Annotated in this window: 39 protein-coding genes and 5 pseudogenes; 24 read left to right on the top strand and 20 right to left on the bottom strand. The window is 40.7% G+C overall.

The genetic code is table 11. The annotated features are described in order from the left end of the window. Positions 1 to 163 precede the first annotated feature (163 nt). The 4 genes and pseudogenes from V7K89_RS35920 (at position 164) to V7K89_RS15495 (ending at position 3874) form a co-directional block, all read left to right on the top strand. On the top strand, positions 164 to 436 hold the full coding sequence (locus V7K89_RS35920; protein ID WP_442941676.1) for a hypothetical protein: 273 nt from the start codon (positions 164 to 166) through the stop codon (positions 434 to 436). Positions 437 to 689: 253 nt separating this feature from the next. Beyond that, positions 690 to 1002: pseudogene (locus V7K89_RS15485) on the top strand (ISKra4 family transposase); the annotation flags it as partial. Positions 1003 to 1494: 492 nt separating this feature from the next. Continuing rightward, positions 1495 to 2544 (top strand): glycosyltransferase family 2 protein, encoded by a 1050-nt coding sequence (locus tag V7K89_RS15490; RefSeq protein ID WP_335188524.1) that lies wholly within the window; start codon positions 1495 to 1497, stop codon positions 2542 to 2544. Between the two features lie 973 nt (positions 2545 to 3517). Continuing rightward, entirely contained in the window at positions 3518 to 3874 is a 357-nt protein-coding gene (locus tag V7K89_RS15495) for a hypothetical protein (RefSeq protein WP_229465736.1), read from the top strand. A 98-nt stretch (positions 3875 to 3972) separates the two neighbouring features. Here V7K89_RS15495 and V7K89_RS15500 read toward each other — a convergent pair whose 3' ends face one another. The 3 genes from V7K89_RS15500 to V7K89_RS15510 all read right to left on the bottom strand — a co-directional run bounded on the left by V7K89_RS15500 (position 3973) and on the right by V7K89_RS15510 (position 7837). Beyond that, the gene (locus tag V7K89_RS15500; protein ID WP_334719634.1) at positions 3973 to 4320 is read right to left on the bottom strand and encodes a cupin domain-containing protein; all 348 of its coding nucleotides are present in this window, start codon (positions 4318 to 4320) and stop codon (positions 3973 to 3975) included. Further along, positions 4317 to 7211, bottom strand: a complete 2895-nt coding sequence (locus V7K89_RS15505; RefSeq protein ID WP_335188526.1) for a glycerol-3-phosphate acyltransferase — start codon at positions 7209 to 7211, stop codon at positions 4317 to 4319. Before V7K89_RS15505 ends, V7K89_RS15500 begins: the two co-directional genes overlap by 4 nt. Positions 7212 to 7696: 485 nt before the next feature. Then, on the bottom strand, positions 7697 to 7837 hold the full coding sequence (locus V7K89_RS15510; protein WP_190240958.1) for a hypothetical protein: 141 nt from the start codon (positions 7835 to 7837) through the stop codon (positions 7697 to 7699). Positions 7838 to 8104: 267 nt separating this feature from the next. On the opposite strand from V7K89_RS15510, the gene V7K89_RS15515 reads away from it, so the two are divergent. After that, positions 8105 to 9070, top strand: a complete 966-nt coding sequence (locus tag V7K89_RS15515; RefSeq protein ID WP_335188528.1) for an SGNH/GDSL hydrolase family protein — start codon at positions 8105 to 8107, stop codon at positions 9068 to 9070. 10 nt (positions 9071 to 9080) lie between these two features. Here the strand turns inward: V7K89_RS15515 and V7K89_RS15520 are convergent, their stop codons facing one another. From V7K89_RS15520 to V7K89_RS15530, 3 genes are all read right to left on the bottom strand, one after another. Further along, on the bottom strand, positions 9081 to 9974 hold the full coding sequence (locus tag V7K89_RS15520; RefSeq protein WP_335188530.1) for a lysophospholipid acyltransferase family protein: 894 nt from the start codon (positions 9972 to 9974) through the stop codon (positions 9081 to 9083). A 178-nt stretch (positions 9975 to 10152) separates the two neighbouring features. Continuing rightward, positions 10153 to 10776 carry a class I SAM-dependent methyltransferase gene (locus V7K89_RS15525; protein WP_335188532.1) on the bottom strand — a complete coding sequence of 208 codons (624 nt, stop codon included), beginning with the start codon at positions 10774 to 10776 and terminating at the stop codon, positions 10153 to 10155. Between the two features lie 47 nt (positions 10777 to 10823). After that, positions 10824 to 11312, bottom strand: coding sequence for an anthrone oxygenase family protein (locus tag V7K89_RS15530; protein WP_335188534.1), 489 nt, complete (start codon positions 11310 to 11312; stop codon positions 10824 to 10826). An 86-nt stretch (positions 11313 to 11398) separates the two neighbouring features. Here V7K89_RS15530 and V7K89_RS15535 point away from each other — a divergent pair, with 86 nt between their 5' ends. Beyond that, on the top strand, positions 11399 to 11620 hold the full coding sequence (locus V7K89_RS15535; protein ID WP_335188536.1) for a hypothetical protein: 222 nt from the start codon (positions 11399 to 11401) through the stop codon (positions 11618 to 11620). Here V7K89_RS15535 and V7K89_RS15540 read toward each other — a convergent pair. Beyond that, entirely contained in the window at positions 11612 to 13282 is a 1671-nt protein-coding gene (locus tag V7K89_RS15540) for an alpha-amylase family glycosyl hydrolase (protein ID WP_335188538.1), read from the bottom strand. The two genes, V7K89_RS15535 and V7K89_RS15540, sit on opposite strands and share 9 nt — an antisense overlap. Positions 13283 to 13693: 411 nt before the next feature. Continuing rightward, on the bottom strand, positions 13694 to 14125 hold the full coding sequence (locus tag V7K89_RS15545; RefSeq protein ID WP_335188540.1) for a nucleoside deaminase: 432 nt from the start codon (positions 14123 to 14125) through the stop codon (positions 13694 to 13696). 14 nt (positions 14126 to 14139) lie between these two features. Here V7K89_RS15545 and V7K89_RS15550 point away from each other — a divergent pair. After that, positions 14140 to 14232: pseudogene (locus tag V7K89_RS15550) on the top strand (nucleoside hydrolase); the annotation flags it as partial. A gap of 542 nt (positions 14233 to 14774) precedes the next feature. On the opposite strand, the pseudogene V7K89_RS15555 reads toward V7K89_RS15550, so the two are convergent. Beyond that, a pseudogene (locus V7K89_RS15555) lies at positions 14775 to 15174 on the bottom strand (Clp protease N-terminal domain-containing protein); the annotation flags it as partial. A gap of 290 nt (positions 15175 to 15464) precedes the next feature. Here V7K89_RS15555 and V7K89_RS15560 point away from each other — a divergent pair. Beyond that, a complete protein-coding gene (locus tag V7K89_RS15560) occupies positions 15465 to 15617 on the top strand; it encodes a hypothetical protein (protein ID WP_335188542.1) in 153 nt (50 codons plus the stop codon). On the opposite strand, the gene V7K89_RS15565 is transcribed toward V7K89_RS15560, so the two are convergent. Next, the gene (locus V7K89_RS15565) at positions 15614 to 16162 is read right to left on the bottom strand and encodes an NUDIX hydrolase (RefSeq protein ID WP_335188544.1); all 549 of its coding nucleotides are present in this window, start codon (positions 16160 to 16162) and stop codon (positions 15614 to 15616) included. The two genes, V7K89_RS15560 and V7K89_RS15565, sit on opposite strands and share 4 nt — an antisense overlap. A 131-nt stretch (positions 16163 to 16293) precedes the next feature. Between V7K89_RS15565 and V7K89_RS15570 the strand changes: the two genes are divergently transcribed. The 5 genes and pseudogenes from V7K89_RS15570 to V7K89_RS15590 all read left to right on the top strand — a co-directional run bounded on the left by V7K89_RS15570 (position 16294) and on the right by V7K89_RS15590 (position 20107). Next, complete coding sequence (locus V7K89_RS15570; protein WP_335188546.1) at positions 16294 to 17346, top strand: dipeptide epimerase; 1053 nt, start codon at positions 16294 to 16296, stop codon at positions 17344 to 17346. Next, positions 17330 to 18376, top strand: coding sequence for a DUF1611 domain-containing protein (locus V7K89_RS15575; protein WP_335188548.1), 1047 nt, complete (start codon positions 17330 to 17332; stop codon positions 18374 to 18376). Before V7K89_RS15570 ends, V7K89_RS15575 begins: the two co-directional genes overlap by 17 nt. A gap of 99 nt (positions 18377 to 18475) precedes the next feature. Beyond that, positions 18476 to 18940 carry a Panacea domain-containing protein gene (locus tag V7K89_RS15580; RefSeq protein WP_335188550.1) on the top strand — a complete coding sequence of 155 codons (465 nt, stop codon included), beginning with the start codon at positions 18476 to 18478 and terminating at the stop codon, positions 18938 to 18940. A gap of 10 nt (positions 18941 to 18950) precedes the next feature. Continuing rightward, positions 18951 to 19355, top strand: coding sequence for a hypothetical protein (locus V7K89_RS15585; RefSeq protein ID WP_335188552.1), 405 nt, complete (start codon positions 18951 to 18953; stop codon positions 19353 to 19355). An 84-nt stretch (positions 19356 to 19439) separates the two neighbouring features. Continuing rightward, positions 19440 to 20107: pseudogene (locus tag V7K89_RS15590) on the top strand (Uma2 family endonuclease). Positions 20108 to 20145: 38 nt separating this feature from the next. Here V7K89_RS15590 and V7K89_RS15595 read toward each other — a convergent pair. Then, on the bottom strand, positions 20146 to 20346 hold the full coding sequence (locus V7K89_RS15595; RefSeq protein ID WP_335188554.1) for a hypothetical protein: 201 nt from the start codon (positions 20344 to 20346) through the stop codon (positions 20146 to 20148). A gap of 239 nt (positions 20347 to 20585) precedes the next feature. Between V7K89_RS15595 and mnmE the strand changes: the two genes are divergently transcribed. The 3 genes from mnmE (at position 20586) to cutA (ending at position 22975) form a co-directional block, all read left to right on the top strand. Further along, complete coding sequence (gene mnmE, locus V7K89_RS15600) at positions 20586 to 22007, top strand: tRNA uridine-5-carboxymethylaminomethyl(34) synthesis GTPase MnmE (RefSeq protein WP_335188556.1); 1422 nt, start codon at positions 20586 to 20588, stop codon at positions 22005 to 22007. Positions 22008 to 22075: 68 nt separating this feature from the next. Further along, complete coding sequence (locus V7K89_RS15605; RefSeq protein ID WP_335188558.1) at positions 22076 to 22207, top strand: hypothetical protein; 132 nt, start codon at positions 22076 to 22078, stop codon at positions 22205 to 22207. Positions 22208 to 22666: 459 nt separating this feature from the next. Then, positions 22667 to 22975: a divalent-cation tolerance protein CutA gene (cutA, locus tag V7K89_RS15610; protein WP_335188560.1), complete on the top strand. Its 309-nt coding sequence runs from the start codon at positions 22667 to 22669 to the stop codon at positions 22973 to 22975. Positions 22976 to 23160: 185 nt separating this feature from the next. Here cutA and V7K89_RS15615 read toward each other — a convergent pair whose 3' ends face one another. Both V7K89_RS15615 and V7K89_RS15620 read right to left on the bottom strand, forming a co-directional pair. Continuing rightward, entirely contained in the window at positions 23161 to 24480 is a 1320-nt protein-coding gene (locus V7K89_RS15615; RefSeq protein ID WP_335188562.1) for an MFS transporter, read from the bottom strand. Between the two features lie 134 nt (positions 24481 to 24614). Then, on the bottom strand, positions 24615 to 25037 hold the full coding sequence (locus tag V7K89_RS15620; protein WP_335188564.1) for a hypothetical protein: 423 nt from the start codon (positions 25035 to 25037) through the stop codon (positions 24615 to 24617). A gap of 132 nt (positions 25038 to 25169) precedes the next feature. Between V7K89_RS15620 and V7K89_RS15625 the strand changes: the two are divergent. Next, positions 25170 to 25352, top strand: a pseudogene (locus V7K89_RS15625) (XisI protein); the annotation flags it as partial. A gap of 61 nt (positions 25353 to 25413) precedes the next feature. Here V7K89_RS15625 and V7K89_RS15630 read toward each other — a convergent pair. The 3 genes from V7K89_RS15630 to V7K89_RS15640 form a co-directional block, all read right to left on the bottom strand. Beyond that, complete coding sequence (locus tag V7K89_RS15630) at positions 25414 to 26898, bottom strand: DICT sensory domain-containing protein (RefSeq protein WP_335188567.1); 1485 nt, start codon at positions 26896 to 26898, stop codon at positions 25414 to 25416. Positions 26899 to 27093: 195 nt separating this feature from the next. Next, positions 27094 to 28593: a UDP-N-acetylmuramoyl-L-alanyl-D-glutamate--2,6-diaminopimelate ligase gene (locus tag V7K89_RS15635; RefSeq protein ID WP_335188569.1), complete on the bottom strand. Its 1500-nt coding sequence runs from the start codon at positions 28591 to 28593 to the stop codon at positions 27094 to 27096. Between the two features lie 53 nt (positions 28594 to 28646). Next, positions 28647 to 29018: a glutaredoxin family protein gene (locus tag V7K89_RS15640; RefSeq protein ID WP_335188571.1), complete on the bottom strand. Its 372-nt coding sequence runs from the start codon at positions 29016 to 29018 to the stop codon at positions 28647 to 28649. 206 nt (positions 29019 to 29224) lie between these two features. Between V7K89_RS15640 and V7K89_RS15645 the strand changes: the two genes are divergently transcribed. The 7 genes from V7K89_RS15645 (at position 29225) to V7K89_RS15675 (ending at position 37648) form a co-directional block, all read left to right on the top strand. Further along, positions 29225 to 30190: a homogentisate phytyltransferase gene (locus tag V7K89_RS15645; protein ID WP_335188573.1), complete on the top strand. Its 966-nt coding sequence runs from the start codon at positions 29225 to 29227 to the stop codon at positions 30188 to 30190. A 3-nt stretch (positions 30191 to 30193) separates the two neighbouring features. Next, positions 30194 to 30667: a tetratricopeptide repeat protein gene (locus tag V7K89_RS15650; protein ID WP_335188575.1), complete on the top strand. Its 474-nt coding sequence runs from the start codon at positions 30194 to 30196 to the stop codon at positions 30665 to 30667. Positions 30668 to 31064: 397 nt separating this feature from the next. Further along, entirely contained in the window at positions 31065 to 33218 is a 2154-nt protein-coding gene (locus V7K89_RS15655; protein ID WP_335188577.1) for a hybrid sensor histidine kinase/response regulator, read from the top strand. Between the two features lie 276 nt (positions 33219 to 33494). Next, complete coding sequence (locus V7K89_RS15660) at positions 33495 to 34721, top strand: tetratricopeptide repeat protein (protein WP_335188579.1); 1227 nt, start codon at positions 33495 to 33497, stop codon at positions 34719 to 34721. A 134-nt stretch (positions 34722 to 34855) separates the two neighbouring features. Then, entirely contained in the window at positions 34856 to 36448 is a 1593-nt protein-coding gene (gene cobA, locus V7K89_RS15665) for a uroporphyrinogen-III C-methyltransferase (RefSeq protein WP_335188581.1), read from the top strand. Between the two features lie 55 nt (positions 36449 to 36503). Then, positions 36504 to 37100 carry a dephospho-CoA kinase gene (coaE, locus tag V7K89_RS15670; protein ID WP_335188582.1) on the top strand — a complete coding sequence of 199 codons (597 nt, stop codon included), beginning with the start codon at positions 36504 to 36506 and terminating at the stop codon, positions 37098 to 37100. A gap of 242 nt (positions 37101 to 37342) precedes the next feature. After that, on the top strand, positions 37343 to 37648 hold the full coding sequence (locus tag V7K89_RS15675) for a hypothetical protein (RefSeq protein ID WP_335188584.1): 306 nt from the start codon (positions 37343 to 37345) through the stop codon (positions 37646 to 37648). Between the two features lie 196 nt (positions 37649 to 37844). On the opposite strand, the gene V7K89_RS15680 is transcribed toward V7K89_RS15675, so the two are convergent. The 4 genes from V7K89_RS15680 to thrB all read right to left on the bottom strand — a co-directional run bounded on the left by V7K89_RS15680 (position 37845) and on the right by thrB (position 40638). Further along, positions 37845 to 38210, bottom strand: coding sequence for a DOPA 4,5-dioxygenase family protein (locus V7K89_RS15680; RefSeq protein ID WP_335188586.1), 366 nt, complete (start codon positions 38208 to 38210; stop codon positions 37845 to 37847). 97 nt (positions 38211 to 38307) lie between these two features. After that, positions 38308 to 38844, bottom strand: a complete 537-nt coding sequence (locus V7K89_RS15685; RefSeq protein ID WP_335188592.1) for a universal stress protein — start codon at positions 38842 to 38844, stop codon at positions 38308 to 38310. A 340-nt stretch (positions 38845 to 39184) separates the two neighbouring features. Then, complete coding sequence (locus V7K89_RS15690; protein WP_335188588.1) at positions 39185 to 39694, bottom strand: hypothetical protein; 510 nt, start codon at positions 39692 to 39694, stop codon at positions 39185 to 39187. Between the two features lie 29 nt (positions 39695 to 39723). Continuing rightward, on the bottom strand, positions 39724 to 40638 hold the full coding sequence (gene thrB / locus V7K89_RS15695; protein WP_335188590.1) for a homoserine kinase: 915 nt from the start codon (positions 40636 to 40638) through the stop codon (positions 39724 to 39726). Between the last annotated feature and the right edge of the window lie 205 nt (positions 40639 to 40843).

The raw sequence follows: 40843 nt of genomic DNA on the forward strand, positions 1-40843 counted from the left end.
CAAATGCTCTGAATGCGGTAACTAAAAAAGACATTATTGGATGGTTCACCCACTGCTGTTACTATATTGCACCCAACTGAGAACCGCTATATTATGAAGCTCAACAATAGCAGATCAAATTCAATGGTTAAATCCTTCCACTTCCAGAAATGTCGTCAAAGAGATTGAACGAGTTCATTCCACCAAATACATTGAGCAAGTTCGCTCCTATTCTGCAAGAGGTTGGGGTTGTTTTGAGTCAACACAGATTTCTCCCCAAAGCTTTGAGGTTGCCTGCCTTGCTGTAAATGCTTGGTTGGATGGGGTTGATATTGTTTTGCAAGTAGAAAGACCAAGTTTTGTTCTGGCCAGACCAGCAGGACACCATGCACTCAAAGATGAAGGGATGGATTTTGCATTTTCTGTAATGCCGCGAACGTTGCCCTTTACGCTCTAGGAATAGGACAAATCAAGCGAGTTGGAATTCTTGACTAGGATGTACATCATGGTAACGGAACACAAGCAGCGTGGAAAATGTTCCCAACATTGCTTTTTGTTCAATTCATCAATCATCAGGCTATCCACACACAGGAAAATCTGAGAAACATGGCAAATTTAACAACGTATTGAATCTTCCAATAGCTCCAGCTAGTTTAATACAAGACTACTGTAAGTTACTTGAACAGAAGATTATACCCTTTTTCAAAGAAAAAATCGAAGAAAAAGTACGCTCTCAAATGCAAAAACATGTAATGCCAGAAGTAGGAGTTTTTTATTGAAAATGTCACAGGAAAAAACACCAGACACAAGCGATTCGTAAAAAGTATCATTGGGAAATTACCAATAACAAGTTCTCAAGCACAAAAGCTATAAGTCAGACCCCATAGCCAATTTAGTCCATATTTAGAGGTATATTGTCTAAGAGCAAGTGCTTCTCTACAAGACGCTTTGCGAACAGTATCATACCAACGTGCAGCAGGAGACGTAAAGTATGCGGCTGTCATAGAAGTTCCCAAAAGCGTGTAACAGCAACTAGTAGTCTGTCAAAATTTTGAATTCTTACTACAGCAGTCACAGTTGTGCTACGATACAACTCGTGTATGTACTTCATTCAAACGAAAATCCCAATATGTCTCACCTACCTGCGATGTAAATAAGTAAAAATCATTGATGATTACGCTATTAAAAAATAAATTATTATCAAACAGAATACATCCGCCAGTCGTACAGAATTTATTCTGAATTCTGTACGACTGGCGGATGAATAATCAGGTTTAAGAACCTCACAAAACAAGAAAATTTGGTGATGCAACAATTTAGTAGTGGGTCTAAATCCCTGATTGATAACAAAACTCTTTCTCTACAAAAGGCTTTTCTTTTAGAGACGCTAACGCGAACGCCAACGAATCCGTAAGTGTTTTGATTCTGACTTCTGAATTCTTATTTCAACAAATTTTCATTGGAATTTTAACATTATAATCTAAGCATGTAGTTATTAGTCAGGAGTTTAGTTTCATGAATCCTAAAGTCTCTGTAATTATCCCTGCTTACAATACTGAAGTTTATATTAAGAAGGCAATAGAGTCAGTCTTAGCTCAAACACTCACTGAGCTTGAAGTTATCGTTGTTGATGATGCTTCAACTGATAAAACTGTAGAAATTGCTAAGAGTTTTACCGATCAACGTCTCAAAGTGATAGCTAATCCACAAAATCTTGGGGTTTCTGCTGCGCGTAATCTTGCTATCAGAGCAGCTCAAGGAGAATGGATTGCTGTTCTTGATTCAGATGACTGGTATGCTCATGAAAGATTAGAAAAGCTTGTGTTGCTGGCAGAACAAGCAAATGCAGATATGATTGCAGACGATGTTTATTTTATCAAAGATGGTGCAACATCTCCTTGGAGTACATTGATTCAAGAAAGTGGAGAACATATAGATAAAATTATCCAAATTGATATCGTTTATTTTGTAGAGACTGATGTCTATGGAAAAGCAGGGCTGCATCTTGGTTTAAGTAAGCCTATATTCAAACGAGAATTTTTGGTTAAACACAGCATTGAGTACGATGAAACCTTAAGCATAGCTGAGGACTTTTGGCTTAACATGAAATGCTTAATTAATGGTGCTCGCTTTTTTCTAGTGCCAGAAGCCTATTATTTCTACCGTTCACGCTCTTTTTCTCTTGTACGTGAAAGCCGATTAAAACGTCTAAATCAATCTTATATATCTACTTCTTCTTTCATGCAGCAAAAAGTTGTGAAAAAAAATCCAGCTTTAATGCGTGCTCTGTCTTATAATCTTACAGTTTACAACAGAACTTTTGCTTACTATCAAGTTTTATTGCCTCTCAAGCAAGGAAATTGGTTATTAGCATTGAGAGAACTCACGAAAAATCCGGGCTTTTTTTATGATTTTATTTCTAATTTTAACAATATTATCAAACGTCGATTTCAATACTATGTGATGGGTAATGAATTAGTTTTTGAAATGCCTTATAATCTCCAGATAAAACGAAGAAAACCAAGATTGCATTCTAGTTTTCATTCTCCCAGCAATAATAAATAAGTAAGACCAAAAGATTGTTACAGAAATATGAGGTAAGGGAGTAATTGGACACTATCAAGAGAGAATAAAGCGATCAATGCCAGGTACATCCATGACTCTCAAAGAACATAAGAACATCAACAGGTTATAGAATACTTTCGTACAATAGTGAAGATACTGTACAAAAACGCCAATAGTGAACAAATCAAAAGCTTGGCAAAGATAAAAGAATCTTACAAGTGTTTTTATACTTTTTATAGTCACTGTACTAAACTCCAAATACTGAAAGGTTAAACATCACTCTAACTTTTAGTATTTCCCATACAATGTCAAAATCTATATAGCAAGTGAAGTAAAGGTTAGTAGGATTTAGAAAAAAACATTCCCTGTAATCACTTCTGTCTTCACGTTTTCGTGTTTCGCGCAGTCTGTAGCAACTTCCGTCTTCCCTGTAAGAGCTTTTGTCTTCACGTTTCCGTGTTTCGCGCAGCCTGTAGCAACTTCTGTCTTCCCTGTAATCACTTCTGTCTTCACGTTTCCGTGTTTCGCGCAGCTTGTAGCAACTTCCGTCTTTACGTTTCCATGTTTTGCGCAGCTTGTAGCAACTTCTGCCTTCACGTTTCCGTGTTTTGCGTAGTCTGTAGCAACTTCTGCTTTGACGTTATTAGAAACAGACTTACGTTATATAACAATACGGTTCAATTAAGGTTATTGGGTATAAATAATTGGGGACTTCCAGAAAATAAATTATCCAATTTACTCAGATAATATTCTTCTTTCTCCCCTTGCTCCCTGCCTGTTTGTTGAGCGTAGTCGAAACACTGCCTACACACCAATAGGATATTTTTTAGTTGGAAGTCCCTTGGTCTTTCAAGACGCGATAAATCGCATCTCTACATCTGGATTTTGGGCTATTCCTGATAGACATTTACTTGCACTGTAAGATTTAATCGGATAATCTGAGCAATCAAGATTGTTTTTCAAAAAAAAACCAATGAACAAATTCATACTGAGTTTGCTTTCTTCTCCTGTGCTGATTAGCTCTATTCTCTCTATGGGAGTAATGCTCAATCACGCACAAGCTATGGAACCAGAACCAGGAGCCAAAACCACAGATCGTCTATCTTGTATACGCAATAAACATAAAGTGGGTTTAGTATGTGCTAGGGCTTCTGTATTAGCTCAAATTCCTAACTATCAGCGTGAAATAGAGTTTTCTCAAGAAGATGCTCCTATGCTGGAGTTCAATGATGAAGAAAGCAATGTGGCAATCGATTTATTTGGCTGTGATTGTCCTGCTTGTATAAATTCTTTACGTCAGATGCGCGGGGCGACACCCTTAGTATATTAGGATTTTGCAAATTTATCATTGTTTATAACCCAAATTCCGCAAACTTTTCTTAGGGCATAACATTGTTCTGCCCTGACTGCGTGTTTTATTCAAAAGAATTAGGCTAATTTTTCGACTCGCAAACCAAAGTATGTCAAAACAAGTTCGGTTGAGCCATTATTGACAACTTCGTGTACTTCTCCCGGTTCGATGGCTACACAGTTTCCCGGAAGCAGGGGGTATTCTGTACCATCAATATGAATTACTCCCGAACCAGCTTCTACAAAGAATACTTCGCACATATCTTGATGCGCGTGTGCTGGTGCGGTTTGTCCAGGAGCAAAACGTGCTTGAGAAAAGTTAGTCAGGTGAGGTAAATCGCCGAAGCGTAACATCACCTTTTTCTTGATTTCGGCATTGTGAGAAACCGACTCTTCAGGCAAGTCTTTCAGGGAAGTGGTAATCATTCGGGTCTTAAATCATTAGATAATTCCACAATACCCCTAGACCCATCAATCCTGACTCGTTGACCATCTTGCAGAAGCCATGTAGCACCTCGAACATCCATCACTGCGGGAATTCCATACTCACGAGCAATGATCGCACCGTGAGAAAGCCTTCCCCCAGCTTCAGCAATTAATCCTCCAACCTTTAATAACAAAGGGGCCCAGCCGGAGTCTGTATAAGGCACTACCAGAATCGTATCTCGATCAATGTCTGGCACGTCTTGTAAATTTCGCAACACTTTCACCCTACCTTCGGCTTGCCCATGACTGGCTCCAATACCTTGTAAAATTTGGTCAGAGTAGAGTTCAGAGAAAGCTAAAGGGTGAGGAGGTGTATTGCCGTAGATTAAAACAGGTATTTGAATAATCTCGCTATCTTGGAGGAATTGCGATCGCCTAAATTCTACTAACTCATCTAACTGCTCTATTAAGCTGGAATCTTCATCCCCAACTAGACGCTGCACTTCATCAAAATTGAGAAAAAAGATATCGCCTGTTTGCCTGAGTAAGCCAGACTTTAACCAAATCTTCTCTAAAGCCACAAAACTCCAACGCAATTCAGCTAAAAGTCGGGAATAAACTTCGGTGACTCGTCCTTTGATATCCACACGCCGTTGCACAAAAGAGCGTTTGCGCTTACTGGCAAAGATACTATTAATCGCATCTTTAGCACCTGCTTGTGGTTCGTTCCCCTGCATTAGCTGTACAAACATCTGCTTAATCATTTGGGGGTTTTCCCGCCAAGTGGAAACGGAGATATCGGTTCCTACTTCACTTAAGTAGCCGTAATCCTGAAGCAATTCGTTAAATTCTTGGAGGATCTTCTCTCCTTCGGGGGTTTGCTTTAATTGTTCAAATACTTGCTGTGGCTCAAACTCAACTAATACCTGTTTGGCATCTGTAGCGATTGCACTGAGCGATCGCAATGCCGCTACCTCTGGGGTGACGCTATGATCGATTTGCCCATCTTTTACCCGAAAAATCGCCTGTCTTAGGGCAGCACTCAAGGGAGCTAAAATGCTGTAATACGTTCCATAACGCAGCAACTCCAGAATAAAATCAATTCTTGCCAACAACTTTGGCGGTTCTAAGCTATCTATATCTTCCTGCGCCAACTGCGACAACCCAGGAATCAACCGTTTGTGATAATCCTGCTTAAAGTCCTTTTCTAAATTTAATTCCCGCTTCAGCAACTTCCCTAGTCCTGGCAGATTTTCCCAAGTTGACTGCAAGGACGGTTTACTTAATTTAGCTCCTCTGGTTAAAAATTCCAGACTTTCTGGCGGTAATCCCATGCGGATAAAAATATCTCCTAAGAGGGAAGCATTAAAGTAAGCTCTGGAATAATGCAGAGTTGCTGTTTTGGTGAAATCTAACCCCAAGGCGCGATCGCCTAAAACTAAAGTAAAAAATTCTCCCCAAACTCCACAAGTTAAGGGACGATTAATTGACCATGTTAAAGGGTGAATTACTCCGGGAATCACTTCAGCAGCGATTTTGCGTGTCCAGATGGGCAACAGAGTGGTGATTGGTCGAGATTGCAATACCCAAAGCGTTTGACCATCATAACTCCACTCAATATCTTGAGGAGTGCCATGATAACGTTTTTCGAGTCGGTAAGCAAGGTATGCAACTTGTTTAATTAATGACTGTGGTACTCGTCCTTGACCTTCTAATTGTATAGAGTAAGAATTTTCTGTTTCAACGACAAAAGCGCGATATTGTTCTGGTGTGACTTTTCCCGAAACAACTTGTGTCGGGCTGCCTGGAAGGGCTTCAATAACGATCGCATCGCCTTGCTGGGTAATGGGATCGCGACTGAAAGCAACGCCAGAATATACACTCTGGACTTGTTGTTGAATTAACACAGCCATTGCTGTATCATTTAAGCCGCGATCGCGCCGATATTGGACAGCATAAGGATGATTGTAGGAAGCTTGAACTTGGGCGATCGCTGACTGTAATGCCTGTGGACTAGTAACATTGACAACTGTTTCATACTGTCCAGCAGCAGAAGCGTGTTCTGAATCTTCTCCAATTGCAGAGGAACGCACCACCAACGGGGATAATTCTGATGGTTGGAGAAATTCTGTTGACAGTTCTGGATTGTCGATGGGGGCTAGTACCCATCCCTTCGGCACTGGATAGCCCCAGCGCTTAATTTGAGATAATGTCGCCGCTTTTTCTCCGACTATGGCAGCATTCAGTTCCTCATCTAGAGAAACCATAGCGCGATCGCCGCGTAGAAATTCCAACATCGCTTGCGATTCTGTTTGTGCCCCTTGGGCTGGCAATTTCATATCATCAGGAATTTTGGTATAAATCCAGCCCATTAAACCTGCTAAGGCGACAGCAGCAAATATTCTGGGAATATCGCTCAGGTGCAGAAGTGCCACAAACAAAGGAAAAAGCAGCAAAACCCCAAATTTAACTAACTTTCTTGATTGCAGAATTGTAAAAATAATACCTGCAAAGAAAGATACAAATACCGCTACTAGGGGATCGTGTACGACAAATCCCCAGACAACATTTGTTGTACCTGCTCCTCTGCCCATCCAGTATCTACCGATTACCAGAGCGATCAGGGCGACCAATTCCCAAAACGATCCTTCTGGGAAGAAAATGCGGGTGATTAAGACTGCCGCAATTCCTTTAAAAGCTTCTGACAAGACTGCCAGAATTCCGACAATTTTACCGCCATGATAAAAGGCAGCTGATACACTAATGTTTCCTGTACCAACTTGTGATAACTGCTTCCGCTTCAGGGCGTAAGTTATCCATGAAATCAGGGGTAATCCGCCCAAAAGGGGGCAGATAATTAAAATAACGAAAACACCCCAAGGTTCAAACATTTTGGAATTTGGATTTTAGATTTAAATTTTCCATCTAAAACCTCAAATCTAAAATCTAAAGTTTTGCTGAAATTTTTGATGGTTATAAAAGGGCTTTTATCAAAAAGAATTCAGGATTCAGGAGTCAGAATAATGGATAGGGGATGAACACAGGGGTTTAAAACAATCCAAATTATATGATTTAGAGGTCTACAATCAGCTAGTGGTTTGAATTCCCCAAGGAAAGCATTCTGAATTCTGAATTCTTGATTCTGGGTTCTTCTTTAACAGTTATCAGTTATCAGTTATCAGTTATCAGTAAAGAATGATTTATCCTTGGCGAAACACCACACAAAAGTTGGTGGTAGGCGTTGGTGCGCTATTACACCACACCATACGCCGTGATAACTGTTCACTGTTCACTGTTTTAATTACTAGTTGCTAAATGGACACTTGGCTAAGACGGAAACCGTTTTTGCCAGTGCCCTTCTAGACTACTAATGGTTTTAGTTTAGCGCATAGGCAGCTTGTAGCGCCCAGATGACGAGAGCAGCGATCGATCCCAGAAGCAACACGGTAGAGATAGTGACTACTTTTGGGGAATCTGCTCCCTTAAATTTCATAATTCCGCGATTTAAGTCGGACACAGCTTTGTAATCCTCTCTTTTTGGGGCATGAAATATTTGTCCGTCTTGATTGTAGTCCTTCTATTTGCGGATGATGTTAAATTCACTTTAAAAATTTAGAAGTGAAGAGTGGGGATACGGGGACAAGGGGGACAAATCAATTCAAAATTCAAAATTCATGCATTAAGAACTTCTGCCTCCTGCCTCTTCTTTTTCAATGCCCAATGCCCAATGTCCAATCCCCCCAGTATCATTGAAAAGCAACTCAGTATAAGAGGGTGTGAGTAGGTGAAAATAGCACTGAGCATAATATTGGCGGTGGTTGTGGGATTGTTTTTGGTAATCGAGATCGGACTGCGATCGCTGTTTGGTTTTGGTAATCCCCTGATTTATATTGGCGATGAGCAAATTGGTTATTTGTTGGCTCCTAACCAACGTACCCGTCGTTTTGGTAATCGTATTGAAATTAATGAATATTCTATGCGAGGTAGTCCGATAAAAAAGCTACCTGTACCTACTGGGCTGCGAATTCTCCTCTTAGGTGATTCTATTGCTAATGGTGGCTGGTGGACAGATCAGACTAATACAATATCTAGTTTGATGATGCGTTCTCTACCATCATCCACTAATAGTAATTACCAGGAAGTAGAAGTATTAAATGCTTCAGCTAACTCTTGGGGACCAAGGAATGAATTAGCTTATTTAGAGAAGTTTGGCAATTTTAACGCGCAAGCAGTGGTGTTAATAATTAATACCGATGATTTGTTTGGAACTCCTCCTACTTCTTTGCCAGTCGGACGCGATCGCAATTATCCCGATCGTAAACCTCCCCTAGCATTAGTGGAAGTGTGGCAGCGTTATATCGTTAAGCAAAAGCCAATTCCTGAACTGCAAGCCGTGCAAAATGAACCAGGCGATCGCGTGGGGATTAATTTGGAAGCGATCGCTAAAATTCAAGCCTTGACTCGCCAAACTAACAGCAAATTTCTGCTAGTGATGACTCCTTTGCTACGAGAAATTGGCGCACCAGGCCCCCGCGATTACGAAATAAAAGCACGTCAGCGCTTGAGCGATTTTACCAAAGCACAGCAAATTCACTATATAGATTTTTTACCGAGTTTCAATTCAACTACCAACCCGCAAGGTTTGTTTCATGATCACATTCACCTCAACTTGCAAGGTAATAAATTTGTCAGTGAAGTTATAGAGCGATCGCTTTTAGAAATACTGAAAGAGGCGTCACTTCCTCACTAATATTCATTTTTTAGCTAGATTTCTGAGTATCTCTAACCAAATTATTTAACTCTTCCTGCATTTGACTTTGAACTATTTCATAACAAGCATTCACATAGTTACGATCTCTAGCTGCATCTTGACCATATCTTTCAAAAGTAATTGGATGACAGATACGAGTGTGAATTTGCACAGGTAGAGGAATATTTGGCAGAGGACCAATAGACAAGCCCCAAGGCAAACCTAAGTAAATTGGGAAAACACCAGGATCTATTTGATATAACCACGGCAATCCCCACTGATGCAATTGTTTGACTAAATCATAGCAATCACATAAGACTATCAAGCTATCATGAGCGCCTACCGAGATTACAGGAATAATCGGAACTTCTTGTTTTAAAGCCAGTTTGACAAAGCCCTGATGACCGGCAAAATGAATTTTATAGCGTTGGCTATGAGGACGAAACATATCATATTGTCCTCCAGGATATACCAGAACGCTAGCACCTCGATCAAAAGCCGCACTAGCCATTTTGGGATGTGCAACAATTGCTCCGAATTTCTCAGCTAATCCTGCTATTTCTGGACTTACTTTCCAAGCAAAAGGGTGCATTAGACCATACACCAAACGCTCGGTTCCGAATCTAGAAAACCAATCGTACATCATCATTATTAAATCTGGAGAAGCCATACCCCCATTATGAGAGCCAACCAGTAGTACTTTCCCTGTTGTTGGTATATGATGCCATCCATCAGTTTTTACTTGAAAGTAATAACGGTAAAACCATGACCATACAGGCATCAGTAATTCAATAAACTGAACATCTCGCTGTGTTAATGAATGATGAATTTTTTTCGAGAATTCTGATGTTAAGCAATTGTCAGCGCTGACAGAAATTTTCTCTACCTGTTTTGGAAATTCCATAATTAGTCGCTCATCTTCCATCATTAGTATATTTTGACTACTGCATAACGCTGTTACTCATTATTCAATAACAGTTGTTATTTTTTCAGGTTTATCATTGCTTGGACATGGTTTGCAGACATGGTAGAATCTGGTGAAGGTAGGCATAGCCTGTCGTAGATATCGCTCCAAATTTTTTTCACTTTCTAAACAAGATCGACACAAGTCTTGGTGGTTTATTTTTATCTTGTTCGTGCCACCACTCTTGGAAGTCTTCAAGTAGGAAGCCATGAACTTTCGCTGTGTTAAAAAAGTCTGATAGATGATGCACAAATGCCAGAATTTTAATGAACTCTTGCTGTCTTTGAAAATTAGCTTTTGTTCCTTGATATTGCTTGAATGGATGAAGCTCGCAAATGAAAAAGTATCCTCCTTTGACTAAGACACGAGATGCTTCTGAAAATATTAAGCTGAGGTTTTCGATATGTTCTAGAACAAGATTACAAGTGACCAAATCGGCAGATTCATTGCCACAAGTCCATTGCTTAGTAATGTCTTCTGTAATAAACACCACATTAGCTGACCTCACTTTCTCTTTTGCCTTTTCAATCATCTGTGCTGAAAAATCGATCGCATAAACTTTCAGAGCAATTTGTGAAAGCAAAAGCGTATTTTTACCTGTGCCACAGCCAATTTCCACGACTGATTTACACCTCAAACCCATCAAGGTTTCTTTGGTGACGATTCGATCGAGATCGCGTGTCAGATTTTCGTCAGCATCGTATGTGGCTGACCAATTATCGTATGCTGCTTGAATACTCATATAGCTTCATTTTGCCAAGCAAAAGGTATCATACGTATTCATCATTCCTATTTCACCGTGCGATCGCAGAATGCGAGGGTGAGTGCTGCCGCAAGTGCCGCTATTGTCCGAACATGGTTCCAGAACGTCCAGTTGGTAAGATATCTAGCCCATAGGTTCGCGCCTTCAGTGCTATCCGGTTTGGCGATCGCTAACGCATCATTCAGCGGCACATTAAACGCGATCGTCACTAGAACAGTGCCAATCAGATAGAGCAAGCTACCGATAAGCAAGTAGGCAGCACTAGGTTGATGCCACTTTAACACTGAGGAAACCGCTAGAAAAATGCAAGCCACAGCTGTTCCGAAGAGTGCCAACATGAACAATGGATTGATCGCAGTGATATTGATGGATTGCATGGCGATAATGCCCTCCTTTGGCTGGAGTCGTGCAAGGGCATTCATCACGAAAGTCGAGAAAGCAAAGAAGACGCCAGCCACAAGCCCACAGCCTAGTGCTGTCAAAAGGGTCAAGCGCAAATTGTCAATAATTACCATAAAACCTCCTGTTAATTACTACCCAACGCCTTATTCGCAGATGGTGTTATGTCACAATACGCTTGGGTTAAGGGTTATTGGTGTAGATGATTGGTCTTTCAAGACGTGATAAATCGCGTCTCTACATCTGGGTTTTGGGCTTATCCGATGGACATGATATTATTTTATTTGCTGTTGCTCCCACAATCACTCTTATTACTTTGTTGCGACACAAACAGTTTGTTTTACCAGCGATCGCACTGCTTGCGACAATGCATTTACAACCTTTTGACACCTACGACCCACAGATTACATTACTGTCAATCTGAAACAAATATCTTAGCTGTATAGTTTGGCAAGTCAGTGACTAAACCATCCTCTTTAAATTTCACTTCTTGATTACTAACCCAATCTCGCCAATAGTTAGCAATTGGGAAGTCTGAAATTTTATATTGATTTAGATTTTGGTCGGAGAAATTTGCCACGACGACGACATGAGAATTCTGCTCATCCCAACGGGTGTAAGCCAGCACTTTATTCTCTGCATTTTCTGAGAAAAATTTAATATTGTCACTTTGCAAAGCTGGAATTTGCTGGCGTAGAGCAATCAGCTTTTGATAATACTCAAATAAATCATAATTCTGGTCGCTTGACAATAAAGACCAATTAATCTTCTGCGGTTTAGTCACATCTGCGCTTTTTTGCTGATATTCGCCAAACTCTTCTCCCATCCACAGCATTGGTATACCTATTGCTGTTATTAACAGAGTAGCTGCTAATTTGGCTCGTTCAAATGCGGGTGCGCCAAAGATGCCGGAATTGCCTAATTCTCGTAATACACGTTCGCGATCGTGGGTTGCCAAATAATTAATTACATTGGTAGCGATCGCATAACCCTGCTGTTTGGGATCTAAAATCTGCTTGAGTTGTTCTAATTCAAATGATTTACCACAAATATATGGAATTATAAAGTAGCGAAAACTCTCATGCCAACAAGCATCTAATGGGCCATCTGGCTTGACTACAGTTTTTGTATCGGGAATGTGTTCGGCAATGTTGTAAAACTGTTTGGGTGCAGCATAGTTTTTCGCTTGCTTAGTCAGCCAGTCGAAAAATTCAAAGTTAGCCAATTGCCGCACTGTGTCAAAGCGAATTCCATCAATGTGATACTCCTGAATCCAAAATTTTACCACATCGCCAATGTATTCCCATGCAGGCTTAATATTTAAGTTTTTGTCGTAATTATCATAATTAAACTCTGGCCCCCAGTAATTATCTGGGTCTTCAGGATAATGCTTGTATTCGTAGTACCAGTAATTTCGGTCAATTAGTATTAAAGGGCATTCTTCATCTGTATGGTTATAAATTCCATCCATAAAGACGCGAATGCCTCTACCATGACACTCGTCAATTAACCGCTTTAAATCTGCTGTTGAACCGTAACTAGATTCTGTAGCAAAAAAGTGGCGAACTTTATAGCCCCAGTTATAATTACCAGGGTATTCATTAACTGGCATTAATCCAATTGCATTAATTCCCAATTCACAAAGATAATCTAACTTAGCAATTATCCCTAAATATTTGCCTCGCTCGTTAGAGTCAACTTCATCGCTAGTAAAGTCGGCAACGTGCATTTCATATATGACTAATTCCCGGCTGTCAGGCAACAGCATTTCATCATATTGCCAAAGGTAAGTATCAACAACGCGTTGTCCATCTTGAATGCGTACTATACTGTATTTTTCTGTTTTATTAACATCTGTTGCTTTGGAATCAATAATATCTATCCATTCATCAATTGCAAAATTTGGACTTTTGGTTTGAATGCGAAATTTATATTGATAAACGCCGTCTTCCAGTTCGATTTTAGTGCGAAAATACCCATCTTCACCTTTGGACATGGGAATTTCTTTCCAATCTGAAAAAGACCCAATTAAAGCTGCTCCTTTGTTGCGAGGAGCAAATAATGTAAATTCAGTTAAATTTGTCATTTTCACACTTTTAAATTTTAGCTAGTTACAGTCACTAAAATTATTGTGTAATATAAAATAATTTGCAGCTTCTTTCTTAAGTATTATCAATATTTTCCTAAGGTTCTGGACTTCAAACAGATATTGCGATCGTTATAATTCTTAGGGGTGCAATGACTATCTAAATCATCACTAATTATGCGGACATGATATGATAGTTTTGCTCAATTATCTCTGAGATTTTGTTCTCAAAACCTATTCCATGCATTCTTTGATTAAATGTCTATTGAAAGACAGTAAACGCGGTAGCTTTTCCTGGCATCACATCACTCTCTCTATTGGCTGATTTTAAAATCCCTACCTTTGAAAGGTGGAAAGTAGGGGAAACAAGGGGACAAGGGGGACAACCCATGCCCAATGCCTAACCAATGACTATTTACCGATATCTTCATTCCAAAGTTCGGAGTTAGTTTCAATAAACTCACTCATCATTTGTTCGCATTCGTCAAGATTAAGATCAATTACTTCCACCCCGTGAGATACCATAAATTCTTTAGCACCAGCAAAAGTTCTGGATTCTCCAGCGATAACTTTTTTAATGCCAAATTGTACTACTGCCCCAGCGCACAGGTAACACGGCATTAAAGTTGAATATAGTGTTGTACCTCTGTAGCTGCCAACTCTCCCAGCATTGCGGAGACAATCGATTTCCGCGTGGGTGACAGGATCGGCGTCTTGCACGCGTTTATTGTGTCCTCTGCCGAGAATTTTGCCATCCTTGACGAGAACCGAACCAATAGGAATTCCACCTTCTTGTCTGCCTTGTTTTGCTTCTTGAATTGCAGCTTCCATAAACTCATCCATATAATTCTCCTTTTATAACAAAACAACTAGTATTAATGAATCGCGAGCGCAGTATAGATGACTATTTAGCAACTATGCTACTATTGACGATGGCTCATATCGAACTTTTCAGCTAAACAGTATTTCTCTCAGGCAAAAAAATGAGATATGGTTGGTAATATTCGGTTGCAAACCTCAACTAAATTATTTCTACTATCTAATTCAGCAACTGTTGCTTTTATAATTTTGAGTGCTGTCCTGGCAAATTTTCGCATTTTTTCTTTTGTAGGCTGTTGTCCAGCTGCTGCTAAAACTAGCACTTGCTCTAATGCTTCATTTTTATCATCAATTGTTAATGATAAATCAGCATCAATTACAGCTTTGAGTTCAATCAATAATTCTTTGATTCCTAATTGATTATTTTGATTGGAGCTTTGTAACTGATTAATTACATTGTCAATATCTTCACTAGAGGCGGATGTTCTGCCTTGAATCAACTCTTCAATTTCTTGAATTAATACTTTAGCCTCTGCCAAAATAGTAGTGAGTCTATCAAAGTTTTGCTCAACTCTTTTTGATGTGATAACTACAGTTACTTCCATTCCTACATCATCAACTTCAATCGACTCAAATGTTCCCTCATTTATTTGTTGGAAAATTCGATTGCGAAGCTGTGCTAAATCAACACCTAATACCGACAAAACTCTAACAGCTATACATTCACTTTCTCGAATTAAACCTAACAGTATATGTTCTGTACCGATGTAATCGTGTCCTTGTTGATATGATTCTTCCAAACTAAACTCTAAAACTCTTTTGGCACGGGTGCTAAAAGGAATTTCTATAGCAATAAACCCTAAACCTCTGCCAATAATTTTTTCAACTTCTATCCGAGCGTCTTTGAGATTAACATCCATTGATTTTAAGACCTGAGAAGCAATACTAGTTCCTTCACCAATTAATCCGAGTAACAGTTGTTCTGTTCCTATAATATTATGACCAAGACGACGTGATTCTTCCTGGGCTAGCATTATCACTTTAATACTTTTTTCTGTAAACCTCTCAAACATAATTCTCTCTGGTAATTCAACAACAATCAAATCATTAATCTCAGAATTTTCATGATAATTCTGTAAATTTAAATTGGTTAAATGTAAGTCTTTTTTTATTATTTGAGCTATTTCAACTTCTAGTTTGTGTATTCTAAATATCTGCGATCACATCAAGGCACTCTTTTTTGAATTGCGCTCGACTTTCTCATTGTTTGTTATTAGATAGATATACCTCTCCGTATAATCTCGTTGTCTTTTTCAAAAATCAAATCGGATTCATCTATTTCTTGCTGATATTCAAAAAAATTATGAATATCAACTGGCTCGGAATGCTACACATAAACTATCTGAATATCATTCTCTACAAAGCACCCGAAAAATTTACTGTGACAACTTCAGGATGCAATTCACCTCAAGCATTATTTTTACGAAACAAAACAGCTACATTAATCATTAATTAAATGAGAAAATTTAAACCTAATAAGAGAGCCGCTATTGTTCCTGCAACAGAAATTTTTCCCTGAAGAATTTTATCTAAAATTGATTCTATAGGAATAAATACAACTTCAATCTCTTCTGTAATATCTAGTTGTTGCTCTCCAACCTTGCTCACATTTTCTGCTAAAAATAAATGTATTTGGTTGGTATCTTTACTCGGTTTATCGTATAAAGTTCCGATTTTTCTAAATTTTTGGGGAATATAACCAGTCTCTTCTCTTAGTTCTCTAATTGCCGCTACCTCTGCACTCTCTTTTGTAGGATCGAAATTCCCTGCTGGCAGTTCTAAGAAAAATTCACCTACGGCGTGTCTGTATTGCCGCACAAAAATAATTTCTCTATTACTGGTGATAGGTAAAATCATTGCAACGTCAGGCCTAATATTGACAAAATAATCATCTATAATTTTCCCATTCGGTAATTCTATTTCATCTTGCCTCACCTGACACCAAGGATTATCTAAAACCATTTTTGATTTTAAAATCTTCCATTTCTTGAAGTTGTTCATAAGCTAAGTAACAAATAAAATGTATGTATAAAAACTTTGCAATGAATGTAAAAAAGTATAACAGATGCATTCGATAATTTAAATTTTGAACTTACACTGGCTTTTGCCATAACATAATATGTAAAAAAAGTATGCAAATAAATGTAAATTTATTTTCTGTAAATAAAAGATTTCCGTTGACTATTAGTCGAGGTACAACGGCACAGACAACGAATCTATGGGTGAGGATTTCACAGGATGATATCGAAGGCTGGGGGGAAGCATCACCTTTTGGTGTGGGTAATCATCGGCAATCAACTGATGCAATTAAAGATGCTTTAGAGCAAGTTGTGCCACTGTTACAAACATTCAGCCCCTTACAACGTCAGGAAATTGAGCAAGTTTTAACACAAAATCAGGTTCCTTCTGCTGCAAAAGCTGCCTTGGATATGGCAATGCACGACTGGTTGGGTAAGCGCGTAGGTTTACCCTTGTGGCAAATTTGGGGACTTGATCGCAATCAAATAGTCCCGACTTCAGTCACAATTGGGATTAATTCACCTGAAGGCGCTAGGGCGAGGGCTCGAGACTGGTTACAATTTACAGATGTCCGCCTTTTTAAGGTAAAACTAGGTAATCCAGATGGCATAGATGCAGATAAAAAAATGCTCTTAGCGGTGCGAGAAGAAGCACCATTACAAGAATTTTTTGTTGATGCCAACGGGGGTTGGAGTTTAGAAGATGCGATCGCAATGTGTAATTGGCTAGCTGATTTAGGTATAAAGTATGTAGAACAGCCATTGCCACGGGGAGAAGAAAAAAGTTTAGCAAAACTCAAACAACACTCTCCCCTGCCGATCTTTGTGGATGAAAGTTGTTTTACCAGCGCCGATATTCCTGATTTGGCAAATTACGTAGATGGCATTAATATCAAACTAATGAAATCAGGGGGGCTAACAGAGGCAATGCGAATGGTACATACAGCACGAGCATATCGGTTACAAGTAATGTTCGGTTGCTATTCTGACAGTTCGCTAGCTAATACAGCAGCATTACAGCTAGCGCCACTAGCTGATTATTTAGATTTAGACAGTCACCTTAACTTAATTGATGACCCTTTTACAGGTGCATTGCTAAAACAAGGAAAAGTTTTGCCAAACGATTTACCAGGTTTGGGAGTACAACACAGTGCGTCTACCACTTAATCAACGAGTAGCTATCTTGCTGCATGAAGGGACTATTGGGACTCACGGCAAAACAGGGCTAGCAATTTTACGTTACAGTGAAGCCCCAATAGTAGCCGTAATTGATCGTGAGTGTGCTGGTAAATCCCTACCAGAATTAACAGGTATCAAGCGTGATGTGCCGATTGTGGCATCGGTAGCCGCAGCCTTGGAGTATAAACCGGAAATTTTGGTAATTGGCATTGCCCCAGGAGGTGGTGCTGTACCAGATGATTACTGGCTGGAAATTAAAGACGCTTTAGAAGCGGGAATGTCGCTGGTGAATGGTTTACATACACCAATGGCAAGTATCCCAGAATTAAATGCACTGCTCAAACCAGGACAACTAATTTGGGATGTACGAAAAGAGCCGTCTAATATTAATGTTGCTAGTGGAATGGCACGCACCCTTCCGTGTCGGCGGGTATTGACAGTGGGAACCGATATGGCGATCGGTAAAATGTCAACTAGTCTAGAGTTACATTGGGCGTCAAAATTGCGGGGCTGGCGTTCTAAATTCCTGGCTACAGGACAAACTGGGGTGATGTTAGAAGGAGACGGCGTGGCTTTAGATGCAGTGCGGGTAGACTTTGCTGCCGGTGCTGTGGAACAAATAGTCATGCGCTATGGCAAAAACAATGACATCTTGCACATTGAAGGACAAGGTTCGCTGCTACACCCTGGTTCAACGGCAACTCTACCCCTAATCCGTGGTTCGCAACCAACCCAACTGATATTAGTACATCGGGCGGGACAAGTTCATGTACGTAATCATCCCCATGTAATAATTCCACCTTTACCTGAGGTGATTCGGCTTTATGAAACTGTTGCTAATGCTGGTGGTGCTTTTGGAAGTGTTTCTGTAGTTGGTATAGCACTGAACACAGCCCACTTAGATGAGTCTGCGGCTCAAGAAAGCATCGCCCAAACAATAGCAGAAACGGGGCTACCTTGCACCGATGTAGTCCGCTTTGATGCCAATGTGCTTTTGAATGCGGTGATGAATAATTAGATTCTAGGGTAGGAACAATATGTAGTACAATAATATTATATTGAATGAACACTCAAATGTTCATTAATAAGAATTTTTGGCAAGCAGAGGAGGTCAATTGTGGCTCATACAACAGCAGCAGCGATCGCTGATTACTTCATCTGGCTAGCTAACGAAACTGGCTCATACTTGAGCAATCTGAAACTGCAAAAATTGGTTTATTATGCTCAGGCTTGGCATCTAGGAATTTATGGGCAGTCTTTATTTGATGAAGATTTTGAAGCATGGATTCATGGGCCTGTTATTCCTGGTTTATATCAAGAATACAAAAGCTTTGGGTGGAAGCCTATCTTAAAAAATGCGGAACCCCAACATTTTTCTCAGGAAATTCGAGATTTTCTAGAAGAATTGACAGAAGCTTATTTTGGATGTGATGCTTTTGAACTAGAGCAAATGACTCATCACGAAGACCCTTGGATTAAAGCAAGAGGAAACCTTTCCTTGGATACATCCTCTAATGCGATTCTTTCTAAAGAATCGATGAGAGACTATTACAAGACTCGTGCCGAAGCCGAAGAAGAATAGGATTAACAAGATGGAGCCACAGCAGGCTCCATCTTCTAGAATAAAATCTACAAAAGTAGAGCCTCCAAGAGGAGTAAGTTTTTCCTACAGATATTTTCAGGACAGCAATAATAAGTTTTCGATTAGCAATAAGGATGCACGATATTTAGAGGCATTCATCCAGAGACTACGCGATCTCTCAACTATGACAGTCAATGAGATTAGCGTTACAAATGCCAAAAGTCTGCGATGCCATCCAATAGACTGGAATCAGACTAGTGAACCTTGTTTTGATCTTCCTAACGAAGAGCAGTTAGTCGATACGCCATACCAGTTTCAGCTTTCATCTAACGAACATGGTAGAGTTCATGGATTCTTCATCGAAAATGTATTTTACATTGTTTGGTTAGACCCAGACCATAAACTTTATTCTTAAAATGATTGACCCAGGTAGAACAGCGCTCGCCACTCCCCTTGCAAAACAATAGGCTAAACTTATAGCAATGAGACACTTGTTGCCATGTCTGTCGCCCAAGATTTAGAATCCCCAGAAAATGTTATATTTCCCCCGGGGGATTTATATAGTGACGAACCGCCTTTGGAAACTGACTTGCATCGGTTGCAAATGACACTGCTTATCCAATGTTTGGAATGGCTGTGGCAAAATCGCAAAGATTTTTATGCATCGGGTAATCTCACCATCTACTACAGTCCACGCCAGCGCAAATCAGAAAATTTCCGGGGGCCAGATTTTTTTGTCGTACTAGGGACTGAACGCAAACCCCGTAAAAGTTGGGTTGTCTGGGAAGAAGATGGTAAATATCCCAACGTAATTATAGAAATTATCTCGGATAGCACAGGCGACACTGATAAAGGCTTAAAAAAACAAATTTACCAAGATATATTTCGCACACCAGATTACTTTTGGTTTGACCCAGAAACGTTAGAATTTTCAGGGTTCCATTTACTGGATGGTGAATATCAACCGCTAGAACAAAATCCCAAGGCTGGTTATGGAGTCAACAGCTAGGTTTATATTTAGGGGTTGTTCAAGAAAAATTACGCTTTTACACTCGTGAAGGAGAATTGATTCCCACACCGGAAGAAGTGGCACAACACCAGAAACAACGTAGCGATCGCTTGGCTGCAAAACTGCGAGAATTAAATATAGATCCAGATACGATTTAACTTCCACGCTGTCTTGCTTGTGCCTATTGGCTCAAATGCTATGGATCTTCAGGAAAAACCCATTTTGGCGGTTCCATCATTTTTTTTTGCAGACGTTCTTGTGCCAACTCCAGCATTTTCTCTAAGGGAGTATCTTCAATAAATTTTGCGGCTGACTCTCTAAACTCGATATTGGGACATTTATTCCCTAAAACACACCCGTTAACACAGGCTACAGCGCAGTTAATTTTTTGCTCCACAGTAAATTCCTCTCTCTAAAAGTTATGAGTTATAAGTTGTGAGTGATGATTTTCATCTCTAACTCTTCACCAAAGACGGAGCGTCTCCGGCTTTGCTCTTAACTCTTTACTATCAGGCATGACCTACAAGTAAATTTTACCTTGCCAGGTAGTATCTCATTAGTCTAAATACTTACCATTTAGAAACTTATGAGTTATAAGCTATGATTTTTACTCCTCACTCTTAATAAAGGGCGCTCATGTCAGAACTCTTTGCTACTACTGGAACTATAGCCGCGATCGCCACTGCTGTTGTCCCCCAACAGGGTAGTGTTGGGATTGTGCGGGTGTCTGGTTCTCAAGCAATGGCAATCGCCCAAAGTCTCTTTCATGCACCAGGGCGACAAGTTTGGGAAAGTCACCGGATTCTCTACGGTTACATTCGCCATCCCCAGATGCAACAAATAGTGGATGAAGCTTTGTTGTTGATGATGAAAGCACCCCGTTCTTACACTCGTGAAGATGTGGTAGAATTCCATTGCCACGGGGGAATTATGGCAGTGCAGCAGGTATTACAACTGTGTTTGGAAAATGGGGCCAGACTAGCGCAACCTGGAGAATTTACCCTCCGCGCCTTTTTGAATGGACGATTGGATTTAACTCAAGCCGAAGGTATTGCTGATTTAGTCGGAGCTAAATCGCCCCAAGCTGCTCAAAGTGCTTTAGCTGGTTTACAAGGAAAATTAGCTGATCCGATTCGGCAGTTACGCGCTAACTGTTTGGATATTTTGGCAGAAATCGAAGCTCGGATTGATTTTGAGGAAGATTTACCCCCCTTGGATGATAAAGCAATTATATCAGCAATCGATAAAATTGCCGCAGAAATAGCTAGGTTATTGGAAACCAAAGACAAAGGTGAGTTGCTACGCACTGGTTTAAAAGTAGCAATTGTCGGGCGTCCGAATGTGGGTAAGTCGAGTTTATTGAACGCTTGGAGCCGGAGCGATCGCGCCATTGTGACTGATTTACCTGGCACAACCCGCGATGTGGTGGAATCTCAGTTAGTTGTCGGTGGAATTCCCGTACAAGTGCTAGATACAGCCGGGATTCGGGAAACAACAGACCAAGTGGAAAAAATTGGCGTCGAGCGATCGCGTCGTGCCGCCAATGCAGCTGATTTAGTCTTGCTTACCATCGATGCTTCCACAGGCTGGACAGCAGGTGATGAAGAAATTTACCAAAAGGTACAACACCGTCCGTTGATTATAGTTATTAACAAAATCGATTTAGTAAAAGAAAGTGATAGGGAAAACCTTCAATCCAAAATCCCAGTTGCGCTGGAAGCGCACCAAATGTGCGACCCAAAATCTACAATTGTCACAGCCGCAGCCCAAAATCAAGGTATTGATACTCTAGAAACAGCAATTTTAGAGATAGTTCAATCTAGAAAAGTGCAAGCGGCTGATATAGATTTAGCTATTAACCAAAGGCAGGCAGCAGCCTTAACTCAAGCTAAAATATCTTTGGAACAAGTACAAGCAACAATTACCCAGCAGTTACCTCTTGATTTTTGGACAATTGACTTGAGGGGGGCGATTCAAGCTTTGGGAGAAATTACCGGAGAGGAAGTAACAGAATCAGTTTTAGAGAGAATTTTTAGCAGGTTTTGTATTGGTAAATAAACTATAAAAGTATTAAAAAAAATAAAAAGTTCTAATATTTGTGTTTGATTTTTAATTGTTATAATATAATGCTTGATACAATTCCAGTTCAAGTTCTTGGTTGTCTTAAACCAGGCATAATTACGGTTATAGCCTTTCCCGGTGCAGGAATATTAAATGGTGGGTTACTAATGGAGTTACCAACTGAAATAATTCCGTAGAGCTACGAATGCCAAATAGTGAATTTATAGTAGTTCACAATAAACAAAGTGGAGAGTTTACACAGGTGTTGCCAAAAGACTCATCCAAATAACATTATGTCTTTTATCAATAAGATTAATTTTGTAAACGCATTGATTTTGAGAGCTAATATAAGTAAAATTACCAGTTCAACCTATTTGCTTTTTGGTATCACACACGACTTAATAGCATCCGAAAGTAGCCCTACTAACAAGATTAGTAGGTAAGCCTCAAACTTCAAAGCAATAGTCATGACTGCTGCCCCAATCGATAGAACGGAGTCAATATAGTGACATAACAAGATAAAATAAGTTTACTTTTGTAGAGAAGTGGACATCTATGGAAGCTCTGGATACTCATTTATCCCATTTGCAAGCAACAGTGCCAAGCTAAAGGGATTAGGCGTGTTTTTTCATTCTAATTGTAAGTCAGAAACTTTTATGAAACTCTACTATGTAACTTTAAACAATACAGATGAAGCACGTAAAATTAGTCAGGCATTACTGGAATATAAGTTAGCAGTTTGTGTCAATTGGTTCCCAATTACTTGTGCTTATAGTTGGCAAGGAGAAATTACTGAAGAACCAGAAGTTATTTTAATTATCAAAACTCAAGATGGTTATGCTTTAGAAATAGAAAAACTTATTCAAGAGCATATTACTTATACTAATTTTATCGCCGAAATTTCTCCGACAGCAGTTAATCAAGGTTTTGTCAATTGGTTGAATGCAGAAGTTTCACCGCGCTAACAATAGAAATTATACCAATTCAAAATTCATGCATTAAGAAAGCCAGACATAACAAAGGTTTGGGAGTATGTATCTGTCACATTCTTTTTTCAAATTGGTATTACCTAAGAAGACAGTACAAATAGAGATATACAAGGTATAAGAACAGAGAAAATGGTGGTTAATGCGCGAACCAGGAGTTAACATCAATCCGCTAATCTCTGTTCTCTGGTTTCCGTTACCCAAGGAGTCAGACTCAGAATGACACCTACTAGCGGGATGAATCCAATCAGAAACAACAGTTCAACCGTGGTTTGCAAGGCATTCGTTTTCTGAGAAGCAATATAACCAACTAGAAACGGGCCCACTGCCGTAATCACACGCCCGATGTTGTAGCAGAATCCTGCACCCGTTGCCCGCAGCCGTGTTGGAAACAGTTCGGGTAGGTAGTAAGTAAAGCTGCTCAGCACCCCAAACACCGCAAGTCCAATCGCGAAATACAGCCCCGTCCACAATGGCATGTTAGCAGGTCGATTCGATCCGAAGGTGAAAAGCATGGCGATCGCAGACAGCAAAAAGTAGATGACAAACATCCATTTGCGTCCCAGAAACTTCGCGACTGGAACGGTCAACAGCGTCCCGAACAATCCCCCTACTGTAAAGCTATAGGTGGTTGCCGTTTTCCACTGTTCAATGAGCAATTGCATAGCTTTCCCAGGCACGACATTTTGCGCTTTGGCAGCCACTTGAGCCAGCCCTGTGGCAATCACGGGAATGAAGGCGTTGCAAGTCCACCAAGTCAGCAGAGCGACCACGGCGATCGCCAGCCCGCCCAGCGTGGTTCGACGATATTGTGGCGTAAACAGTTCGCTGATATGAGCAGCAGACTGCTTTTCAATGCGCTGCCAGCGCTCCGGTTCTTTAATCAAGAATCGCATGCTAATCGCGATCGCCGCTGGAATCAGGCTTGTAAAAAACACATAGCGCCAAGACACCTCTGGATTACCGGGTAGAGTAAGCGTAACTTGGTTATTGACAAAGGCGGCGAAAAACAGTCCCACTGGTGCTGCAGTGTAAAGCAATGCTCCCGCTTCGACGCGTACTCGTTCTGGTACCACCTCTGCCACCATCGCTGCCCCTGCTGCCCATTCTCCGCCAATGCCCAAACTGGCAATGATTCGACAGGCTGTAAATACCCAGATATTTGGGGCAAAAGCGCAGGCGAACGTTCCTAAAGAGTAGAGCAAAATGGTGAGTAGCAGCGTTTTGGTGCGTCCAATGCGATCGCCCAGCACCCCAAATGAAACGCCGCCGACCGCCCATCCCAACAATAGAATCGAAGTTAACAATCCCGTCCAGTAAAGAGTTGGTCCTTTGGCTTCGGGAGAACCAATGGTTAAACCTAACAAAGTTGGCACACAGTTGGGTGCAACTAGGTTAAAAAGCAACCCGTCAAAGGCATCGAAGCCCCAACCTAACCAGGCAGCAAACAAGACCGTCCATTGATAGCGAGTGAGATGTAACATAACAGGGACTTCCAAAAAATCAAATCAGTCATAAATAGAATAATAATTATTATTTCAATTTGGAATCTTGATTTTTTTGAGTCATTATTCCTTGGAAGTCCCTAAAACATTGCTAACTACCTAAGTAATTTAAGTCAAGCTCGAAATGCTAACGCTAACGCAATTGCTAGCCCCATGAATACCGTCGCCGGAATATATAAGTAAATATACTTATACATATTTGCAACAGACTGCATCGCTTTAGTAATTGCATCTGCGTTTGTTTGCGCCCTTCTGGTTAATGCTGCCAACTGTGGGTCTGTAGAAAAACTAGTACAAACAGCATTTACTAGCTGACTATTTACTGTCCCTAGCACGGCTTGTATTACTGGCATATTCAATCGCTCATTTTTTGTTACCTGCCCACTGTGGTTGGCTTCAATAATCCAAGCGTATTGAATTGCATCAGTACCACAATCAGTCGCCATGTACACCCGGGTCGCAGATATATTTCCTTGAGCGTAGTCTACATGAACCCAAAAACCATAGGCAGATCCAATTGACCGAATGCTGTTCATTTGGGATAGGAAGAACTGATATCATGTCCGGTTAAAGACTTATCATTAAGGTAGCAGAGGGGCAGAGGGGAAGGATTTTTTGGGTTTCTGTATAGATTCGGGAATCATAACTAATTCGCCGGACTTGATATGAGGCGAGTTTATGGTTGCATCATCCATATTGATATTAAGGACAGCAAAATTTGGATTCAGCGCGATGGAACAGAGACCGGAGTAGCAAATGAGTTAGTAACTGCTGGAGTGCCAAAACAAGATATTATTTTGGGTTTTCATGCTCCCTACAAGCGGAAGTTTACTGAGTTTGCAGCAGGTTAGGCTAAATAACTGTAGGAGTTATAAGTGATGAGTTATGAATTTTTAACTCATCACTTATAACTTATAACTCATTTTCTGTAGCGATCGCTCTTGGGATATTACCAACAGTTGGCAGTTGCACTGTAAAGCTAGAACCTTCAGATAATTTACTTTTTACAGAAATAGATCCACCACAGCGCAGCAGCAATTGCTGTACAATTGTTAACCCCAACCCAGCACCACCATAATCTTCGGTTACTGCTGTACGCACACGATAAAACCGATCGAAGATTTTGGGAATTTCGTTTTCGGCAATACCGATACCTGTGTCGCGGAATTCTAATTGGACATAATCGCCTTGATTACGGGCACGTACCCATACTTGACCTCCATTAGGGGTAAACTTAAGACTGTTGTGCAGCAGATTAATCACAATTTGTCTGAGCTTACCACTCACACACCAAATAGATGGGAGTTCAGTCGGTACGGTGTAGGCTAGCATAATTCCTTTTTCTTGAGCTAAAGGTTGGTAGGTACTAACTACTCCAGGTACTATATCTGAGAGACGCACTAACTCCAAAGTCGTCCCCTCCAAATTCTGTTCTAGTTGCACCAGTTCCAAGAAACCAGAAATCAAAGAGTTTTGCTGATCGCACTGGGTATTTAACATCTGTAAATAACGTTGTCGCTGTGGGGGTTTAAGATTGGGGGAATTTAATAACGAAAGTGCTGTCTTCATGTGTGTCAAGGGTATACGCAGTTCCTGACAGACATTTTTCAGGTATTCATCTTTGAGTAGCTCTTTATTGTGCAGTTCTTGATTTTGCTGCTCCAACTTATTAGTGCGTATTGTGATGATTTGACGATTAATTTCATCTTGTCGGAGGAGTTGTTTTGCCAACAGTTGATTCATCAGTGCGGGTTGGGGCACAGTTGGACAAATAAAACTAGCAGGTAAAATTGAGGATGATTCTGGTGCAATCACTTGTTGGATACTATTTAATACTTGCTGAATTACTCTCCCCTCAACAGTAGTTATAATCAGCAACGGCTGGTTTTTATTAGTATTTACCTTCCCTAATGTCTGATTTTTGCGTTTTTTAAGTGGTCGATGAGCCAAAATTAAACTGCAAAACTGGGGTGATAACACCATCAGAAAGTTTTCCCGTCGCATTTGGCTATCCGGTGGTAGGTAAACAGGGACATAATGTGGAGATGAGGGAGACAAAGTAAAGTTTTCTTCCCCTGCTTCCCCTGCTTCTTCTGCTTCCCCTGCTTCCACCGCTCCCCCTGCTCCGGTTCTTCCCCTCTCCTCAATCTGGCAAGTATAAATGAGACTAGACGCACCTACTGAGGATTGATAACGCGTTAATTCTGATTGCCAAATTTTATCTGGTGGTAGCTTCACCCAGAGAGTGGCTGCAATTTGCTGCTCAATGAGTAAGTCAATTTGCGCTCTCACCAGTGATAGCAGAGTAGCAGGACTGAGGGACAATGGTTTAGGAGGCGCTTGCACTCCCATAACCAGTTGATAAACAGACAGATCCTTGGCCAAAGAAACATTCATGAGTCAAGCACAACTTGGATGAAGCAAGAAATAATTCTGTCTTCGATTTTCACCTTATATATGTGCATTTTTACAAAATTACCACGGAAAGAAACATTAACTATAAAAAACTCTATTTACAAAGGAGTGGAGGACAAGGGGACAAAGGGACAAGGAGAATAACTCATGCCCAATGCCCAATGTCCAATGCCCAAATTAACGTTCTATTTTCAGTCTTTCGTGTAAAGCGTCGCGTGCGTGTTCTCGGTCGTCAAAATGGATTTTTTCGGTGCCGAGAATTTGGTAGTCTTCGTGACCTTTACCAGCAAGCAATACTCCATCTCCGGGTTGTGCTTGTAAAATAGCGGTACAAATTGCAATCGCCCGATCGCAAATTACTGTTGGCTGCACTGTGTCAGCTATTCCCGCCAAAATATCTTGCAAAATCCTTTCTGGATCTTCTGTTCGGGGATTATCTGATGTCACCACTGCCACATCAGCTAACTGGGCAGCGATTTTACCCATTTTTGGGCGCTTAGTGCGATCGCGATCGCCTCCACAACCAAATACACAAATCACTTTACCAGGTATAAACGGACGCGCAGCTTTCAATAAATTTTCCAAGCTATCGGGCGTGTGGGCATAATCCACAATCACGCTAATATCTTGCTCAGTACTAATCTGTACCCGTTCCATCCGTCCGGGAACTCCGGGGAATTCAGGTATTACATTTGCCACTAACTGCAAATCAAGCCCTAAGTGCAAAACTGCTCCTACGGCTGCTAAAAGATTTTCTAAATTATATTGTCCGACTAAGGGCGATCGAAAAGCCACATCACCTTTTGGTGTATGTAATGTCCCACTAACACCATTTGGCTGGTAACTTAAATCGCTCATCCATAAATCAGCGCTGTTGTCGTTGACGCTGTAACTCCAAACCCGTTCGGAATCCAACGAGGCAATTAACCGCTTCCCGTAAGAATCATCAGCATTAATTATTGCCCGTCCCTTGAGATAATTAGGACTAAACAATAACGCTTTGGCAGCAAAGTAATCTTCCATATCGCTGTGATAGTCGAGATGGTCTTGAGTAAGATTACTAAATACCGCCACCTCAAATTCACAACCCAATACTCTACCTTGGGCCAAAGCGTGAGAACTGACTTCCATCACCCCAAATTCACTCCCAGCCTTTACCGCCTCTGCTAGCTGCTGTTGCAGTTCCACTGCAAAAGGGGTAGTGTGGGCAGCAGTTTGCTCAAAACCTGTCCAACGAGTGTAGAGAGTTCCCATCAAAGCTGTAGCTAAATTAGCTTGTCTTAGCAGAAATTCAATTAGATGAGTAGTTGTAGTTTTGCCATTTGTACCAGTTACGCCTACCAACTTGAGTTTTCGCCCTGGATAACCGTAAAAAGCACTGGCTATCTGGGCACAAGCTTGAGTAATGTTACTAGCACTAATCACCACAGCCTGATTTGTGGGAGGATTTTTTTGTGCAGCTTCGGGAGAAACGATCGCAGCTACCGCCCCCGATGCGATCGCACTTTGCCAAAATTCCCCACCATCAACCCGCGTTCCTGGCATCCCAATAAACAAATCTCCCACACGACAAGCATGGGAATTCGTCTTTAAACCCCTAATTTCCACATCCTCCATTGGATAACTAGGCAATTGCTCAACACTGTCTACCGCTGTTAGTAATTCCCGCAACTTCATTTTGTGAACCTCGTCACATTCTCGATCTTGCGCTTATTCTGCATTATTTTTTTCTAATTGGCTAAATATTTACGCAACATTTGCTCCAACTGCTGCACACTAGCACGAGGAGAAGGACGCGGCAATGGTTTCTCACTTCCCTCCTCATCCTCTGCGCCCACCGTTCGCGCAGCGTCTCCCTTAGGAGAAGTTTTAATGGCTTCGCCAACGTCTTCGACGAACGGCAAAAGCCGCTGCTCAAACTTCTCTGTGTGGTTCGATAAATAAAGCACTGGCACTTCATACTCATACGCAGCAAACCAATCTTCACGAGTCGTAATATCCCTAATTTCCAACTCGAAACTGAGATTTTGGATTTGTTCTAGCTTTTCTTGCAAGCCTTCACATAAATGACAGCCGGGTTTACTGTATAAGATTAATCGCATTTTGGTTGTTGCAAGAAGTTATAAATTTAGAATAGCGTAGACGCTTTTGCAGGCTACCGCAGAGGAGGAGACAATTTCCAAGTCCCTCTCCCAAGCTGGGGAGAGGAATTTAGGGTAGAAAGCTCATTGAGTCATGAAAGAAGTCTAATGACCAAATTCTGTGACAATGATTAACAACTAGCCAGAATACTGTATCTAAGCTACTCATGAGCCAAAGTTCTCAAAACAGCCCTTTACCAGGCAAACCTGTTCAATCATATTTCCAGTGGTTGTACGCTTTCTGGAAATTCTCTCGCCCTCACACAATTATTGGTACAAGTCTGAGTGTTTTGGGTTTATATTTAATTGCCATTGCCATAAGTAGAAACGCGATTAATCATATGTCTACGTATTCCCTACTCCCTGTCTTCGGAGCATGGATTGGTTGTCTGTGTGGCAATGTCTACATTGTGGGGTTGAATCAATTAGAAGATGTGGAAATTGACAAGATTAATAAGCCTCATTTACCCCTAGCATCTGGTGAGTTTTCTCAGCAAACTGGGCAATTAATTGTTGCTTTGACTGGGATTTTGGCGCTGGTTGTGGCGTGGCTAACTGGCCCGTTTTTATTGGGTATGGTAGCAATTAGCTTAGCTATTGGTACCGCTTATTCTTTACCACCAATTCGCTTAAAACAGTTTCCCGTTTGGGCGGCGCTGTGTATTTTTTCAGTGCGCGGTACGATTGTTAACTTAGGGCTATATCTGCATTATAGTTGGGCGTTGCAACAAAGCCAAACAATTCCGCCTGTGGTGTGGGTATTGACATTATTTATTTTGGTGTTTACCTTTGCGATCGCTATCTTTAAAGATATCCCCGATATGGAAGGCGATCGCCTATACAATATTACTACTTTCACCATCAAACTTGGGCCCCAAGCTGTGTTCAATCTGTCTGTTTGGGTAATAACAACCTGTTATCTAGGAATAATTCTGGTTGGGGTGCTACACCTGGCCTCAGTTAACGCTATATTCCTGGTAGTTACTCATTTGGGCCTGTTGACTTGGCTGTGGTTGCGGAGTTTAACGGTAGATTTACAAGATAAAAGTGCGATCGCTCAATTCTACCAATTTATCTGGAAACTCTTTTTTATCGAATATCTAATTTTTCCTATCGCTTGCCTTTTGGCTTAGACAATGCTAGAAATCTTTCCTACTAGTTCGATTATCGCTACTGTTGTAGTTGTTCTGAGTTTGTCAATCCTTGGCTATTTCGCTTGGAAAACTTTGATCACCTCAGACTTGTTTCAAAAAGGCATCAATCTTGCCCAAGCAAAAGATTACCAAGGTGCAGAAGCAGCTTTTCGCAAAGTGATTTCCATCAACTCTACAAATGATGTAGTGCGCTTGTTTTTGGGAGATGTTTTAAACCAGCAAGGACAAGTAGAGGAAGCAACAGAATTATTTCAGGAAGTAATTCGCCGCAGTCCGAAAAACCCTGATGCTTACTTGCGTTTGGCGAATATTCTCATGCAACAAAAGCGAGAAGAAGAAGCTAAAACTAACCTACTACAAGCTAAAGATTTATTACAAAAACAGCGCCAACCTGAAAAAGCTAAAAAAATCACTCAACTGTTAGATAAAATGAGTGCTAAGTCAAGGGAATCTTAACTTTAATAAGAATTGCAGAGATTAAATTTTCCTGTTGTGTCTCCTAATTTTTTTTGCCATTCACATCATTATGGTAAGAATGGTTTTTTTTTGGTAACTTACTAGTGCATACCATAATTATGTCCGCAATTTCTGCAAGTTTGACCACTCTCTTCATAGTTATTATAATTGCAATCGGATACACAACAAGCTCCATAGCCACAATTAACTAATTGATTTAGACTGGAAAAGAGAAAATATTGGGAGTTTTAAATGATTTATTTTTGCAAAATAGCGATTATCCCAACAGTCTTTTTGTTTTGTAAAGACATCTTGTAATTTATTGAATTACTAGAATAGTTTTAAGTAAAGACAGAGATTTAATAATAAATTTTATAGATTAAACAATAAAATATTTATGTCAAATATAATATCAGAATTGTGGACTAACTTTTTGACATCTGAATCATTTATTCCACATGGACACTGCTATTTATGGCAAACGAATTTAGTTTGGTTACACATATTATCTGACGCATTCATTGCACTAGCTTATTATTCGATTCCAGCTACACTCTTCTACTTTGTTTGCAAGCGGCAAGATTTGCCCTTTGATTGGATTTTTTTGCTATTTAGTGGATTTATCGTAGCTTGCGGCACCACTCATTTAATGGAGATTTGGACACTTTGGCATCCAACCTACTGGATGTCGGGATTTCTCAAAGCAGTAACTGCAACAATATCTGTAATTACAGCAGTAGAGCTTATACCTCTAGTTCCACAAGCACTGGCACTTCCTAGCCCTACTCAATTAGAACAAGCAAATCAAAAACTTCAAACACAAATATCCGAACGCTTATGGATAGAGGAGGAACTGCGAAAATACCAGAATCATCTCGAAGAAATGGTTGCTGTTCGCACCAATGAAATTACTAAAACTAACGAGCAATTACAAGAAGAAATCCTTGAACGCCAACGCATCTTAGAAATTCTCCGACAAAGCGAAGAACGCTACCGTTACTTAGCTGAGGCAATTCCTCAACTTGTCTGGACAACGAAGCCTAACGGGGAATGTGATTTTTTTAATCAAAATTGGTGCGAATATACAGGGCTAACATTAGAGCAATCTTTGGGTTCTGGTTGGTTGACTGCATTGCATCCAGATGATGTTCAAAGAGCTGAGAAAGCGTGGTCTGATGCTGTAAAAAATAGTACTATATATAACAATGAATATCGCTTTAAACGAGCTGCTGATGGCTCCTATCGTTGGCAGCTATCGCGAGGTTTACCACTCAAAGATGAGCAAGGTTTTGTAGTCAAGTGGTTTGGAACCTGTACAGATATCCACGAACAAAAACAAATACTTGAAGAACGAGCGCACCTGCTGAAATTAGAACAAGTAGCACGAGCAAAAGCAGAAACAGCCAATCGAATTAAAGATGAATTTTTAGCCGTTCTCTCGCACGAATTACGCACTCCACTGAATGCAATTCTCGGCTGGTCAAAGTTGTTGCAAACCCGCAGGTTAGACGAAATAAAGACATCTGAAGCACTAGCCACAATTGAGCGAAATGCTACCTTACAAGTTCAACTTATTGAAGACTTGCTGGACATCTCCAGAATTTTACAGGGCAAACTGACGCTGAATATCACGAAGATTGATCTAAAGTCTACGGCATTGTCGGCACTAGAGACAATGCAATTAGCGGCAGAAACAAAGTTGATTGAGGTGAATACAGTATTTGAACCGGGTGTAAGGCAAATTATGGGTGACTCGACTCGTTTGCAGCAAGTCATCTGGAATCTCCTTTCTAACGCAATCAAATTTACACCCAGGGGAGGAAAGGTAGAAGTGCGACTCCAGGAAACTGATGGCTATGCTCAAATCATCGTTAGCGATACGGGTAAGGGAATTAGCGCTGACTTTTTGCCATTCGTGTTTGATTACTTTCGCCAAGCAGATAGCACCTCTACGAGAAATTTTGGTGGATTAGGACTGGGATTGGCAATTGTGCGTAATATCATCGAAATGCATGGCGGCATCGTCAAAGCAGATAGCCACGGTGAGGGTAAAGGAGCAATATTTACTGTTAGCTTACCGCTTCTGGCAGATGAAAGTCCAAGGCTGACGGATAAACAAAATTACGCTGCATTCTTAGCTATTAACTCCTTACCTCTGAATGGTATCCGGGTTTTAGTCGTTGATGATGATACTGATTCACGAGATTTTGTTGCTTTTGTATTAGAGCAAAATGGGGCTTTTGTGATGGCGGTATCTTCTGCTGATGAAGCATTACAAACCTTAGCAGAGGTCAAGCCAGATGTGTTAGTCAGCGATATTAGTATGCCTGATATGGATGGTTATATGTTAATACATGAAGTGAGAACTCAGACACCAGAACAAGGTGGACAAATTCCAGCAATTGCCTTGACTGCCTTTGCAAGAAACTATGACCACGAAAAAGCCCTAAAAGCTGGGTTTCAGATGCATTTATCCAAACCTCTCAACCCAGAAAAATTAATTGCAGCGATTATTAAACTTATGGAAACAAAAGTGTCAGCAATTACCTAAAAAAGACTTTTTACTTTTAATAAAGTACCATCTATTAGATTTATTATATAAATCCCTCTCCCAAGCTTGGGTGAGGGCTTTTGTGTACAAATAGGCAATTATATAAGAGTACACTTGTATCAAGTTAGCTTAATCACTTATAATTCTTGCTATAACCCCGCCAAAGCAGCGCTTTTGCTCCTCTAAGAGTAAGAAAGGGCTGAAATGGGGTATTTTAACGATCGCAATTAGCCGAACTTGATATTATATGTAAACCAAGCAAGTAAGGTAATAAAAATGCTGAAAAACAAGAATCTACTGGTAGCAGCTATTATCTGCTTGTGTTTGAGTAATGGGAATACTGCCTTTGGTAAAGATGTTGGCGTTATTTTAGCAAAAATTCAAAATACTCAGTCCGCAGTTATTCAAAACAAAAACGCAGTTGCTAACTTCGAGCAAGGAAGCAATCTTTATAAACAGGGAGATTTAAAAGGAGCAGAGGCGGCTTTTCGGAAGGCAATTGAACTAGAACCCAATTTTGCACAAGCTTATATTGCCTTGGGAAATACTCTCGATGATCAAGGTAAACCACAAGAAGCGATCGCCCAATACAATAAAGCCATTCGCCTCGCTCCTCAAGACTCTGGAGCATACTTTAATCTGGGTTTAACTTTAGCAAGACTAAATCAGTTAGAATCTGCGATCGCACAATACAAAAAAGCCATCAGCCTTGAACCCAAGTATGCTGAAGCTCACTATAACTTAGGAAATGCTCTCTACGCTCAAGGCAAGCTCACACAAGCAGTTACCGAATATACAGCAGCTATTCGCCTCAAACCAGACTATGCGCCGACTTATACCCGTTTAGGAAATGCTTTGTACGATCAAGGTGAGCTAGCAGAGGCAGTTACTCAGTATAAAAAATCCATTAGCTTCGATCCTAACTATGCAGATGCTCACTATTACTTAGGAAACGTCTTGTACGCTCAAGGAAAGCCAGCAGAAGCAGTCGCCAACTATACCGAAGCCATTCGCCTCGCTCCGAAAAATCCAGCAGGTTATAATGCCTTGGGAAATACTCTATACGCTCAAGGCAAACTAGAAGAAGCGATCGCACATTACAAAAAAGCCATCAGCTTTGCTCCCAACTATGCAGACGCTCACTATAATTTAGCAAGTGCTTTTTACGCTCAAGGCAAGCTAACAGAAGCAATCGCTGGCTATAACGAAGCGATTCGTCTCGATCCCAAACACGCACAAGCTTACACAGGTTTGGGAAATGCAATGGACGATCAAGGTAAACCTCAAGAAGCGATCGCACATTATAAAAAAGCCATTAGCCTCGTCCCCAACGATGCATTCACTTACTATAATTTGGGAATCACTTTGGGAAGACAACAACAGCCAAAAGAAGCAGTTGTAAATCTCAAAAAAGCCAGAGAATTATTCCAAGCTCAGAAAAACAAGGAGATGGTTGAGCAAGTCGATCAGCTAATCCAAAAAATTAATACTCAGACAAATTGAATATGGGGCATGGGGAGCAGGGGAGACAAGGGGGACAAGGGTGAATTATTACAAGTCTCTCCCTGATCTCCTCTTCCCTGTCTACCTTGTCTCTTCTCAATGCCCAATCACAAATGACAAATGACAAATGACAAATGACAAAACAAAGGGGTAAAGTCTACCTCGTAGGTGCTGGGCCTGGAGATGCGGCATACCTGACAGTAAAAGCTTACAATCTCTTAGCTACTGCTCAAGTGTTAGTCTACGATGCTTTAGTAGATGCTCAATTATTGCAGTGCGTACCAGATGATTGCCTAAAGTTAGATGTCGGTAAACGCGGTGGCAAACCCAGTACAAGCCAAGCACAGATTAACAAGTTACTGGTAGAGCACTGTCTGCAAGGAAAACAAGTTATACGCCTCAAATCAGGTGATCCGTTGATTTTTGGGCGTTGCACTTCTGAAATTGAAGCGTTGAAAGCATCCGGTTGTGATTTTGAACTAGTACCAGGAATTTCCTCAGCCCTTGCAGCGCCTTTATTAGCAGGAATTCCCCTAACAGATCCGGTGTTAAGCCGCACTTTTGCAGTGCTTACAGCTCATGAACCAGAGGTTTTAGACTGGGAGGCGCTGTCACGCTTAGAGACACTGGTAATTTTGATGGCAGGGCAACATCTACCAGAGATTGTAGATCAACTGGTAAAACACGGGCGATCGCACTTAACACCCATTGCGATCGTCCGTTGGGCAGGAACTCCCGATCAACAAATTTGGACAGCGCAACTGGACAATATTCTGGAACAAACCACCGGATTATCCCTTTCCCCGGCGGTAATTGTGATTGGGGAAGTTGTTGGGCTACGCAAGTACTTACAACCTGAGAAAATAGATTGTCAGGTTTCGACTACAGCCAATACTTTTAGCCCCCCTGCTATGTCAAGCAATTTCCCCCTATCTCCTCTTCCCCTTACTGGTAAAATAATCTTGGTGACACGTTCAGTTGGCCAATCGAGTCAATTTAGCGATCGCCTTATTGCATCAGGTGCAACAGTCATCGAAATGCCTACCTTAGAAATCGGCCCACCCTCCAGTTGGGAAGCTTTGGATCATGCGATCGCTCATTTATCTGACTTCGACTGGTTAATTCTCACTTCTACCAATGGCATAGACTACTTTTTTGAAAGGCTAACTACCCAAGGTAAAGATAGCCGTGCCTTAGCTGGCATTAAAATTGCTGTCGTTGGTGAGAAAACAGCCCAAAGTCTCAAACAACGCTCTCTGCAAGCAGATTTTATTCCCCCCAACTTTGTTGCCGATTCTTTAGTGGAAAATTTCCCAGATAAATTAGATGGTAAAAAGGTTTTATTTCCTAGAGTTGAAAGCGGCGGCAGAGAAGTTTTAGTTAAGGAATTAACTCTCAAGGGAGCAAAAGTGATAGAAGTTGCGGCATATCAATCTTGTTGTCCTAGTAGTATTCCGCCTGCGGCAAAGTTAGCTCTCCAAAACCACAAGGTAGATGCGATCACCTTTGCCAGTTCTAAAACTGTACAATTTTTCTGTCAACTTACTAATAATATATTTTCTAACAATGATGCTAGCCAATTCTTAGATGGAGTTTGTATTGCCTCTATCGGCCCCCAAACCTCCAAAACTTGCCATGATTTATTCGGACGTGTGGATATAGAAGCCCAAGAATATACTTTAGATGGTTTAACCCAAGCACTGATCGCATGGGCGATAAATTCTTAGATGAGGGAGCAGGGGAGCAGGGAAGCAGAGGAGAATAACTAATGACAAATGACAAATGACAAAACGTATAATCGGCTTAACCGGAGGTATTGCCACAGGCAAAACCACTGTTAGCAATTATTTAGCTAGCACTTATAACCTGCCGATTTTGGATGCAGATATTTATGCTAGAGAGGCAGTATCTTTAGGTTCGCCTGTTTTGGGTGCGATCGCTCAACGTTATGGAGAACAAATTTTACTACCAGATGGCAGCCTCAACCGTCAAAAGCTAGGTGAAGTTATCTTTAATCGTCAAGATGAACGCAACTGGATAGATAATTTGATTCATCCTGATGTGCGCGATCGCTTTCTCAAAGCAATTGCTCAGTCTTCCTCACAAACACTGGTGTTAGTAGTGCCTCTATTATTTGAAGCTGGGATGACTAATTTGGTAACAGAAATCTGGGTAGTGCGTTGTTCCCAAGAGCAGCAACTACAAAGATTGATACAACGAAACCACTTAAATAGAGAACAGGCATGTGCCAGGATTAACAGCCAATTATCTATCGAAAAAAAAGCGGCTCATGCAGATGTCGTTTTAGATAACTCTTCTACTCTAGAAGTACTATTGAAACAGATAGATGTAGCTCTAGGAACTACAAGTAGTGATTAAATTCTATTGAGATTAAAATATATACATATATGACATTTTTAAGATATAAAAAGCTTATTAATTAATACTAGATAGTTAAGCAAAAAACTCATATCTCACCCAATCTCGTTCAATAGTTAGGTGATTTTACAGTTGAATCTGCGGTTAATAGTACTGTAAATTTAAAAAAATCGGCTTTTAAATGAATTATAAGTCCTATTTTTTTATTGTTTTTAAGTGCCTTCTCTTCAATCAGAACAGGTATGAACTTAAGTTTTAGTTTTTTAAATAAATTAGCTCTAGTTACCTCTCCAGTAACAGAATTCAAACAAAAGAATAAAATCCATGATTACAGACAACAAGTTTGTGGAGGCGACTACATATTTGAGCGCCTCAATGAACAAACAATCGGGTACATGACTGGAGTAGGAAAAAGCGTTAAAGCCTGCGATCGCATTATTTTACAAGAAGGTTGTGAATCTTATCAATATCAAGTTGAAGAAATTGATTACTACTCCGCTCCATCTGATATGTGGATAGCTTTACTCAAGCAAATACAGAATGACTAAATATTAAAGTCAACCAGTTGTTCAATTCTAGAGTTCAACACAGTTCAGAATGAGCAACAAAATCCTGATGTAGAGACGCGATTTATCGCGTCTTGAAAGACCAATTACCTACACGATTCTCCTACTCTTACTAGAGAATAGTAAAAGTTTCACGCCTCAAACCAAAACTTTTACCCAACAACGTCGTTTACTTTCCTTAATTGGATAAAGTCGGACTAAGTTGTTGAAGAAACTCAATATTCAAATCTAGCTTTTCTCCTAACCATAGGGAATGAACTGCGTGGTCTGCCACAGCATTCCCGGTCTCAGGATGGACGAGAATATCCAATCCCTCACGATTGAGCATTAACCAAGGAACGACTTTATCAAACTGATTCGGTAAGAAAGCAACTTGATACATCGCTTTTGGATGGGGCCCGATGGGCTTGTCAAACCAGCGTCCAAGTTGCACGTCAAACCTAGCGCCTAATCCTTCGCGTACACGTGCAGCTACATCCCGACTTGCAGGATCGAAGTAAACATGAGCATGAAAACCAACGATCTCGCTAGTATCTTCTTTCATAGATCCACTTTTCGTTCTCAACTTTAATTTTGCATAGCGTCAGGCCAAAGTATTACCCACCCTAATTATGCAAGTTAGATGTGGAATAGCTTAGTAGTTAGTCAATGCTAAAGGCGCTTGTAGTTTCTTTGACAACTTTATCTATTTTAGGAGTAATTGAAAGATGCACAATATGCACTGAACAAGGAGCATGGTGAAGAACATAGTTACTCACACTACCGAGAAATAGTTCCATCAACCGAGAATGACCCCGACGCCCCATAACAATTAGGTCAGCGCCACAACTATGGGCTAAATCACAAATAATACGACCAGGATTACCAACATTTTGTGTAAATTCCGTAATGACACCTGCTGTGTTTGCTTGGGCACAGAAAGATTGCAACATCTGGATTCCTAGATTTTTAAAGGTATCCCACTGTTGTTGGTATAACTCAAAGCTTTGACTGGTCAATTCTGGATAGTAGTCCATATTAGACAGCATAGGTACATAAGGACTACCCTCTTCTTCGGAAGACAGGACGTGAAGTAACATTAAGCTAGCTTGTGTTAACTTTGCTAAATCCAATGCTTCCTTAAAAACCTGTTGCCCTATTTCCGAGCGATCTAATGCAACTAAAATCTTTTTAAACATCATATAGACCTCCGATTTCATTGGTAATTGGTCTTTACGGTTTCGGGTTTCCAGATGCTGGATTGTCAAAAATGACTAATCCCTCAACTATGTTTAGCAACTTTTGAATTTTAAATATCTTAAAGGTTTTCGCCCTATATTTATATTTATAGCAAAACAATTTAAGGAACTTGTGAGGAAAGCCAGCATTTATCTTTGAGCATCAGGGAGCATGCCATTTTGGAAGAAATATCTTTGAACCCTGAGCCTAAATCCCTCTCTCAAGGTTGCTATGCATTAGTCACATCTTTCTTAAGATTGCTGTAAATATATATTGCATACCAACGAAAAAGGTAAAGTATTAAACAATTCGGTTGACAATTGTCCATACTTCTCCATCAGAACGGACATAAGGAACGGAGATTGTCTTCAAGCCAGTAATAAAGGGCTTGTAATAAATCTGCCAATACATTGGACTCAGTTGATTGGCACAAGTCTTAAGAAAACGGACTTCTGCGGCCAGTTCACTTGCTAGTTGATTAATGCGTTGAGCATGAACCTGAGCCACTTCTTTCGCTTCTTCTAGCTGTTGCTGTTGAATAAGTTGCTTTGATTCACCTTGCCAACGCACTAACTTACCTTGTTTTTGTTTTATCTTGCCTTCCAAGGCGGCGATCGCTGCATCTATGCCTTGGAGTTCAACTGATAATTGGGCATTTTCTCTGGCTTGACGGCGGTAAGCTTCTACCATCGCCTGGGGTGAATCATTCTCGCCAGAGATAACATTATTAATAGTGAGTGCAGCGCGTTCTTCTAAAAGAGCCTGAATTTGTGAGTTAAGCGCTGCTATTTCAGCCTGAGTTTGCTCCATAAATCGAGTTTTAAGTGCTGAGTAAAATATTAAAAGCTTTTTGCACCTTGGGTATCTAGAGAAAGCGATCGCACCTCGGCTGTAATTCCTTCTTCTTGCCAAGCAGCTAACATCGCCGCCTCCACTTCCTTTGAGTGTAACTTATCCGTCAAAGCTAACAGTGTCGGCCCCGCACCACTAATCACCATACCATAAGCACCAGCACTAACAGCTGCGATGTTGAGAGCATCATAACCAGGAATCAAAGCTTTGCGATAGGGCTGATGCAATCTATCTTGCAAAGCCGTCTTTAACCATTGTCCGTTATTAGTTTCCAAGCCGCGTAACAATAAGCCCAAATGTGCTGTATTGAAAATCGCATCGGCGCGACTTACTTCATTTGGCAGAACGCTCCGCGCTTCTGATGTAGAAAGTTCAAAATCAGGAATAGCCACAACTGGTACAACATCTTTATGCCAGGGAACATCACAAATTTCCCAACCTGCGCCACTGGTAGCTGCGAGACGACATCCTCCCAACAAGGCTGGAACTACATTATCAGGATGTCCTTCCATTGCGATCGCTAACTCCATCACCCGTGACTGAGACAGAGTTGCACCTTCTAGTTGATTAGCCGCAACTAATCCACCAACAATTGCTGTCGCCGAACTACCCAAACCCCGCGCCAACGGTACACCCAACTTAATTTCTATTTTCACAGTCGGCGGTGTTTGTTCTATATGTTGATAGAACTTGACAAACGCTTGGTAAAGGAGATTGTTCTCATCAGTTTGAACTCGTTCAGCTTCCGTACCCGTGACATGAATAATTAGCCCACTTTCTTCTAGGCGAGTGAACTTGAACTCGTTGTACAGCTTTAATGCTGCACCAATGCAATCAAAACCCGGCCCCAAATTCGCAGTTGTGGCAGGAACGGTAACAGTGATGGTAGAAACAACAGACATTGGTAAAACTCACTAATCATCAACTAGCATCCCATGTAAAGGGTTGATTTGTTTATTAGCGATCTAATGAACATGAATACTTTTAGTCAAGGTTTGAAGGCATTTTCCATACTATAGCAGTCGCCATCTTAGTTAGGACGTAGAATATATAGAGAAGTGATTGATTTCTGCATTCGTATGGCAAACCCTTACAGTTATGATCTAC

Origin of the sequence: Nostoc sp., assembly GCF_036917515.1 — a bacterium.
Classification (GTDB): Bacteria; Cyanobacteriota; Cyanobacteriia; order Cyanobacteriales; family Nostocaceae; genus Nostoc.

Bases quoted from the DNA above. Each gene is read 5' to 3' on its own strand.
- V7K89_RS15680 (WP_335188586.1), bottom strand. From the start codon at position 38,210: ATGAAAGAAGATACTAGCGAGATCGTTGGTTTTCATGCTCATGTTTAC.
- V7K89_RS15660 (WP_335188579.1), top strand. From the start codon at position 33,495: ATGCTGAAAAACAAGAATCTACTGGTAGCAGCTATTATCTGCTTGTGT.
- V7K89_RS15545 (WP_335188540.1), bottom strand. From the start codon at position 14,125: ATGGATGAGTTTATGGAAGCTGCAATTCAAGAAGCAAAACAAGGCAGA.
- V7K89_RS15495 (WP_229465736.1), top strand. From the start codon at position 3,518: ATGAACAAATTCATACTGAGTTTGCTTTCTTCTCCTGTGCTGATTAGC.
- V7K89_RS15565 (WP_335188544.1), bottom strand. From the start codon at position 16,162: ATGAACAACTTCAAGAAATGGAAGATTTTAAAATCAAAAATGGTTTTA.
- mnmE (WP_335188556.1), top strand. From the start codon at position 20,586: ATGTCAGAACTCTTTGCTACTACTGGAACTATAGCCGCGATCGCCACT.
- V7K89_RS15650 (WP_335188575.1), top strand. From the start codon at position 30,194: ATGCTAGAAATCTTTCCTACTAGTTCGATTATCGCTACTGTTGTAGTT.
- V7K89_RS15675 (WP_335188584.1), top strand. From the start codon at position 37,343: ATGAACTTAAGTTTTAGTTTTTTAAATAAATTAGCTCTAGTTACCTCT.
- V7K89_RS15640 (WP_335188571.1), bottom strand. From the start codon at position 29,018: ATGCGATTAATCTTATACAGTAAACCCGGCTGTCATTTATGTGAAGGC.
- V7K89_RS15535 (WP_335188536.1), top strand. From the start codon at position 11,399: ATGATTGGTCTTTCAAGACGTGATAAATCGCGTCTCTACATCTGGGTT.
- thrB (WP_335188590.1), bottom strand. From the start codon at position 40,638: ATGTCTGTTGTTTCTACCATCACTGTTACCGTTCCTGCCACAACTGCG.
- V7K89_RS15540 (WP_335188538.1), bottom strand. From the start codon at position 13,282: ATGACAAATTTAACTGAATTTACATTATTTGCTCCTCGCAACAAAGGA.
- coaE (WP_335188582.1), top strand. From the start codon at position 36,504: ATGACAAAACGTATAATCGGCTTAACCGGAGGTATTGCCACAGGCAAA.
- V7K89_RS15490 (WP_335188524.1), top strand. From the start codon at position 1,495: ATGAATCCTAAAGTCTCTGTAATTATCCCTGCTTACAATACTGAAGTT.
- V7K89_RS15645 (WP_335188573.1), top strand. From the start codon at position 29,225: ATGAGCCAAAGTTCTCAAAACAGCCCTTTACCAGGCAAACCTGTTCAA.
- V7K89_RS15585 (WP_335188552.1), top strand. From the start codon at position 18,951: ATGGAGCCACAGCAGGCTCCATCTTCTAGAATAAAATCTACAAAAGTA.
- V7K89_RS15635 (WP_335188569.1), bottom strand. From the start codon at position 28,593: ATGAAGTTGCGGGAATTACTAACAGCGGTAGACAGTGTTGAGCAATTG.
- V7K89_RS15685 (WP_335188592.1), bottom strand. From the start codon at position 38,844: ATGTTTAAAAAGATTTTAGTTGCATTAGATCGCTCGGAAATAGGGCAA.
- V7K89_RS15525 (WP_335188532.1), bottom strand. From the start codon at position 10,776: ATGAGTATTCAAGCAGCATACGATAATTGGTCAGCCACATACGATGCT.
- V7K89_RS15630 (WP_335188567.1), bottom strand. From the start codon at position 26,898: ATGAATGTTTCTTTGGCCAAGGATCTGTCTGTTTATCAACTGGTTATG.
- V7K89_RS15655 (WP_335188577.1), top strand. From the start codon at position 31,065: ATGTCAAATATAATATCAGAATTGTGGACTAACTTTTTGACATCTGAA.
- V7K89_RS15560 (WP_335188542.1), top strand. From the start codon at position 15,465: ATGAATATCAACTGGCTCGGAATGCTACACATAAACTATCTGAATATC.
- V7K89_RS15570 (WP_335188546.1), top strand. From the start codon at position 16,294: ATGCAAATAAATGTAAATTTATTTTCTGTAAATAAAAGATTTCCGTTG.
- V7K89_RS15690 (WP_335188588.1), bottom strand. From the start codon at position 39,694: ATGGAGCAAACTCAGGCTGAAATAGCAGCGCTTAACTCACAAATTCAG.
- V7K89_RS15620 (WP_335188564.1), bottom strand. From the start codon at position 25,037: ATGAACAGCATTCGGTCAATTGGATCTGCCTATGGTTTTTGGGTTCAT.
- V7K89_RS15605 (WP_335188558.1), top strand. From the start codon at position 22,076: ATGCTTGATACAATTCCAGTTCAAGTTCTTGGTTGTCTTAAACCAGGC.
- V7K89_RS15520 (WP_335188530.1), bottom strand. From the start codon at position 9,974: ATGGAATTTCCAAAACAGGTAGAGAAAATTTCTGTCAGCGCTGACAAT.
- V7K89_RS15500 (WP_334719634.1), bottom strand. From the start codon at position 4,320: ATGATTACCACTTCCCTGAAAGACTTGCCTGAAGAGTCGGTTTCTCAC.
- cutA (WP_335188560.1), top strand. From the start codon at position 22,667: ATGAAACTCTACTATGTAACTTTAAACAATACAGATGAAGCACGTAAA.
- V7K89_RS15615 (WP_335188562.1), bottom strand. From the start codon at position 24,480: ATGTTACATCTCACTCGCTATCAATGGACGGTCTTGTTTGCTGCCTGG.
- V7K89_RS15530 (WP_335188534.1), bottom strand. From the start codon at position 11,312: ATGGTAATTATTGACAATTTGCGCTTGACCCTTTTGACAGCACTAGGC.
- V7K89_RS15505 (WP_335188526.1), bottom strand. From the start codon at position 7,211: ATGTTTGAACCTTGGGGTGTTTTCGTTATTTTAATTATCTGCCCCCTT.
- cobA (WP_335188581.1), top strand. From the start codon at position 34,856: ATGACAAAACAAAGGGGTAAAGTCTACCTCGTAGGTGCTGGGCCTGGA.